59 protein-coding genes (1 of these 59 only partly in view) are annotated in these 54,527 nt (G+C 59.9%); 25 read left to right on the plus strand and 34 right to left on the minus strand.

The window, feature by feature from the left end:
- From ABD815_RS02490 to ABD815_RS02500, 3 genes are all read right to left on the minus strand, one after another.
- A protein-coding gene (locus tag ABD815_RS02490; RefSeq protein ID WP_344843019.1) for a DNA translocase FtsK crosses the window boundary here: on the minus strand, positions 1-1,528 show its 5' portion. Its footprint begins 1,442 nt before the window's first position; only the first 1,528 of its 2,970 coding nucleotides appear in the window; its start codon is at positions 1,526-1,528; the stop codon falls past the left edge of the window.
- A gap of 11 nt (positions 1,529-1,539) precedes the next feature.
- Positions 1,540-2,721: an aminotransferase class I/II-fold pyridoxal phosphate-dependent enzyme gene (locus tag ABD815_RS02495; protein ID WP_344843022.1), complete on the minus strand. Its 1,182-nt coding sequence runs from the start codon at positions 2,719-2,721 to the stop codon at positions 1,540-1,542.
- A gap of 128 nt (positions 2,722-2,849) precedes the next feature.
- The gene (locus tag ABD815_RS02500; protein WP_344843024.1) at positions 2,850-4,190 is read right to left on the minus strand and encodes an amidase; all 1,341 of its coding nucleotides are present in this window, start codon (positions 4,188-4,190) and stop codon (positions 2,850-2,852) included.
- Between the two features lie 51 nt (positions 4,191-4,241).
- On the opposite strand from ABD815_RS02500, the gene ABD815_RS02505 reads away from it, so the two are divergent.
- Entirely contained in the window at positions 4,242-5,501 is a 1,260-nt protein-coding gene (locus tag ABD815_RS02505; protein ID WP_344843026.1) for an FAD-dependent monooxygenase, read from the plus strand.
- Positions 5,502-5,510: 9 nt separating this feature from the next.
- Here the strand turns inward: ABD815_RS02505 and ABD815_RS02510 are convergent, their stop codons facing one another.
- The 5 genes from ABD815_RS02510 to ABD815_RS02530 form a co-directional block, all read right to left on the minus strand.
- Positions 5,511-5,699: a Trm112 family protein gene (locus tag ABD815_RS02510; RefSeq protein WP_344843028.1), complete on the minus strand. Its 189-nt coding sequence runs from the start codon at positions 5,697-5,699 to the stop codon at positions 5,511-5,513.
- Positions 5,699-6,334 (minus strand): LON peptidase substrate-binding domain-containing protein, encoded by a 636-nt coding sequence (locus ABD815_RS02515; protein ID WP_344843030.1) that lies wholly within the window; start codon positions 6,332-6,334, stop codon positions 5,699-5,701. Before ABD815_RS02515 ends, ABD815_RS02510 begins: the two co-directional genes overlap by 1 nt.
- A 26-nt stretch (positions 6,335-6,360) precedes the next feature.
- Positions 6,361-7,263: a thioredoxin gene (gene trxA / locus ABD815_RS02520; protein WP_344843031.1), complete on the minus strand. Its 903-nt coding sequence runs from the start codon at positions 7,261-7,263 to the stop codon at positions 6,361-6,363.
- Positions 7,264-7,318: 55 nt separating this feature from the next.
- On the minus strand, positions 7,319-8,107 hold the full coding sequence (locus ABD815_RS02525) for an exodeoxyribonuclease III (RefSeq protein WP_344843033.1): 789 nt from the start codon (positions 8,105-8,107) through the stop codon (positions 7,319-7,321).
- A 66-nt stretch (positions 8,108-8,173) separates the two neighbouring features.
- The gene (locus tag ABD815_RS02530; RefSeq protein WP_344843035.1) at positions 8,174-8,554 is read right to left on the minus strand and encodes a VOC family protein; all 381 of its coding nucleotides are present in this window, start codon (positions 8,552-8,554) and stop codon (positions 8,174-8,176) included.
- A 77-nt stretch (positions 8,555-8,631) separates the two neighbouring features.
- On the opposite strand from ABD815_RS02530, the gene soxR reads away from it, so the two are divergent.
- Positions 8,632-9,069 carry a redox-sensitive transcriptional activator SoxR gene (gene soxR, locus ABD815_RS02535; RefSeq protein ID WP_344843038.1) on the plus strand — a complete coding sequence of 146 codons (438 nt, stop codon included), beginning with the start codon at positions 8,632-8,634 and terminating at the stop codon, positions 9,067-9,069.
- A 55-nt stretch (positions 9,070-9,124) separates the two neighbouring features.
- Here soxR and ABD815_RS02540 read toward each other — a convergent pair whose 3' ends face one another.
- The 4 genes from ABD815_RS02540 to ABD815_RS02555 all read right to left on the minus strand — a co-directional run bounded on the left by ABD815_RS02540 (position 9,125) and on the right by ABD815_RS02555 (position 12,261).
- Complete coding sequence (locus ABD815_RS02540; RefSeq protein ID WP_344843041.1) at positions 9,125-9,913, minus strand: transporter substrate-binding domain-containing protein; 789 nt, start codon at positions 9,911-9,913, stop codon at positions 9,125-9,127.
- Positions 9,914-9,934: 21 nt separating this feature from the next.
- On the minus strand, positions 9,935-10,642 hold the full coding sequence (locus ABD815_RS02545) for an amino acid ABC transporter permease (protein WP_344843043.1): 708 nt from the start codon (positions 10,640-10,642) through the stop codon (positions 9,935-9,937).
- Positions 10,639-11,316, minus strand: a complete 678-nt coding sequence (locus ABD815_RS02550) for an amino acid ABC transporter permease (protein WP_344843046.1) — start codon at positions 11,314-11,316, stop codon at positions 10,639-10,641. The genes ABD815_RS02545 and ABD815_RS02550 overlap by 4 nt, the downstream gene beginning before the upstream one ends.
- A 258-nt stretch (positions 11,317-11,574) precedes the next feature.
- Positions 11,575-12,261, minus strand: a complete 687-nt coding sequence (locus ABD815_RS02555) for a response regulator transcription factor (RefSeq protein ID WP_344843048.1) — start codon at positions 12,259-12,261, stop codon at positions 11,575-11,577.
- Between the two features lie 168 nt (positions 12,262-12,429).
- Between ABD815_RS02555 and ribA the strand changes: the two genes are divergently transcribed.
- Positions 12,430-13,518 (plus strand): GTP cyclohydrolase II, encoded by a 1,089-nt coding sequence (gene ribA / locus ABD815_RS02560; protein WP_344843051.1) that lies wholly within the window; start codon positions 12,430-12,432, stop codon positions 13,516-13,518.
- The gene (locus tag ABD815_RS02565; RefSeq protein WP_344843054.1) at positions 13,515-14,012 is read left to right on the plus strand and encodes a L,D-transpeptidase family protein; all 498 of its coding nucleotides are present in this window, start codon (positions 13,515-13,517) and stop codon (positions 14,010-14,012) included. The genes ribA and ABD815_RS02565 overlap by 4 nt, the downstream gene beginning before the upstream one ends.
- A gap of 4 nt (positions 14,013-14,016) precedes the next feature.
- On the opposite strand, the gene ABD815_RS02570 is transcribed toward ABD815_RS02565, so the two are convergent.
- Positions 14,017-14,670: a YggS family pyridoxal phosphate-dependent enzyme gene (locus ABD815_RS02570; protein ID WP_344843056.1), complete on the minus strand. Its 654-nt coding sequence runs from the start codon at positions 14,668-14,670 to the stop codon at positions 14,017-14,019.
- Positions 14,671-14,885: 215 nt separating this feature from the next.
- On the opposite strand from ABD815_RS02570, the gene ABD815_RS02575 reads away from it, so the two are divergent.
- The 5 genes from ABD815_RS02575 to holA all read left to right on the plus strand — a co-directional run bounded on the left by ABD815_RS02575 (position 14,886) and on the right by holA (position 20,781).
- Positions 14,886-15,959: a porin gene (locus ABD815_RS02575; protein ID WP_344843058.1), complete on the plus strand. Its 1,074-nt coding sequence runs from the start codon at positions 14,886-14,888 to the stop codon at positions 15,957-15,959.
- A gap of 138 nt (positions 15,960-16,097) precedes the next feature.
- Positions 16,098-16,652, plus strand: coding sequence for a DUF3576 domain-containing protein (locus ABD815_RS02580; RefSeq protein WP_344843061.1), 555 nt, complete (start codon positions 16,098-16,100; stop codon positions 16,650-16,652).
- An 88-nt stretch (positions 16,653-16,740) separates the two neighbouring features.
- Positions 16,741-19,293 (plus strand): leucine--tRNA ligase, encoded by a 2,553-nt coding sequence (gene leuS, locus ABD815_RS02585; protein WP_344843064.1) that lies wholly within the window; start codon positions 16,741-16,743, stop codon positions 19,291-19,293.
- Positions 19,280-19,759, plus strand: a complete 480-nt coding sequence (lptE, locus tag ABD815_RS02590; protein ID WP_344843066.1) for an LPS assembly lipoprotein LptE — start codon at positions 19,280-19,282, stop codon at positions 19,757-19,759. Before leuS ends, lptE begins: the two co-directional genes overlap by 14 nt.
- Complete coding sequence (holA, locus tag ABD815_RS02595) at positions 19,756-20,781, plus strand: DNA polymerase III subunit delta (protein WP_344843068.1); 1,026 nt, start codon at positions 19,756-19,758, stop codon at positions 20,779-20,781. Before lptE ends, holA begins: the two co-directional genes overlap by 4 nt.
- On the opposite strand, the gene ABD815_RS02600 is transcribed toward holA, so the two are convergent.
- From ABD815_RS02600 to ABD815_RS02610, 3 genes are read right to left on the minus strand one after another with little or no spacing between them, the layout of a single operon-like run.
- Positions 20,747-21,937 (minus strand): TIGR03862 family flavoprotein, encoded by a 1,191-nt coding sequence (locus ABD815_RS02600; protein ID WP_344843071.1) that lies wholly within the window; start codon positions 21,935-21,937, stop codon positions 20,747-20,749. The genes holA and ABD815_RS02600 overlap by 35 nt on opposite strands.
- On the minus strand, positions 21,934-22,548 hold the full coding sequence (locus ABD815_RS02605; protein ID WP_344843073.1) for an enoyl-CoA hydratase/isomerase family protein: 615 nt from the start codon (positions 22,546-22,548) through the stop codon (positions 21,934-21,936). Before ABD815_RS02605 ends, ABD815_RS02600 begins: the two co-directional genes overlap by 4 nt.
- Positions 22,545-23,300, minus strand: a complete 756-nt coding sequence (locus tag ABD815_RS02610; RefSeq protein WP_344843076.1) for an SDR family oxidoreductase — start codon at positions 23,298-23,300, stop codon at positions 22,545-22,547. Before ABD815_RS02610 ends, ABD815_RS02605 begins: the two co-directional genes overlap by 4 nt.
- A gap of 137 nt (positions 23,301-23,437) precedes the next feature.
- On the opposite strand from ABD815_RS02610, the gene ABD815_RS02615 reads away from it, so the two are divergent.
- Entirely contained in the window at positions 23,438-24,781 is a 1,344-nt protein-coding gene (locus ABD815_RS02615; RefSeq protein ID WP_344843078.1) for a TldD/PmbA family protein, read from the plus strand.
- A complete protein-coding gene (locus ABD815_RS02620) occupies positions 24,774-25,553 on the plus strand; it encodes a 3'(2'),5'-bisphosphate nucleotidase CysQ (RefSeq protein WP_344843081.1) in 780 nt (259 codons plus the stop codon). Before ABD815_RS02615 ends, ABD815_RS02620 begins: the two co-directional genes overlap by 8 nt.
- Here the strand turns inward: ABD815_RS02620 and ABD815_RS02625 are convergent.
- Both ABD815_RS02625 and ABD815_RS02630 read right to left on the minus strand, forming a co-directional pair.
- On the minus strand, positions 25,550-26,773 hold the full coding sequence (locus ABD815_RS02625; protein ID WP_344843083.1) for a glycosyltransferase family protein: 1,224 nt from the start codon (positions 26,771-26,773) through the stop codon (positions 25,550-25,552). The genes ABD815_RS02620 and ABD815_RS02625 overlap by 4 nt on opposite strands.
- 2 nt (positions 26,774-26,775) lie before the next feature.
- Positions 26,776-27,582: an HAD-IIB family hydrolase gene (locus ABD815_RS02630; protein ID WP_344843085.1), complete on the minus strand. Its 807-nt coding sequence runs from the start codon at positions 27,580-27,582 to the stop codon at positions 26,776-26,778.
- A gap of 156 nt (positions 27,583-27,738) precedes the next feature.
- On the opposite strand from ABD815_RS02630, the gene ABD815_RS02635 reads away from it, so the two are divergent.
- From ABD815_RS02635 to lpxK, 3 genes are read left to right on the plus strand one after another with little or no spacing between them, the layout of a single operon-like run.
- Positions 27,739-27,984, plus strand: coding sequence for a DUF4170 domain-containing protein (locus ABD815_RS02635; protein WP_344843087.1), 246 nt, complete (start codon positions 27,739-27,741; stop codon positions 27,982-27,984).
- Between the two features lie 20 nt (positions 27,985-28,004).
- Positions 28,005-29,279: a 3-deoxy-D-manno-octulosonic acid transferase gene (locus tag ABD815_RS02640; RefSeq protein WP_344843089.1), complete on the plus strand. Its 1,275-nt coding sequence runs from the start codon at positions 28,005-28,007 to the stop codon at positions 29,277-29,279.
- Positions 29,276-30,268, plus strand: a complete 993-nt coding sequence (gene lpxK / locus ABD815_RS02645) for a tetraacyldisaccharide 4'-kinase (protein WP_344843092.1) — start codon at positions 29,276-29,278, stop codon at positions 30,266-30,268. The genes ABD815_RS02640 and lpxK overlap by 4 nt, the downstream gene beginning before the upstream one ends.
- Positions 30,269-30,274: 6 nt before the next feature.
- Here lpxK and ABD815_RS02650 read toward each other — a convergent pair whose 3' ends face one another.
- Together ABD815_RS02650 and ABD815_RS02655 are read right to left on the minus strand one after the other, a co-directional pair.
- A complete protein-coding gene (locus tag ABD815_RS02650) occupies positions 30,275-30,934 on the minus strand; it encodes a DsbA family protein (RefSeq protein WP_344843095.1) in 660 nt (219 codons plus the stop codon).
- Complete coding sequence (locus ABD815_RS02655; RefSeq protein WP_344843097.1) at positions 30,931-31,494, minus strand: DUF721 domain-containing protein; 564 nt, start codon at positions 31,492-31,494, stop codon at positions 30,931-30,933. Before ABD815_RS02655 ends, ABD815_RS02650 begins: the two co-directional genes overlap by 4 nt.
- Before the next feature lie 62 nt (positions 31,495-31,556).
- Here ABD815_RS02655 and mutY point away from each other — a divergent pair, with 62 nt between their 5' ends.
- Complete coding sequence (gene mutY, locus ABD815_RS02660) at positions 31,557-32,624, plus strand: A/G-specific adenine glycosylase (RefSeq protein ID WP_425549832.1); 1,068 nt, start codon at positions 31,557-31,559, stop codon at positions 32,622-32,624.
- A gap of 2 nt (positions 32,625-32,626) precedes the next feature.
- Positions 32,627-33,751, plus strand: coding sequence for an alkane 1-monooxygenase (locus tag ABD815_RS02665; protein ID WP_344843102.1), 1,125 nt, complete (start codon positions 32,627-32,629; stop codon positions 33,749-33,751).
- Between the two features lie 157 nt (positions 33,752-33,908).
- Here the strand turns inward: ABD815_RS02665 and ABD815_RS02670 are convergent, their stop codons facing one another.
- The 3 genes from ABD815_RS02670 to ABD815_RS02680 all read right to left on the minus strand — a co-directional run bounded on the left by ABD815_RS02670 (position 33,909) and on the right by ABD815_RS02680 (position 36,333).
- On the minus strand, positions 33,909-35,006 hold the full coding sequence (locus tag ABD815_RS02670) for a site-specific DNA-methyltransferase (RefSeq protein WP_344843104.1): 1,098 nt from the start codon (positions 35,004-35,006) through the stop codon (positions 33,909-33,911).
- A gap of 88 nt (positions 35,007-35,094) precedes the next feature.
- Complete coding sequence (locus ABD815_RS02675; protein ID WP_344843107.1) at positions 35,095-35,730, minus strand: ribonuclease HII; 636 nt, start codon at positions 35,728-35,730, stop codon at positions 35,095-35,097.
- A 129-nt stretch (positions 35,731-35,859) separates the two neighbouring features.
- Positions 35,860-36,333, minus strand: a complete 474-nt coding sequence (locus tag ABD815_RS02680; protein WP_344843109.1) for a hypothetical protein — start codon at positions 36,331-36,333, stop codon at positions 35,860-35,862.
- Between the two features lie 194 nt (positions 36,334-36,527).
- Between ABD815_RS02680 and ABD815_RS02685 the strand changes: the two genes are divergently transcribed.
- Positions 36,528-36,794, plus strand: coding sequence for a hypothetical protein (locus ABD815_RS02685; protein ID WP_344843112.1), 267 nt, complete (start codon positions 36,528-36,530; stop codon positions 36,792-36,794).
- Positions 36,766-37,464 (plus strand): hypothetical protein, encoded by a 699-nt coding sequence (locus ABD815_RS02690; protein ID WP_344843115.1) that lies wholly within the window; start codon positions 36,766-36,768, stop codon positions 37,462-37,464. The genes ABD815_RS02685 and ABD815_RS02690 overlap by 29 nt, the downstream gene beginning before the upstream one ends.
- A gap of 30 nt (positions 37,465-37,494) precedes the next feature.
- Here the strand turns inward: ABD815_RS02690 and ABD815_RS02695 are convergent, their stop codons facing one another.
- The 4 genes from ABD815_RS02695 to ABD815_RS02710 are packed head-to-tail and all read right to left on the minus strand — an operon-like array spanning position 37,495 to position 40,098.
- Positions 37,495-38,538, minus strand: a complete 1,044-nt coding sequence (locus tag ABD815_RS02695) for a succinylglutamate desuccinylase/aspartoacylase family protein (RefSeq protein WP_344843117.1) — start codon at positions 38,536-38,538, stop codon at positions 37,495-37,497.
- The gene (rimK, locus tag ABD815_RS02700) at positions 38,538-39,443 is read right to left on the minus strand and encodes a 30S ribosomal protein S6--L-glutamate ligase (protein WP_344843120.1); all 906 of its coding nucleotides are present in this window, start codon (positions 39,441-39,443) and stop codon (positions 38,538-38,540) included. Before rimK ends, ABD815_RS02695 begins: the two co-directional genes overlap by 1 nt.
- 35 nt (positions 39,444-39,478) lie before the next feature.
- The gene (locus tag ABD815_RS02705; protein WP_344843123.1) at positions 39,479-39,925 is read right to left on the minus strand and encodes an ATP-dependent zinc protease family protein; all 447 of its coding nucleotides are present in this window, start codon (positions 39,923-39,925) and stop codon (positions 39,479-39,481) included.
- Between the two features lie 2 nt (positions 39,926-39,927).
- Positions 39,928-40,098, minus strand: coding sequence for a hypothetical protein (locus ABD815_RS02710; RefSeq protein ID WP_344843126.1), 171 nt, complete (start codon positions 40,096-40,098; stop codon positions 39,928-39,930).
- Positions 40,099-40,178: 80 nt separating this feature from the next.
- Here ABD815_RS02710 and ABD815_RS02715 point away from each other — a divergent pair, with 80 nt between their 5' ends.
- Positions 40,179-40,472, plus strand: coding sequence for a hypothetical protein (locus tag ABD815_RS02715; protein ID WP_344843129.1), 294 nt, complete (start codon positions 40,179-40,181; stop codon positions 40,470-40,472).
- A gap of 61 nt (positions 40,473-40,533) precedes the next feature.
- On the opposite strand, the gene ABD815_RS02720 is transcribed toward ABD815_RS02715, so the two are convergent.
- From ABD815_RS02720 to ABD815_RS02730, 3 genes are all read right to left on the minus strand, one after another.
- Entirely contained in the window at positions 40,534-41,823 is a 1,290-nt protein-coding gene (locus ABD815_RS02720; protein ID WP_344843130.1) for a TRAP transporter large permease, read from the minus strand.
- 9 nt (positions 41,824-41,832) lie between these two features.
- A complete protein-coding gene (locus ABD815_RS02725) occupies positions 41,833-42,360 on the minus strand; it encodes a TRAP transporter small permease (RefSeq protein WP_344843132.1) in 528 nt (175 codons plus the stop codon).
- A 66-nt stretch (positions 42,361-42,426) separates the two neighbouring features.
- Entirely contained in the window at positions 42,427-43,410 is a 984-nt protein-coding gene (locus tag ABD815_RS02730; protein ID WP_344843133.1) for a TRAP transporter substrate-binding protein, read from the minus strand.
- Positions 43,411-43,807: 397 nt separating this feature from the next.
- On the opposite strand from ABD815_RS02730, the gene ABD815_RS02735 reads away from it, so the two are divergent.
- Together ABD815_RS02735 and ABD815_RS02740 are read left to right on the plus strand one after the other, a co-directional pair.
- On the plus strand, positions 43,808-44,488 hold the full coding sequence (locus ABD815_RS02735; protein WP_344843135.1) for a GntR family transcriptional regulator: 681 nt from the start codon (positions 43,808-43,810) through the stop codon (positions 44,486-44,488).
- A 52-nt stretch (positions 44,489-44,540) separates the two neighbouring features.
- Positions 44,541-45,056: a redoxin domain-containing protein gene (locus tag ABD815_RS02740; protein ID WP_344843138.1), complete on the plus strand. Its 516-nt coding sequence runs from the start codon at positions 44,541-44,543 to the stop codon at positions 45,054-45,056.
- A gap of 42 nt (positions 45,057-45,098) precedes the next feature.
- Here ABD815_RS02740 and manD read toward each other — a convergent pair whose 3' ends face one another.
- From manD to ABD815_RS02760, 4 genes are all read right to left on the minus strand, one after another.
- Positions 45,099-46,325, minus strand: coding sequence for a D-mannonate dehydratase ManD (manD, locus tag ABD815_RS02745; protein WP_344843140.1), 1,227 nt, complete (start codon positions 46,323-46,325; stop codon positions 45,099-45,101).
- Complete coding sequence (locus tag ABD815_RS02750; protein ID WP_344843143.1) at positions 46,322-47,458, minus strand: Gfo/Idh/MocA family protein; 1,137 nt, start codon at positions 47,456-47,458, stop codon at positions 46,322-46,324. The genes manD and ABD815_RS02750 overlap by 4 nt, the downstream gene beginning before the upstream one ends.
- Positions 47,459-47,595: 137 nt before the next feature.
- Positions 47,596-48,969 (minus strand): MATE family efflux transporter, encoded by a 1,374-nt coding sequence (locus ABD815_RS02755; protein ID WP_344843146.1) that lies wholly within the window; start codon positions 48,967-48,969, stop codon positions 47,596-47,598.
- Positions 48,970-49,044: 75 nt separating this feature from the next.
- Positions 49,045-49,734, minus strand: a complete 690-nt coding sequence (locus tag ABD815_RS02760; RefSeq protein WP_344843148.1) for a GntR family transcriptional regulator — start codon at positions 49,732-49,734, stop codon at positions 49,045-49,047.
- 160 nt (positions 49,735-49,894) lie between these two features.
- On the opposite strand from ABD815_RS02760, the gene ABD815_RS02765 reads away from it, so the two are divergent.
- The 4 genes from ABD815_RS02765 to ABD815_RS02780 are packed head-to-tail and all read left to right on the plus strand — an operon-like array spanning position 49,895 to position 54,464.
- Positions 49,895-50,971 carry an ABC transporter ATP-binding protein gene (locus tag ABD815_RS02765; RefSeq protein WP_344843151.1) on the plus strand — a complete coding sequence of 359 codons (1,077 nt, stop codon included), beginning with the start codon at positions 49,895-49,897 and terminating at the stop codon, positions 50,969-50,971.
- A gap of 5 nt (positions 50,972-50,976) precedes the next feature.
- Positions 50,977-51,978, plus strand: coding sequence for an ABC transporter permease (locus ABD815_RS02770; protein ID WP_344843153.1), 1,002 nt, complete (start codon positions 50,977-50,979; stop codon positions 51,976-51,978).
- Positions 51,979-51,990: 12 nt separating this feature from the next.
- Entirely contained in the window at positions 51,991-52,872 is an 882-nt protein-coding gene (locus ABD815_RS02775; RefSeq protein ID WP_344843155.1) for a carbohydrate ABC transporter permease, read from the plus strand.
- Positions 52,873-52,901: 29 nt separating this feature from the next.
- Positions 52,902-54,464, plus strand: coding sequence for an extracellular solute-binding protein (locus ABD815_RS02780; protein ID WP_344843158.1), 1,563 nt, complete (start codon positions 52,902-52,904; stop codon positions 54,462-54,464).
- Positions 54,465-54,527 lie beyond the last annotated feature (63 nt).

Below are 54,527 nucleotides of genomic sequence, written 5' to 3' on the forward strand. Positions count from 1 at the left end.
CATCGGACAGCGTGTGGCGCTGGATCTCGATGGGGTTTTCCAGAAGCGAGAGCGGCGGTGTTTCGTATTCGGCCTCTTTGGGGTCGAATTTCAGCGTGGGCTGCGCCTCTGCCTGTGCCTGCTTGGAGGGCGTGACGGGTTTGCGCGGGGCGTGCTGGACGACCTTTTTGGGCTCGGGCGCGGGGGTTGCCGATTGGGGCGTGTAGCGCGGGGCCTCTGGGGCGACGTATTCGGGCGTGTCCAGCGGGTCGAGATCGACCTGCGTGTCGCCGTAATGCGCGGTTTCATAGTCGGGCTCCATCGGCGTGTACCCCATGGGGTCCGATACCGCCTCGGCGTAGGTGTCCATCGCATCGGGCGCATGTTGGGCGCGTTGTTCGATTTCGGCGAGGATCATCGGGCGCGGGCCCTTTTTGTATTTCGCCACGGCGCGCTCGGCCGCCGTAAGGGGCGGTTCGACGCGGGCTGCGCTGGTCGGGAGGGCGCGCGAACCGGCGCGGACCTTTGAGTTGATCACATTGGCGATTTTGTCGCTGATGCGTTGTTCGGGGTTGCCCGATTGCGGCACGGTGCCGGCGTATTCGGTTTCAACGAGTTCGGGTTCGACGTCATCGTTGGAGCGCTTCAACAGGCCCGGCATTTTTGCAAACAGCGAGGTCTTTGCGGGCGCGGGTTCCGGTGCGGGTTCCGCGTCGTAACGTGTCTCGTAGTGGGCCTGTGCGGGGGTCTGTGCTGCGGGGGCAGCGGCCACGGGGGCGCGCACGACGCGCACCGGCGGCAGGTCTTCGTGATAGGCGGGTGTCGGGGCCTGCGCGGCAGCGGCGGCACGCGCGGCGCGGCGTTCGGATGCTTTTTCGGCCAGAACCTTGCTCACCGTGACAGAGCCGCGCGCGGTGCGACCAAGGAGGTGCAGGACCAGCGCGTAGAGCGAGACCACGCCCACGAGCAGGAATTTCCCGATGGCCAGCAGTTCGATGCGCGTGAAACCGAGGGTAAACAGCGCCAGCGCGCCACCCCCGAAGAAGGTGGCAAATGAGATCGCTTTGAGATCGAAGGCATCGCCCATCGGGGAGAGTTCGATCAGGGCAGCGAGAACCGTGTCACCGAACAGACCGCCAAAGCTTTGCGGGGTCAGGGCGACATGGGTGGAGGCGTAGACGGCAGCGATAGCGATGGTGATCGGCGCGAATACCATGCGCGACAGCACCCGCTCGGAGCCACGGTGAAGCACGAAACGCAGACCCCATGCCGCGAAAACGAGGGCAAACCCCCAAGAGGCGACACCCACGATGATCATCAGGGGCGAGGCGACGGTGGCACCGAACCGACCGAGCAGGTTCTGCACAGGGGCGTCGGTGGCCGAGAGCCACGATGGATCCTCCGGCAAGTAGGACCAGAACATCAGCGCAAAGATGATCCCGACCGCAATGAACCCAAGACCGATGAGTTCGCTTCCCCTTTTTTCAAGGAGCGCCTGCGTGTTGCTATCGAAAAGGGGATCTCTCCCGCGTGCCTGATAAGATGCCATACTCGCCTCGTTTATCCGTACAAACAGTCGCGGAGTGTCTCCAACCCGCGCTGTGTCTCTTCTTTTGGGGCCACAAGTGCGACCCGGATGTAATTTTTGCCCGGGTTTTCCCGGTTGACGGTCCGCGACAGATACGCGCCGGGCAGAACCCGCACGCCTGTTTGCGTCCATAGTTTAAGGGCCGCGTCTTCTCCATCTGCGACGGGGAGCCACAGAAAGAATCCGCCTTGCGGGGCGCGGGCACCATCGACCTGCGCGAAGACTTTGTCCGCGATGTCGAATTTCTCGGCGTAGAGCGCACGTGACGCTGTGACGTGGTCTTCATCGGCCCAAACGCGGGCCGAAACCGCCTGAATCGGACCCGGTAGCGGGGCACCTGCGTAGGCGCGCAGCTGTCGGATGCGTTTCATGTTTTCGGGGCCCGATGCCACAAATCCGGAGCGCATCCCCGGCAGGTTCGAGCGTTTTGAGAGCGAATGGAAAATCACCACGCGTTCGGGGTCCGCGCCCATGTCGCGCGCCACTTCGAGGGCGGAGGCGGGGGGCGTGTCGCGGTAGATTTCCGAATAGCATTCGTCGGAGAAGATTTTGAAATCGTGCTTTTCGGCCAATGCGATCAGGTCGCGCAGGTAGGCGCGCGAGGCGATGGCACCCTGCGGGTTGGACGGGGAGCACAGGTAGGCAATCGTGGTGCGATCGAGAATGTCGTCCGACAGGGAGGCGGAATCGGGCAGGAAACCGGTTTCTTCGCCTGCGGGCACGAAAACCGGCGTGGCGCCTGCGGTCACGGCGGCGACCGCGTAGACCTGATAGAAGGGGTTCGGGGTCAGCACGATGGGCGATTTGCCCCGTTTTTCTTCGGGGCTGAGCGCGATGCAGGCGTTCATCAGCCCCTCGCGGGTGCCGTTCAGCGCCATGATGTCGGTTTGGGCATCGACGGTGACGCCAAAGCGGCGATCTAGCCAGCGGGCGATCGCACCGAGCAGTTCGGGTGTGCCGTCGTTGGAGGGGTATTTGGCGAAAAGGTCGATGTTTTCGGCCAGAACGTCGGGCACGAAAGCGGGCATGGCATGGCGCGGTTCGCCGATGGTCATATGCATGACCTCTCCGCCCGGCGCATGTGCGTCGAGAAGGGCCCGCAACCGCGGGAAGGCGTATTCTGGCAGGTTTGAAAACCGCTCAGGGAACGTCATGGATACTGCTACTGCCTCGTGTTCCGGCTCATTTCGGCCGATTTATTGGGATCACGATAGCGGGCGGCGAGGCCCCGGTCCAGAAAAACCACGCAATCCAATGCCCTGCGGGATTCGACCTGTGGCTTTTAGGCCAGCGCGGCCTCGCAGGCGGCCCCGAGCCGGAGCAATTGCGCCTCTGTTCGGGGCGGCGTTTGCAGCAGGATGCCGGTGGATGGCACGCCCGTGGGCAGGGTCAGCGCGGCGAGGCCCATGAGGTTGGCGACCCGCGTGTTGCGCAAGGTAAGCAGGTTTTCGGTGACGTAATACTCCGCGTCATCGAGCAAACGCTGGGCATTTGGCGGCAGATTTGGCGCGGTGGGCAGCAGGACGGCGTCGTAGCCTGCGGTCTGGGTCAGGTAGGCGTCGCGCAGGCGCGCCAGTTTGCGCCATGCGGCCACGTAATCAGCCCCGCTGAAGTCGCCGCCCGAGCGGAACCGTTCGAGGATACGGGGGAACATTTTGTCCGGCGCGGCCTCGATCACGTCTTTCCATTCGCCGTAGGCCTCGGTCGAGAACAGGATCGCGCTGAGCTCCATCGCCTCTGCCACGGCGGGCACGGCGGCGCGCTCGATCTGGGCGCCTGCGTCGCGCAATTTGGTGATCGCGGCGTCAAAACCGGAGAGGGGCGCGGCGCGGATGTCGTCAAAAACCACCGTGTCGAGGATCAGGAAGCGGCGGCCCTGTAGCGTGGTCGCGGCGAGATCGGGGGCGGGCGTGCCGTCGAGAATGGCGAAGAGTTCGGCGGCATCGGCCACGGTTTTGGTGAGCGGGCCGACGGTGTCGAAACTGGCCGCCAGCGGCACGGTGCCTTTGAGGGACAGACGGCCCGCGGTGGTTTTCAGGCCTACGAGGTCGTTCCAGGCGGCGGGAATGCGCACCGAGCCGCCTGTGTCCGAACCGATGGCACCGGGCGCGAGGCCGAAGGCGACAGACGTGGCCGCCCCAGAGGAGGATCCACCGGAAACCGAAAGCGGGTCGTGCAGCGAGGGCGGCGTGGCGGTCACGGGGTTGAGGCCGAGACCGGAGAAGGCAAGTTCGCTCATATGGGTTTTGCCCAAGGCCACGAGGCCAGCGGCCTGCGCGCGGCGCACCATTTCGGCGTCGCGCGTCGGGATGCGCCCCGCGAGCAGGGCAGAGCCGGCTTCGGTCGCGGTGCCTGCGGTGTCAAAGAGGTCCTTCCACGACACCGGCACCCCGTCGAGCAATCCGCGCCGCACCCCGTGGCGGGCCCGATCAGAAGCACCCGCCGCCTCGGCCAAGGCGCGTTCGGGCATCATGCGGGCGTAGATACGATCGGCGAGCGGATGCGTGGCGGCGCGGTCGAGATAGGCCTGTGTGAGTTCGACGGGATCGAGGTCGCGGTCCGCGATAGCGCGCCCGAGGGTGCAGAGGTCCGTGTCAAGGAGGTCCGTGTCGGGGAGGTCCATCGTCGTCCTTTCGTATCGCCGTGCCAGATCACGATAGGGGCGTAACATCGCATGGACAATCCCGAGCGCAACGCCATATTGGCGGGCATGGAAAAGACCTATGATCTTTTGGTGGTTGGCGGCGGGTTGAATGGCCCTGCCCTCGCGCTCGCCTGTGCACAGGCGGGGATGCGGGTGGCGGTGATTGACGCGCTGCCGGCGGCGATGCGGTCGGACGCGGGCTTTGACGGGCGGGGATATGCGCTGTCGCTGTCATCGCAACGGTTGTTGAAGGCATTGGGATTGTGGGGCGTCGTGGGTGATCACGCGCAGCCGATTCTGGATGTGAAGGTCACGGACGGGAAGATCGGCGAAGCGCCGTCGCCCTTTATGCTCGAATTCGACCATGCGGAGACCGACGACGGGCCGATGGGCTATATGTTGGAGGATCGCTACCTGCGGCGCGCGTTTTTGGACGCGATGGCGGGTGAAGCGCGCATTGAGCAGATCGAAGGCACGGTGATCGCGCAGGAGGTGGGTCCGGCGGGCATCACATTGCGTCTGGCGGATGGGCAAGAGGTTTTTGGCCGTGTGGTTGCGGGCTGTGACGGGCGCAAGTCGGGCACGGCGACGCGGGCGGGCATTGCGCGCACCGGTTGGGGATACGGGCAGACCGCGCTGGTCTGTGCGATTGCCCATGAAAAGCCGCACCACGGCTGCGCGCATCAGTATTTCCTGCCCTCGGGACCGCTGGCCATTCTGCCGCTGCCCGATAATCGCAGTTCGATTGTCTGGACCGAAAAGGATGCGGATGCGGCGCGGATTGCGGCGCTCGATCCCGAGGATTACCTCACCGTTTTGCGGCCCCGTTTCGGGGATTTCCTCGGCGAGATTTCATTGGCGGGGGGGCGGTTTTCCTATCCGTTGAACATCACGCTGGCCAATAGTTTTATCGCGCCGCGCGTGGCCTTGGTCGGGGATGCGGCGCATGGGCTGCACCCGATTGCCGGACAGGGATTGAACGCGGGGCTGAAAGATGTGGCCGCTCTCGCCGAGGTTCTGGCCGATGCGCGGGCGCGGGGCGAAGACATCGGGCGCGAGGATGTTCTGGCGCGCTATCAGCAGTGGCGCAGGTTCGACGTTGCCACGCTCGCCATGGCGACGGATGCATTCAACCGTCTGTTTTCGAACGATAATCCGTTTTTGCGGGTGGCGCGCGATATTGGCATGGGGGCGGTCAACGCCATTCCGGGCCTGCGCCGCGGGGCGATCCGCGAGGCGGCGGGGATCACGGGTGATTTGCCGAAGTTGTTGAAGGGTCGCCCGCTCTAGACGCGGGAATTAGTCGTCGAGGTGACGCGCCTCGGAGACCAGCATGATCGGGATGCCGCCGCGCACCGGATAGGCGAGGCCTGCGCTTTTCGAAATCAGCTCCTGCGCCTCTGAATCATAGCTCAGCGTGGCATGGGTATGCGGGCACACGAGCGCCTCAAGCATCCGGCGGTCGAACTGTGGTTTTTCGCCGTCCATCACATCATCTCCTCGTTTGTGCCGCCGCGCAGGGCGAATTCCATCAATGTCACCAAGGTCTCGCGCCGTGTCGGCAGGGTCGGCGCCTCCAGCAGCGCCTGTTTATCGCCGGGCTCGAACGGGCAGAGCATGGCGAGCGAGTTGATCAGCAATTCGTCCTCTGCATCGCCGAGGCTTTCCCAATCGGTGCGCAATTCTTCCTCGGAGAAATACCGTTTCAGAAGCGCCATGAAGGCGGGGCGGTCGAGTTTGGGGTCGCGTTCGGCAGCCCCGAGGTCGGATCGGAAATCGGTCCAGTCGATGTTGAAGAAGCGGTAGGGGCGAAAGCCGGTTTCCTCTTCGCGCAGGCGGAACCGCGAGATGCCGGTCAGGGTGACCATGTAGCGCCCGTCTTCGGTTTCCGAGAATGCGGTCAGGCGTCCGGCACAGCCGATGGTGTTCAGGTTGCCCTCCCCTGCCCCCGCGCAGGGTTGCACCATGCCGATGAGGCGCGATGAGGTTTTCAGGCAATCCTCGACCATCTGCAGGTAGCGCGGTTCAAAGATGTGCAGCGGCAGACGGGTGCGCGGCAATAGCAGCGCGCCCGGCAACGGAAAGACCGGAATCGATGAGGGGAGATCGGCCTGCAACATCATTGACAGTAACTAGCCCGCATAGCCCGTCAGACAAATATCATCGACGAAAGTTTGCGCCGACCGTTCAGAACGATCGGATCGTTGGCTTTCAGGCTGTCGAAGATTTTGAACAATTGCGCCTTTGCGGCACCGTCGTTCCAGTCGCGATCCTGTTTGAAGGCGGCGAGGAGGGTTTCCACCGCTTCTTCGGTTTGGCCATTGGCGTGCATCGCGGTGGCGAGGTCGATGCGGGCCTGCATGTCGGTTGGATCGGCGTCCACGCGGGCCTGCAAATCGCCCAAGGGTCCGGCGTTTTCGGCCTCCCGCGCGAGCGCGATCTGGGCAAACACGCCTTCGATGGCTGCGTGGCTGGCGATATCGGCGGGGGCACCGTTCAGCACCGCCTCTGCGCCGTCGAGATCACCGCGCGCGATGTGGCATTTGGCCAGACCGGCAAAGCAGGGAGCGCTGTTGGGGTCTTCGCTCAGAATGGCGGCGTAGGTTTGTTCGGCGTCTTCGATTTCACCGGCCTCGAACATCTCGTCTGCGGCCTCGATCGCCTCTGCGAGACCACCGTCCCCTGCGAGAGCGGCGGTTTTGGCGACGAATTCGTTGACCTGACTGTTGGGCACGGCGCCCTGAAACCCGTCGACCGGCTGACCTTTGTAGAAGGCAAAGACGGTGGGGATGGATTGCACGCGCATCTGGCCTGCGATGGCCTGATTTTCGTCGACGTTGACCTTGGCCATTTTGACTTTGCCGCCGGCTGCGTTCACCGCCGCCTCAAGAGCCGGGCCGAGCGTTTTGCACGGGCCGCACCATGGCGCCCAGAAATCGACGATGACGGGGACTTCCTGTGAGGCGTCGACCACGTCAGCCATGAAAGTGGCTTCGGTGACGTCTTTTACGTATCCGCCAGCGGGGGCGGTGTTCAATTGACCAAATTCCATACTCTGGTCTCCTTCATACCTGTTTGAGGTCTATATGCGCCTAAGCGGGGTGGAATTAAAGGTCGAAGGTGGCGAATACCGGCGCGTGGTCGGAGGGTTGTTCCCATCCGCGCGCGATCTTGTGGACGCGGCTGGAATGGGCGGCGTTGGAAATGTCGGGGGTGGCCCAGATGTGATCGAGGCGGCGGCCTTTGTCGGCGGCGGCCCAATCTTTGGCGCGGTAGGACCACCAGCTGTAGAGCAGCCCCTCGGGGATGTCCTGACGGGTGATGTCGACCCATTTGCCGGAGTCCTGCGTCTGGGCGAGGTGTTCGATTTCGACCGGCGTGTGCGAGACGATTTTGAGAAGCTTTTTGTGGTCCCAGACGTCGTCTTCGCGCGGGGCGATGTTGAGGTCGCCGACGAGGATGGATTTTTCCGGTTTGTCGGCGTGGAAGGCGTCGCGCATTTCGGTCAGGTAGTCGAGTTTCTGGCCGAACTTTTCGTTCACCTCGCGGTCGGGCACATCGCCACCGGCGGGGACGTAGAAGTTATGGATGGTGACGCCGTTTTCGAGTTTTCCGGCGATATGGCGGGCGTGGCCGAGCGCGGCGTAATCGGCAGCGCCGGCTTCGACCATCGGGATTTTGGAGAAGATCGCGACGCCGTTGTATCCTTTTTGGCCGCGCGCGACCATGTGGGTGTAGCCGAGCGCCTGAAACACCTCGACGGGGATTTTGTCGACCGGTGATTTGCATTCCTGCAGACACAGGACGTCGGGCAGTTCCTCGGTCATCAGTTTCGAGACGAGTCCCGCGCGCAGGCGCACGGAGTTGATGTTCCAGGTGGCAAGGGTAAAGGGCATGTGGGTCCTTTCGACGGTTGCGCGCAGGATACCCTTGCGCCCCCTCCCCTGCCACCCGAAAGCGGCTCAATATTGGACAACTTCGTATTCGATGCCGTCGTGGTCTTCGAAGTAGAAGCGGCGGCCGGGTTCGTAGTCGGCGTGCGAGCGCGGGGTGAAGCCTGCGGAGGCGACGCGTTCTTCGGTGGCGTCGAGGTCATCGACGACCACGGCGAGGTGGTTGAGCGCGGCGCGGGTGTTGTAGCTGTCGGGCGGTGTGGCGAGCGCGTTGGGGGATTGATACAGCGCGAGGTAGCTGTCGGGCGCGCCGATGTGCACGGTCGATCCGTTGTGGATCGAGGGGCCTTCCCAGCGGACTTTCCAGCCGAAGACATTTTCCATCCAGGAGACGGTGCGGGTCAGGTCGGAAACGGTGATATTGGCGTGTTCGAGACGTGTTCGGGGCATGGTGCCACTCCTTTGTTGATCGGTTGTGGCGCCTCGTGTAATTGTTAAACCTAACTTTAGGTCAAGGTATTTTTGCGATGCTGTCAGAACTTTCTATCGGGCAGATTGCCCAGCGCACGGGGTTGGCCGTTTCCGCGATCCGATATTACGAAGCCCAGGGGTTGGTGCGCGCCGAGCGTAATGCGGGCGGACAGCGCCGGTTTGCGCGTGCGACGCTGCGGCGGATTTCCTTTGTGATCGCGGCCCAAAAGTTCGGGTTTTCGATTGCGCGGATCCGCGAGCTGCTCGACGGGTTGCCCGATAACCGCACGCCGACGCCGGAAGATTGGGCGCAGATCGCGACGGATTTCAGGATCGAGCTGGATGCGCGGATCGCAGCACTCGAGAGCCTGCGCGATAACCTCGATGGCTGTATCGGGTGTGGGTGTCTGTCGATGAAGAAATGCAAACTCTACAACCCCGGCGATGAGGCATCGCGTGAGGGGTCGGGACCACGGGTGCTGCGCGGGCTGTAACGGGGCGACGAAAAAGGCGCCCGAAGGCGCCTTTTGGTGGTGCGTTAGACAGGGATTAGAAGGTTGGAAGTTCGGGCAGGCCCTGACCCAGCCATTGCATCGAAATCGCGTCGAGTTCGCCGCCGAGCTTTTTGTGCAGGATGAAGACGTTCACCCATTGCAGCAGGTCGTAGTTGCCCTTTTTGACGCCGATGAAGGCGGGGCTGTCTTTGATGATGAACTTGCGATCGATGCCCATGTCGGGGTTCGCGTCCGAAATCGCCGCCGCCAGCGTGTTACCACTCACGAGCACATCGACCTGACCGGAGGTGAAGGCCGCCTGCGTCGCAGCGTTGTCACCAAAGCGGATGATTTCGGTGCCGTCAGGAGCGGTTTTGGTCAGTTCGAGATCTTCGAGGGTTCCGCCTGTCAGACCGACCTTCATCCCTGCGAGATCGGCCACGGAGGTGATGGTTTTGTCCGCCGTCGCAAAAGCGCCCGAGTAGAAGGGGGCGTAGGCCGAGGAGAACCAGATCGATTTGGCACGTTCGGGGTTGGCGCCCATGGTCGCGATCACGAGGTCCACGCGGTCGGTTTCGAGGAAAGGAATGCGCTGTTTGGAGGTCACGGGCACGAGTTCCAGTTCGACGCCGAGATTTTCGGCGATGAGTTTGGCGACGTCGACATCATAGCCTTCGTGTTCGCCCTCTGCGCCCAGCGCGCCGAAGGGGGGAAAGCTTTCGGGGACGGCGATTTTCACGACGCCTGCGGAGAGGATGTCGGAAAGGTCGGCATGGGCCGGTGCCGCGAGAGGCAGGGCGAGAACCGCGGCTGTGATGAAGGATTTGAGTTTGGTTGTGAACATGGATGTCTCCTCTGTTTGGATTCACACGGCCGCTGGAGCGACCTTGTTGGTATTGGCGCCGAAGGATCGTTCGAGGTGGCGCGAGTAAAGCGTGAGCGGGTAGCACAGCGCGAAGTAGATCAGCGCCATGAGCGGGAAGATGATGAAGGGCTCAGACCCTTCGACCGGCGCATTGGCCCAGCGTTTGCCAATCGCCATGAGGTCGTGAAAGCCGATGATATAGGCCAGCGATGTGCCTTTGATGATCTGCACCATGAAGCCGACGGTGGGGGCGAGCGCGATGCGGAACGCTTGGGGGAGGATCACGAGGCGCAGGGTTTTGAGGAACCCCAGACCGATGGCGCGCGCGCCCTCCCATTGGCCCACGGGCACGCTTTCCACCGCGCCGCGCCAGACGTCGGAGAGATAGGCGGAGGCGTAGATCACCAGCGATATGATCGCAGCCGTCCACGGGTTCACGTCGATATCGAACAGGCGCGGCACGCCCAGACCCGCCAGAAAGAGCATCATCAGGAGCGGGGTTGATTGGAACAGCCAGATATAGCTGACCGAAATGCGTTTGCCCCATGTGTTCGGCGCGATGCGCACGAGGGTGATGAGAGCGGCCAGAAGGCCCCCGCCGAGGAAGGCGATCAGCGACAGGTAGATGGTATATTGGGTCGCCTCCAGCAGTTGGAACAGGATGATCCCGTCGGGTTTGCCGAGGAGGGCGATGAACAGGTCCTTCATCGGGCACCTTTCCAGCGGAAGGCGCGTTTTTCGACGAGGCGCATCAGGCCTTTGAAAGCCAGCGAGACGAGGATGTAGAGCACGGTGAGGGTGATGAAGACCTCGAACGAGCGAAAGGTGCGGCTGTCGATATAGAGGCCTGCGAAGGTCAGGTCGCGCACGCCGATTTCGGAGATCACGCCAGTGGTGAGGAACAGGAAGATGAACTGCGAATTGAGCGAGGCGAACATCTGCGCAATGGATTGGGGCAGCACGATTTTGAAGAACCGCACGAAGCGTGGCAGGCCCAGCGCGCGGGCGGCGTCATGTTGGCCTGCGTCGACGGTTTGAAAACCCGCGCGCAGGATTTCGGCGAAATAGGCCGAGAAGTTGAGCGTGAGCGCGAGAACCGCATGGGCCCAGAACGGCCAGACATAGCCGAGCAGTTGCGGCAGGCCGAAGGCCACGAAGAACAGCTGCACGATCAGCGGCGTGTTGCGGATGAAATCCACATAGGCGGCGGCGATCCAGTGGAGGACGGGGATGCGTTCATAGCGCGTCACGGCCAGACAGGCGGCCATGGCAAAGCCGAGAATGGCCCCAGCCAGCGTCACAAGCGCGCTGAGCGTCACACCTTCGGCCAGCAACCACAGGTATTCCGGGTTGCGGTAGATTTCGAAAAACCGGAGTTCCATGTCGCCTCCCTGATTGCGCAGATCAGGGAACATCGGTTCGCCGCCACTTCACACCTTTCGCGACAGGTGTCATGGGCGCGAAGGAGGCGGGCGATTAAGCGATGGGCGAAATCGTGGCGGGTGCGCAATAAAAAGGCGCGGCCTAAATGACCGCGCCTTCCGGGGACAGGAGGGACTGCGCATATTACCCCAATGCGCGAGGGCTTCAGGTGTCAAACGCGCGATCAGGCAGAGTGGTTCCCGCCCTGATCGCAGGTTTCAGGCGACGAGACGGTATCCGCCCGACTCGGTCACCAGAAGGCGCGCGTTCGAGGGATCGGGTTCGATTTTCTGACGCAGGCGGTAGATGTGGGTTTCCAACGTGTGGGTGGTGACGCCCGCGTTATAGCCCCAGACCTCGTGCAGCAGGATATCGCGCGGCACCACGCCTTCGGTGGCGCGATAGAGGAATTTGAGGATGTTGGTTTCCTTTTCCGTGAGACGGATCTTTTTGTCATCTTCGGTCAGGAGCATCTTTTGCGCCGGTTTGAAGGTATAGGGTCCGAGCTGGAAAACCGCCGATTCCGATTGTTCGTGGGTGCGAAGCTGGGCGCGGATGCGGGCCAGAAGGACCGGAAATTTGAACGGCTTGGACACGTAGTCATTGGCACCCGCGTCGAGGCCGAGGATGGTGTCGGCGTCGGTATCATGGCCCGTGAGCATCAGGATCGGGCTTTTGACGCCGGATTTGCGCATGCGTTTGCACAGCTCGCGACCATCGGTGTCAGGCAGGCCGACATCGAGGATGATGAGGTCATAATGGCCTTCTTTGGTGCGCTCCATCGCGCTGGCGCCGCTATCTGCGTCGAAAACGTCGAAGTCTTCGGTCATGACCAACTGTTCGCTGAGCGCATCACGCAGATCGTCGTCGTCATCTACCAAAAGGATTTTTTTGAGCGTTGCCATGGGCGTGCCCTCCTACAATTTCTTCTTGTGAGAGATGTGATCCCTGTTCACGCATGCGACAAGATTTGCGACATTCCTCTCACGCAACCGTGTGCGTTGGGCTAGGAATGTTTCAATCTCTGTCACGAAACGCTACATCAAACTCCTGATTTGTACCGGACGTCCCCTATGAGCCTCGCGCCGAGCCTGCCAGAACGTATCGCCCGCACCCGCGCAGATTTGCGTATGGGGGTGCCTGTGGTGTTGCTGCATGGGGATGGCGATGTGGTTGCTTTGGCCGCCGAAGGGGTGAGCCGCGCGCGTCTGGCCGATTTGCGCGAATTGGGGGCGGTGCATTTGGCGATTACGGCACGGCGTGCAACCACGCTGAGCGCGCGGGCCTATGACGGTGATCTTGCGCGTCTGAACGTGCCGGCCTCGGCGGGTGTGGAATGGGTCGAGGCAGTGGCGGACCCTGCCGATGACCTGACCCATCCGATGAAGGGACCGTTTTCGAGCCTGCGCGAGGGATCGGCGACGCCTGCGCGCGCAGCTTTGGCGTTGGCGAAATCCGCACGCCTGCTCCCTGCGGCGCTGATCGTGGCGGTGGAAAACGGGGCGCAACTGGCCGCCGAGCACGGATTGACCGCGTTGCAGGTGGACGGCGCGCTGCCGCTGATGGCCGATCTCGCGCCTTTGGCGGACGTTATCCATGCACGCGTGCCGCTGAGCGTGTCGCAAGCGGGGCGTGTGCATGTGTTTCGCCCCGATGACGGCGGTGAGGAACATTTCGCCGTCGAGATCGGACGGCCTGATCGTGAAAAGCCGGTTCTGGCGCGGCTGCATTCGGCCTGCTTCACCGGTGATCTGTTCGGGTCGCTGAAATGCGATTGCGGGCCACAGCTCCATGCCGCGCTCGCCCAGATGGGGGAAGAGGGGCACGGTGTGTTGCTCTACCTCAACCAGGAGGGTCGCGGGATCGGGCATGCCAACAAGATGCGCGCCTATTCGCTACAGGATCAGGGGTTCGACACGGTCGAGGCCAATCACCGGCTCGGGTTCGAGGATGACGAGCGTGATTTCCGCATCGGGGCGGCGATTCTCAAAGACATGGGATTCGCCTCGGTGCGTCTGATGACCAATAACCCCGCGAAAATCGCGCGGATGGAGGATCAGGGGATTACGGTGACCGAACGCGTGCCCTTGGTTGTCGGGAAAACCGCGCAGAATGCCGGATACCTCGCGACCAAGGCGAAAAAATCGGGGCATATGCTGTGACGCCCGCCGATCTGGTGGTGACGCGAACCCATGTGCGGTTCATGGGGCGCCGGTTTCCCTGCTCTATTGGCAAAGGCGGGCGCACGGATCGCAAAGTCGAGGGCGATGGCGCGACGCCTATTGGAATTCATGGTTTTGTCGGCTGTCTCTATAGAGCGGAGCGGATGGCGCGCCCGAATGAATGGGCGCTGCCGATCGGGCCGATGGATTTATGGTCCGACGATATGGAGAGGCCCGAGTATAATCATATGGTGCGCGCTCCTTATACCGGGTCGCATGAAAAACTGCGCCGCGCCGATCCTCTCTATGATCTGATTCTGGTGACCGATTGGAATTGGCCGCAGTCGCGTGCGGGGCGTGGGTCGGCGATTTTCGTGCATGCGTGGCGGCGGGCGCATTATCCAACGGCGGGTTGCGTGGCGTTTCGCCCCGATCACCTGCGCTGGATCGCGGGGCGGATCATGCCAAAGTCGCGGCTGATCGTTCTGCCCTAGGCATTCAAGCGTAATCGCGGTCACCGAAGATGGCGGAACCGACGCGCACATGGGTGGCGCCGGCGGCTATTGCGGCCTCGAAATCACCCGACATGCCCATCGACAGACCTTTCAGGTCATTGCGCCGGGCGATCTCTGCCAGCAGCGCGAAGTGTTTGGAGGGGTCTTCATCGACCGGCGGAATGCACATCAACCCCTCCACCGGCAGACCGAGATCACGGCAGAGCGCGACGAATCCATCGGCCTCGGCGGGGTGGACGCCCGCTTTCTGATCCTCTTCGCCGGTGTTCACCTGAATGAACAGACGCGGGCAGGAGCCGGTTTCAGCCATCAGACGGGCGAGGGATTGGGCGAGTTTGGGGCGATCGAGGGTGTGAATAACGTCAAAGAGGTCAATGGCCTGGCGCACCTTATTGGTTTGCAAGGGGCCGATGAGGTGCAACTCGACGCCATCAAAGCGCTCTTTGAAGGCGGGCCATTTTCCGGCGGCCTCCTGAACGCGGTTTTCACCGAAAACGCGGTGACCTTCCTGTAGAACGGCCTCAACGCGGGCATTTGGTTGGACTTTGGACACCGCGATCAGGGTGACATCGGCGGGCGACCGGCCGACTCGCTGTGCTTCTTTTTCCACACGATCTTTGATCTGTTGCAGGCCCATCGCACCCTCCGGGGACTTAAAATTTGAAGTGTTACGGCCAATTAGGCGTTGTTTCATTGAGCGCGCAACAGGGGTGTGACCAAGTTGCATCATTTTTTGGGCAGCTTTTTCCCAACCCCCCCGATCGCTTGACCAATTTGGCGCTTGGGCGCATTCCTCTGGCCATGTGTCGGGTAAGCCGGCATTCCTGATATTCAAATTCCACGAGGGAAAAAATGAAAAAGATCCTTCTTTCTTCCGCAGCAATCGTCGCATTCGCCGGCGCTGCTTCTGCAGAAATCACACTCTCCGGCTCCGCAACTGTTGGTTACAACGACGACCACGAAGGTGGTGTGTACGCTGACGCCGACATCGACTTCACTGCTTCCCAGGAACTGAACAACGGCTGGACCGCTGCTCTCTCCTACGGCATCGAACTCGAGCAGCTCGAATACAGCGATGACGATGGCATGGGCATTGACCAGGGCGGTTCCTTTGACGGCAACGTTCTCTTCTCCATCTCCAACGACATGTATGGCCTGCACTACGGCGACACCGAATTCGCAGCAGCTTCGCTGTGGTCCGGCGTTTCTGACATGGCTTCCGATGGCTTCTCCGAAAAAGATGGCGAAGAAATCCTGAAGTTCACAGGCAAAATGGGCGGCATCGAAGCAGCAATCTCTGCTCCGGTCCTGAACGACTCGCAAGAGCTCGGCCAGATGTCCTTTGGTGCAACCGGTTCCTTCGGTAACTTCGGCTTCGGCGTTGCTTACCAAGAAGAAGGCGAAGCAATGTCCGCGACCAACGGTCTCGAAGGCGACTACAACGAAGAAGAAATTCTCGGCCTGTTCGTCTCCACCGACCTTGCTGGTGCTTCCATCAAAGTTGCATACGCTTCCAACGAAACTGCTGGTACCGACTCCACAGGTATCGAAGTTTCCTACCCAATCGGTGACGTTTCCGTCGGCGCCTTCTACGTGTCCGAGTCCGATCAGGACGACGGTTTCGGTGTATCCGTTGACTACGCTTCCGGCCCTGCTTCTGTAAGCGCTTTCTACAACGAAGTTGATGGTGCAGCTGAAGTTGGCCTCGAAGGCTCCTACGCTGTTAACGACGACCTGACCGTATTTGCTGGTTACATCGACGATGACAACCTCGAAGGCGGTGCCTACATCGGTGCTGAGTACGACCTCGGCGGCGGCGCTTCGTTCCTCGCTTCCTACGGCGACGCAGACGAAGAAGGCGACGACGAGTTCGGCGCGAAAGACTACAAAGACGGCATGACCGTTCAGCTCGGCCTTTCCTTCTAATCCATCCGGATTGGAAAGAGCTAAGAGAGGGTCGCCCTGCGGGGCGGCCCTTTTCTTTTGTGCGCAGGTCTCGCTAAAGCCTTGTTCCCGCGCAGATTGGCCGATAGTTTTGCCGCCAAGTAGCGCAAGGGGCGGCGGATGTTCGGTAAGAGAACCACAGGTTTGGCAGTATTCGCGACGATGTTCGCCCTCGCCGGTTGCAGCGGCGGCGGTAGTTTCGGATCGCTGGGCGGAAGTCTGGGATCACTAGGCGGCGGTGGCAGCACGGTTGTGGCCGAAGACGGCACCGTGGTTGACGCCCGCTCGGTTGGCCAATCGGTCGAAATCCCCAACGGCGAAACCATTGTCATCGAACAGCCTGTGCGGCGCACCCTTCAGGGTGGTGGTCGCAACGGGATCGAATCCACCGTTCAGGTCAATAAATACATCTGGAGTGCCGCGCTCGACGTGTTGTCGTTCCTGCCGGTGCAGAGCGCCGATCCGTTTACGGGTGTGATCATCACCGGTTACGGCACGCCGCCCGGTGGTGGGCGCGCCTATCGCGCGACGATCCTCGTATCCGACCCTGCGTTGGATGCACGGGCGCTCAACCTGTCGCTCTATAGTGGCAGCGGGCCGGTGAGTGCGGAAACCGTTCGTGCGGTCGAGAATGCGATCCTGACCCGTGCCCGCCAGATGCGCAGCGGCGGCTAGTGCTGCTTTACGCTGAGAAGTTCAAACGATAAGACGACGCCGGGCCCCAAGGCCCGGTGTTTTCACGAGAGCCCCGAAGGACGAGACCATGACCCGCTACGCGCCGAGCGAGATTGAACCGAAATGGCAAAAAGCCTGGGACGCGGACGATGTGTTCCTCGCCACGCGCGATCCCAACAAGCCGAAGTACTATGTGCTCGAGATGTTCCCCTATCCGTCGGGGCGCCTGCATGTGGGTCACGTGCGCAACTACACGATGGGCGATGTGATCGCGCGCTACAAAGCGTCCTGCGGTTTTTCCGTCCTGCATCCGATGGGATGGGACGCCTTTGGCATGCCGGCGGAAAACGCGGCGATGGCGGGTGGCGGGCATCCGGCGAAATGGACCTACGACAACATTGCGACGATGCGCGCGGGGATGAAAACATGGGGCCTGTCGATTGACTGGTCGCGTGAATTTGCGACCTGTGATCCGGAGTATTACGGCCAGCAGCAGTCGTTGTTCATCGATATGCTCGAAAAGGGACTGGTCTATCGCAAGAACGCGATGGTCAATTGGGATCCCGTGGACATGACCGTTCTGGCCAACGAACAGGTGATCGATGGCTGTGGCTGGCGCTCCGGTGCGCCGGTCGAGCGGCGTGAACTGACGCAGTGGTTTTTCAAGATCTCCGACTATTCCGACGACCTGCTCGCCGCGATCGAAGGGTTGGACAATTGGCCCGATAAGGTCAAAACGATGCAGAAGAACTGGATCGGCAAATCGCGCGGATTGCAGTTCTCCTTCTCCGTGGTTGATGGGCCCGAAGGTCACGATCGTGTCGAGGTTTACACGACCCGTCCCGATACGTTGATGGGCGCGTCCTTTGTCGGCATTTCCGCGGATCATCCGCTGGCGCGCAAACTGGCCGCCGAGAACCCCGACATCGCCGCCTTCTGTGAGGAATGTCGCAAAGGTGGCACGACGGAGGAGGCGATCGAGAAGGCCGAAAAGCTGGGTCTCGACACCGGTCTGCGCGTGCGTCACCCGTTTGATAATGAATGGGAATTGCCGGTCTATATCGCCAACTTCATCCTGATGGATTATGGCACGGGCGCTGTTTTCGGATGCCCCGCACATGACCAGCGCGACTTTGATTTCGCGAGTAAATACGGCCTGCCGATCACCTTTACATTCGAACCGGAAGAAGGTGAATTGAACACCGGCGAAGCCTTTGCGCCCGCCAAAACCGAGCGCGTGCGGTGGACGAAAGCCTATGCGTGGGACGAGGTTTCGACCGGTGAAGAGGCCGTCGAGGCGGCGATTGAATTCTGTGAATCCAAAGGCGTCGGGCATGGTGTGACCAAGTTCCGCCTGCGCGATTGGGGTCTGTCGCGCCAGCGTTATTGGGGCTGTCCGATCCCGATTGTGCATTGCGAAACCTGCGGCGTGGTTCCCGAAAGCAAAGAGAACCTGCCGGTCAAATTGCCGCAGGATGTGACGCTGGATGTGCCGGGTAACCCGCTGGATCGGCATCCGACATGGCGCGAGTGTTCGTGCCCGAAATGCGGCGCCAAGGCCACGCGCGAAACCGACACGATGGACACCTTTGTGGACAGTTCGTGGTATTACGCCCGCTTTACCTCGCCCCATGCGGCGACGCCCACGGATCGCGCGGAAGCAGATTACTGGATGAACGTCGATCAGTATGTTGGCGGGATCGAGCACGCGATTTTGCACCTGCTCTATTCGCGCTTTTTTGCCCGTGCGATGAACGAAACCGGTCATCTGGCCGATAGCGCGCGCGAGCCGTTCAACGCGCTGTTCACCCAAGGCATGGTGACCCACGCGATCTTCCAGACCAAGGGCGCGGACGGGCGCACCGAGTTCCATTATCCCGAAGCCGTCGATCTGCGTGATGGTAAAGGGTTCCTCAAAGCCGATGGGCGCGAGGTGCAGATCGTGCCCTCCGCCAAAATGTCGAAATCGAAGAATAACGTCGTCGATCCCGTCGATATCGTGGCCCAATACGGTGCGGATTCCGCGCGCTGGTTCGTGCTGTCCGACAGCCCACCCGAACGGGATGTGGAATGGACGGCCGCGGGTGCGGAGGCGACCCATAAACACCTATCGCGCGTCTGGCGGTTGGCCGCAGAGATTGATGAAGCACCCGAAACCGGTGCGGGTGACGACGATCTGTTGCGCATCACGCATAAGGCCATGTTCGAGGTGTCGCAGGGCATCGAAAGCTTTGGCTTTAACGCGTCGATTGCAAAGCTCTACGGGTTCACCAATGCGATCGCAAAATCCAAGGCGGGCCGTGACACGCGTCGGTTCGCTTTGAAGACGCTGGCGCAGTTGATGTCGCCGATCACCCCGCACCTCGCCGAAGAGATGTGGGCGATGCTGGGTGGTGAGGGTCTCATCGCGCGCGCGTCCTGGCCGAAACCGGATGAGAAATATCTGGTCGAGGACACGGTCACGCTGCCGATCCAGATCAACGGGAAACGCCGCGACGAGATCACGGTGCCCAAGGATATGGCGAAGGAAGAGGTTGAAAAGCTGGTGCTGGAGAACGAAGCTGTGCAGAGGGCGCTCGATGGTGGGCAGCCCAAAAAGCTGATCGTTGTTCCGGGCCGCATCGTCAATGTCGTCGTTTAACCGCCGCTTCTTTATCACCTCGACGCTCGCTCTGGCGGGATGCGGTTTCACGCCTGCCTATGCGCCCGACGGAGCCGCGCGGGCGTTGCGCAACAACATGTCGATGCATGAACCCGACGACCGGATCAGCTATGCGCTCTATACCGCGCTGATTGACCGGTTCGGGGCCGCGCGCGACCCGCGGTTTCACCTCGATTACGCGACCGAGGCAAGCGAAGAGGATGTCGGCATCACCCGCGAGGGCGAGATTACCCGCTACCACATTGCAGGAACCGCGCATTACCGGTTGACCGAAATCGCGAGCGGACGCGTGCTCGCAGAGGGCGATGTGCAGGGGTTTTCGGCCTATTCCGCCACCCGTTCGACCGTCGCATCGCTCACCTCGACGCGCGATGCCTATGAGCGGTTGATGCGGTCTCTCGCGCGCAATATCGAGACGCATCTGATCGCCAAATTGAGCCAATGAAACTTTCCGCGCGCGACGCCATCTCCTTTTTCGCAAAGCCGGATACGAAACTGGCGGGCATCCTGATCCATGGCGCGGATGCGATGCGGATCGCGCTCAAACGGCAGGAAATGATCGCCGCTCTGGTCGGGCCGGAGGGCGAATCCGAAATGCGGCTATCGCGCCTGTCGGCGGGGGAATTGCGCCGCGACAAGGCGATGCTGGCGGACGCGCTCAAGGAAAAGGGGTTCTTCCCCGGTCATCGCGTGACCTTTGTGGAGGACGCGACCGAGCTGGCCGCCCCGCCGATCCTTGATGCGCTGAGCGATTGGCAGGCGGGCGACGCCCAACTGGTTGTCACGGCGGGCAGTTTGAAGGCCACATCGAAGCTGCGCAAAGCCTTTGAGGCGGGGCGCAATACGGTCGCGATTGCGATCTACAATGATCCCCCGACCCGCGCCGAAATCGACACTGAACTGGCCAAATCGGGTCTTACCCAGATTGCGCCAGAGGCGGGTCGTGATATCGAAGCGCTCGCACGGGTGCTCGATCCGGGTGATTTCCGACAAACGCTCGAAAAGCTGGCGCTCTATAAACGCGGTGATCCGACGGCAGTGACGAGCGCGGATGTGCAGGCCTGTGCGCCGGTTACCACCGAGGCCGGGGTCGACGACCTGCTCAATGCCGCCGCCGAGGGCAAAGAGGCCGCCATTGGTCCCCTGATCCAGAAGATCGACGGGCAAGGGGTGTCGGCTGTCGCACTTTCCATTTCCATGATGCGCCATTTTCGCACCCTGCACGCCGCCGCCTCCGATCCGGGTGGGGTGAGTTCGGGCATTGCGCGCGCGCGTCCGCCGATTTTTGGCCCCCGTCGTGATCGCATGTCGCGCCAGGCGCAGACCTGGGGCGTGCAGAAGTTGGAAACGGCGCTCGGGCTGATCACGGATACCGACCTCACGCTTCGCTCCGCATCGCGTGCACCGACAATGGCGGTGGTTGAACGCGCGCTTATCCGGCTCGCGATGCTGTCAAAGCGCGGCTAGCGGCCAATCCGGCGGCGCGCCCCGTGGCGAGGCAGGCGGTGATCAGATAGCCCCCAGTCGGCGCCTCCCAGTCGAGCATTTCACCCGCGACATAGACACCCGGCATGGCTTTGAGTTCAAAGTCTTCGGTGATCGCGCTGAACGCCACACCGCCCGCTGTGGAGATGGCTTCGTCCATCGGGCGCAGGGTGAGCGGCGAAATTTCCAACGACTTTAGAACCGAGCCGATGTCGGGGGCTTTGCGCCCGTATTCCATCACCAGCGCGATCTTGGCGGGTGGCAGGCGAAAGGCGCGTCGCAGGAAGGAACTGAGCGTTTCCTTTCGCTTTCGCGACCCCATGACGGTGTGCACCCGCTCCTCCGTCCAATCGGGCAGAAGGTCGATGTGCAGGGGCAACCCTTCGCGCACGCCACGCGAAACCGAATAGATACCTCCACCCTCCAGCCCGCGCGATGAGACCACGCATTCACCGCGTGACTGGAACCGGCCAGCACTCAGCGCGATGCCTTTGACGGGCGTGCCGAAATGGCGGGTCATGTGGTCGCTCCACGCGATATCGAGCGCGGCGTTGGCGGGTGCAAAGGGGGTTAGATCACAGGCGCTAGACAGGAGGGCGGTCCAGCGGCCATCAGACCCCAATCGCGCCCAACTCGCCCCGCCGAGGGCAAGAATGGTGGCTTTTGCGGCGACCGTTCGCGGACCCTGAGGCGTGTCAAATTCGGCATGGTCAGTCAACCCGACGAGCCGCCATTTGGCGCGGATTTCGACGCCGGTTGCGTCCAGCCGGGTGAGCCATGCGCGCAGGAGCGGCGAGGCCTTCATCGCCTTTGGAAAGACGCGGCCTGAACTGCCGGTGAACATCTCCTGCCCGAGGCCCTCGGCCCATTCAATGGTCTGTGAGGGGCCAAATTCCCCGAGAGCATGTTCCAGAGCGGGCGGACAGGGGTCGAACGCGCGCAGGAATTCATCCAGCGGTTCGTTTTTCGTCAGGTTGAGACCGGATTTGCCGGCCATGAGGAATTTCCGCGCGACCGAGGGTTTTGCATCGCAGACCACGACACCGTGGCCCCGACTGGCCAGCATTTCGGCCGCCATCAGCCCCGCGGGGCCTGCGCCGATGATCAGGGCGTCAATCGCTTCATGCGCGGGTGTCATTGTGTGATCAGACCCTTGATCGACCCGATATGGGCGTGACTGGCACCAAGGGCGTGTTCGGCAAGGGCGGCGACGGCCTCCATTTGGTCACCGGCGGGGACCAGACGATCCACCAACCCCCACTCCAGCGCCTCATCGGCTTCGATTTTCTGGCCTGCCATCAGGATCATTTTCGCGCGCGCTGGTCCGATCAGCGAGGCGAGGCGCACCGGATCGGAGGGTTGCGGCAGAAAGCCGAGCTTCATCACCGGATAGAAGAATTTGGCGCCAGGATCGGCAATCCGGATATCGCAGGCGAGCGCCATGCCGAAGGCACCCCCCGCCAGCGTCCCGTTCAGGGCGCATATGGTCAGGCAGGGTAGCGATGCCAGCGCGCCCGACAGATCTTCCCACAAGGGCGAGGTCGCCAGCCCCGCCTTTGCCGCGTCGAGATCTGCGCCAGCCGAAAAGACTTTGCCCTCTCCGGTCAACACGAATGCCTTGGCCACGCCATGGGCCGCACGAGCCGCATCAATCAAAGACTTGAGCATGTCTGCGGTGAGAGAATTGGCCTTTTCGGGCCGGTTTAGGGTCACAATCCAGAGATCGCCCTGCTTGGAGATGTCGATCATGTCACAAGTCCGGCTTTGCGCCGTATGCCTTCATCGCGCAGGGAGATTTCCTGTCCGAGGTAGGCGTCGGCGTCGCCTGTGCACATCCACAAAAGGGCGCGGGCCGGCCATTCGGGCGGAACATGGTCGGACCATTCGAGTTCGCTGACCGGATTGATGCCCGACGCCTTGATCTCTCTCTGCATCTGAGTGGCCACGGTGCCGGGTGAGAGGCCCATCGCGCGGATGCCGTTTTCGCGTTCTTCGTGATCGAGCATCGCGGTCAACATCGCAGCGCCCGCTTTGGACGTGCAATAGGCGCTCCACCCCTCGATCGGCGAATGTGCGGCACCTGACGAGATGGTGAGAACGGTGCCACCGCCGCGCGCCTTCATACCGGCTAGCACATGGCGCATCATGTAGAAGACGCCTTTGATATTGACGTCGATGAGTTTCGACCAGGCGTCGATATCTGCGGTTTCCATGCGGGAAATCGGGTCGATTGCGGCGGCGTTGTTGATCACGATGTCGATGGCGCCGAACCGGTCTTCGACGGCCTTCACGGCGCCCTCAATGGCCGCTGGGTCAGAGATATCGCAGGCCAATGGCAGCGCGCGGTCGCCGATTTCATCGGCAAGGGCGATCAAGGCCGACCTGCTACGCGCGAGAAGGGCCACGTTTGCGCCTGCGGCGGCGAATACCCGCGCTGTGGCTTCGCCGATACCGCGGCTGGCCCCTGTGATGAGAACTGTTTTTCCTGAAAGATCGGTCATGGTGCACCTTTTTGTTTGCGGCGAGCCTAGCGAACCGCCATTCGGTGTTCCAGCCTTGACCCCACCGGAATTCGGGGGGAACGTGCCCTTTGTGGATCACGCAGGCGGGCCCCGCGCGGACCGAAAAGGATGGATAGTTGATTGATCTTGAAAAACTGACCTCGAAACTGGTCGAAGCGGCGCAAAAAGCCGGAGCAGACGGCGCGGATGCCTTGGCGGTGGATGGGACGTCGCTGTCCATTGATGTGCGCGAGGGCGCATTGCAGCAGGCCGAGCGGTCCGAGGGTGTCGAGATCGGGCTGCGGGTGCTCGTCGGGCAAAAACAGTCCACGGTGAGCGCATCCGACGTGCGCGATGACACTCTCACTACGCTGGCAGAGCGCGCGGTCGCGATGGCGCGGCTGGCACCTGATGATCCCTATATCGGTTTGGCCGATCCCGATATTCTGTCTGCGCGACGCGATGCGAACGGGTTGGAGTTGTGCGACCCTGCTGACGAACCGTCGCCTGATGCTCTGCGCGACGATGCGCTCGCCGCCGAGGCCGCGGCGCGATCCGTGCAGGGCATTACCCAGATTGACGTCGCCTCCGCCGCCTACGGGAGCCGCCGGATTCACCTAAGCGCGAGTAACGGTTTTTCCGGTGGATACGCCCGCACGGACCGGATGATTTCCTGCGTGGCGATTGCCGGTGAAGGCACCAAGATGGAGCGCGATTATTGCGGCGAGAGCCGGATTTTCGGCGCGGATCTGCCCTCGGCGCGCGACATCGGTTTGCTCGCCGCAGAGCGCACGATTGCCCGCATGGGCGCGCGCAAACCTGCGACGGGCAGCTATCCGGTTTTGTTTGACGAACGCGTGTCGGGGAGCCTCATCGGGCATCTTTTGGGGGCGATAAACGGCACATCCATTGCGCGTGGGTCGAGTTGGCTACTCGACGCGGAAGGTGAAACGGTTTTGCCCGATGACCTGTCCCTGATCGAACTGCCCCATCGACCACGCGCCTCTGCGTCGCGCTATTTCGATGCCGAAGGGTTGCCCACCAAAGAGCGCGCGATTGTGTCGAAGGGTCGGTTGGAGGGCTATACGCTCGACCTCGCGACGGCGCGCAAATTGGGGCGTGAGAGCACGGCGAACGCGGCGCGCGGATTGTCGTCCGGCCCCTCGCCATCTGTCTCGAATGTGACCCTAACGCAGGGGGATTCGACCCGAGAGGACCTGATACGCGACATGGGGACTGGATTTTTGGTCACCTCTCTTATCGGGTCGTCGATCAATCCCACCACGGGCGATTATTCACGCGGGGCGTCGGGGTTTTGGGTCGAGAACGGCGAGATTTCCTATGCGGTTAATGAATGCACGATTGCGGGAAATCTGCGTGAGATGCTGCGTTCCATCGTCCCTGCAAACGATGCGCGTGACCACATGAGCCGCGTTGTGCCGTCGCTCTTGGTTGGAAAGATGATGCTCGCCGGTGCTTAGCGATCTGGACCTGTTGAAAGAAGCCGCACGTATTGCGGGCGAGGTTGCGACGCCGTTTTGGCGGTGCGATCCGAAGACATGGGAAAAGGACGATGGCGCGGGGCCGGTCACAGAGGCGGATTTCGCGGTGGACGAAGCGTTGCTGTCCCATTTGACCGCCGCGCGGCCCGACTACGGATGGCTTTCGGAGGAAACGGCGGACTCACCAACGCGGTTGGAGCGCAAAAAGGTCTTCATCATCGACCCTATTGATGGCACGCGAAGCTTTATCGCCGGCGATAAGAATTGGTCGCACTCGCTCGCCATTGCCGAGGATGGGGAAATCACGGCCGCTGTCGTCTACCTACCTCTCAGAGAGCGGATGTTCACCGCGCAGAAGGGGAAAGGGGCATGGCTCAACGATGTGGTCATGCATAGTTCCGAGCGCTCGCAGGTTGATGGGGCGACGGTGCTGACCGCGCGCCCGACCCTATTGGCCCAGCATTGGACAGGTGGCACGCCGAAGTTCGTGCGCAAGTTTCGCCCGTCTTTGGCCTATCGCATGGCTCTGGTCGCGCAAGGGCGCTATGACGCGATGATTTCGCTGCGCGCGACATGGGAATGGGACGTGGCGGCGGGGTGTCTGATCCTCTCCGAGGCGGGCGGCACGGCGATGGACCGTCACGGAAATGCGCCGCGGTTCAACCGCCCCGATCCGCGTATTGACGGGCTCGTGGCGGCGGGAACCCCGCTCGCGCGGGAGATCCAGATGCGCCTTGCGGTGCCGAATTAGACCGGAAATTCCTCCAGATCTTCTGCCACGGCGCGCATGAGCGACGCGATGATATCGGGGTCGGCTGCGTGCACGCGCGACCAGTTCGGGATGAACGGCGTTTCCATCGGATTGTCGAGGAACACCTGCCCCGCCTGCATGATATTGGAGGCGAACATTTCAACCGCGGCCTCTTCGGAATGGCGGTCGACATGCAGCCCGTTCATGCGCGCATCGTTGTAGTAGGTTTCGATCAGATCGAGTGCGCCGCGGTAGTACGTGGCCTTAATCGAGCGGAAGATTTCCTCCGAAAACACGGTCCCGTCGGCGGCGAGTTTGCGGTAGAGCGCCTTGCAGATGTCCACGGACATGCGTGACAGGCCTTTGCTGGCGTCTTCCTGACTGAGGTCCTGATGTTTGTGGTCGTAGCGATCAGACACTTCGACCTGACAGACGGAACGCGGGCTCAGGTTGCGCCACGCCTCGGACAAAAGCCCGATTTCCAGACCCCAATCCGAGGGAATTCGCATATCAGGCAGGATCGAGGTACGCATCGCGAATTCACCGGCGAGCGGGTAGCGGAAGTCGGCGAGGAAATCGAGATAGTCACGCTGTCCGAGGACCTTCGACATGGCGTGGATGATCGGGGAGACCAGCAGGCGGGACACGCGGCCATTCAATTTGCCTTCCGCGACGCGGGGATAGAAACCTTTCGACATCTGGTAGGGAAAGGTCGGGTTGGCGACGGGATAAATCAGGCGGGCGAGCATTTCGGCGGTGTAGGTCACGACATCGCAATCGTGCACCGCGACAACCGCGCTATCGGCGCGCGCGATGGTGTAGCCCATGCAGAACCAGACGTTGCGCCCCTTTCCGGGCTCCGACGGGGAGAGTTCCAACGCTTTGAGGCGTTCATCAACGGCGCGAAGGCGGGGGCCATCGTTCCACAGGACGACATGATCCGCCTTGAGGCGTGAAAAGAATTTGCGCGCGTAGCGGAATTGTTCCTCGTCGGCGCGATCAAGCCCGATGACGATGCGGTTGATAAAATCGACCTTGTTGAGTTCGTCGAGAATATTGGGGAGCGCATCCCCCTCCAACTCGGAGAAGAGCGATGGCAGGATCAAGGTGACCTTGCGGGTTGCGGTAAATGCATTGAGTTCGCGGTTGAGATCATCCGCGGTGTTAATGCGCAGATTGTGCAATGTCGCGACGTGCCCGCCCTGATGAAAATCAGACATTCCTAGCCCTTCCTGTCGTATAACTCACCAATGGTCGCGAGGACCGTTTGGTTCCACCCTTTCGGGCCGTCCTGATCGGTTCGTGTGATGCGGCCCGTTTTCTCCGCGTCCAGGGGTTCAATACCGGGTCCGTGTGGGTTTTTGACGATCACGCCGATGTCGGCGGCTTCGATCATCTCGACATCGTTCGGCGCGTCTCCGAGGGCCATTGTGGCCGCATTCGGGTCGAAACCGCCCATGATGTTTGCCATTTGGGACGCCTTCGTCGCGCCAAACGACAGGGTGAGATAGCGCCCGCCCCGACGCGCCGATACGCCCATTTCGAAGAGTGCTGCGAGAAAGTCGTCGAGCAATTCGGGCGGGCCGTTCCAATGCCCGGGTTCGGAGAACTGGCGTGCGCGTGCGAGTTTCGCCTGCGCCTCAGGTAATCCAGTGTCCTCAGCGACCTGCGAGACGGTCCAGTCCGTGAACCCCGAAAACCCCGCGCGCAAGGGAGCGGGCAAACTGTCGAGCGCCGCGATGATCCGTGTGTGGGCGGCATTATCGGTCGCGCCACTGCTATGAGGCGCGAGTATGCCCGCACCGTTTTCCACGATGGCAGGACAATGCGCGAACCCCATTTGATCACGCAGCTCGGCGATCTCTGCGCCGGTTTTTGAACTGGCAAGGATCAGGGGAATGCCCCGCGCCTGCATTTCGCCCAGCGCGGGCATGGCCGCATCCCATCGATACCCGTCGTGATCGAGCAACGTGCCATCGAGGTCCGAAAAAACCACCAGTCTGGTCGCAATGGGCAAGGTTTCACTCATGCCCCAATGATGGAGCGGGAAACACAAAAGGAAAACAGCCCACGGTCGCTTTTTCCAATCCGTGTTCAACCTGCCCAACTTCTGGGCAACGGGGGGCATCCGCTTGACGCTGTGTCGGGAATCTCTAGGGTTCGGCGAAACCATTCGGAGGGTATTATGGCGCAACGTCTCCATCTCGTGTTCGGCGGCGAACTGGTCGATCCATCGACGACCGTTTTCCGCAACGTTGATGACATCCACATTGTCGGCATTTTTCCCGACTACGCGACCGCGCATTCCGCGTGGAAAGCGGAAGCACAGCGCACGGTGGATAACGCCCACATGCGGTACTTCATCGCGCATCTTCATCGCCTGCGCGACGAAGAGCAGGCAGCGGGGTCGACCGAGGAACTCGGTGACTGACAGGTGACTATGTGTCCCCCATGAGCCGATCCCAACAGGCCCTTTTGTTTTTGGCGCGGTTGCCCGAATCGCGGGTCGAGGCGCGGTTGGACAGGCTTGTTGAAACGGGCGCAATTACATCGAAGGAACGCGACCAAAGGCTCGGCTACGCACAATCGCCACGTGGCGGGGGCGAATTGGTTTGGTTTCACGCCGCAGGCGAGGAGGAATGCCGCGCCTGTGTCGCGCTATGTGCGCGCCTTTTCGAGGACCGGCCTGAAACACAGGCGCTGATCACGACACGGGTGGATCAGTTGCCCCCATCCCAAGACCAAATCACCTATGTGCGCCTGCCCGTGGAAAGCCTCCAAGCCGTGGGTCGGTTTTTGCGGCATTGGGATCCTGATTGTCTGGTTTGGACCGGTGGCGGATATCGTCCCACGCTCCTCTACGAGGTGCACAAACGCGGTGTTCCGTGCCTGTCTGTCGATAGCGTGGTTGGTGATGCCTCAATCGATGTACCGGTGCATTTGCCCGGTCTTTTGCCGGCAACGATGCGGTTGTTTGACGAAGCCTTTTGTTCGGAAACACGAGCCGTTGCCCTATGGCGGCGCGCCGGCGTGAGTACGGATCGGATTGTTTTGACCGGACCGCTCGAAGACGGCACCCGCCATATTCGAATTGATGAAACCAAGCGTGCGGAGATAGCCGAACATTTCGGGACACGTCCGGTTTGGTATGCGGCGGCACTGCGTTCTGACGAGATTGCATCGGTGGTTTCGGCGCATGCCACCGGTCTGCGCCGGTCGCATCGTCTGATTCTGGTCGTTGATCTTGAAAACCCGCAAGACGTGGGAGAGTTGATCGCCGCCTGCGTTTCCAATGGCATGAACGTGCAAACCGGCAACCTCCACCTCGGGCTTTCGGATGCGGTTCAGGTGTTGTTCATGCCAAACCAATCCGCGCACCCGCTTTGGTTTCGCATCGCTCCGGTGAGCTACATGGGCGGGTCGTTGTCTCGTGAGGGCGCAATCGACCCCTACCCCGCGGCGGCCATGGGGTCAGCGATCCTGCACGGGCCAAATGGCGGCGAACATTCGGGGGGATATGCACGACTGCAAAAGGTACGCGCCACGCGTTTGGTGCGAAATGCACGGGAACTGGCGGTGGGGCTAAGTGATCTCCTGTCGCCCGATCTCGCCGCGGAGCTCGCGCATGCGGCGTGGGAATCCACCTCTGCCGGCGCCGAAACTGCGGACCGGATTTTGGACTCGATTTTGCAGACACTCGACGGTCGCTCGGAGGTGAGATCATGAGGCCCCCCCGTTTCTGGGACAGAAACCCACAGTCTCCGGGCCTGCGCGCCACGTTGCTACGCCCGCTCGGCGCGCTCTACGGCGCCGCGACGGCGCGGCGTCTGCGCCAGACGGGCTATCGCGCGGAAGTGCCGGTGATTTGTGTCGGGAACATCAACGCGGGGGGGACGGGTAAAACCCCGACGACGATCGCTCTGGCGATGCGGTTGGCGCAGCGCGGTCATGCCGTTCATGTGGTGTCGCGCGGGTACGGCGGGTCTTTGCAGGGGCCTGTTCGGGTCGATGAACGTGTGCACCGCGCAGATCAGGTCGGGGATGAGCCGCTGTTGCTCTCTGCGTTTTGCCCTGTGTGGGTTGCCAAGGACCGGGCCGAAGGTGTGAAGGCGGCGCAGGCCGATGGGGCACAGGTCATTCTGCTCGACGACGGATTTCAGAACCCGACGGTGGAGAAAGATATCTCCATCGTTGTGGTGGACGCGCAAAAAGGGTTCGCCAACGGGCGCGTCCTGCCGGCGGGACCTTTGCGCGAACCGGTGGATGTCGGGCTGGCGCGCGCGGACTGTGTTTTGTCGATCGGCAGTGGGGTCGCGCAGGAGAAATTTCGCTCTGTTTGGGGTGGATTGGTGTCTATTCCCCACGCCACGGGGCAGTTAGAGCCGTTGCAAACGGGGATGGATTTCACCGGGGTTCCTGTTTTGGCCTTCGCGGGAATTGGTCATCCGGAAAAGTTCTTTGCGACGCTAAAAGGCATGGGCGCAAAGCTCCTGCGTGCAGAGGCGCTGAGCGATCATCAGCCGCTCACCCCCGCTTTGATGAAACGTTTGGAAATTGAAGCGCAGGCCATCGGCGCACAATTGGTGACGACGGAAAAGGACGCGGTGCGACTGCCGCAAGATTTTCGCACCAAAGTGATCACCTTACCCGTCAGGTTGGTGATCGATGACTGGAAACCGATCGACGATTTGCTGGCGTCGATCGGTCTCGATTAACGTCGATCAGGCGAGTTTCGCGTCGATGATCTTTTTGAGGTCCGTGTAGGACATGTTCGATTCTTTTTTGCCGTCGATGATCAGGGTCGGCGTCGAATTGACCTCATACTCGGCGACTTCTTTTTCAAAGTTGGCCACCAAAGCCTGCGCCATCGCGCCATCATTGAGACAGGTATCGAGGTTCTCGTCGCTCAAACCGGCCCGTTTGCCGATTTTGCGCAGGTTCCCGACGATCTCCATCGCGTCTTTGCCGCTTCCGATCCAGTCGCGCTGCTCGTCGTAGAGCATTTTCTGGATGCCGAAGTAGCGCAAATCGCCGCCACACCGTGCGACCATCGAGGCCCAGAGGCCGAATTTGTCGAAATATACTTCGCGGTAGGTAAAGTGGACCATGCCGGTGTCGATGTAGTCCGCTTTCAGCTGCTCGAAGACCTGAGTGTGAAAGTTCGCGCAATGCGGGCAGGTATAGGATGCGTATTCGATGATTTTCACCGGCGCGTCGGGATCACCCAGAGTCAGGACCGGAACGTCGATGGCCGCGTCCTGCGCGTTGGCGGCGGAAATGCCGAGGTCCGGCAAGCCGCTGCGGGGCGAGGAAAAGTAGCTCGCCGCGAAACCGAATGTCGCGAGGGCAGCGGTCGAAAGAAGAAATGTGCGTCTGTTCATGTGTTGTCCTTAGGGTCGAACCCGTGTCGGGTGTAAAAACTTTCAGCGAGCTTTGTGAGCGCGCTTTGCAATGCCTCGTTCTCTACTTTGGGAACGGTGGCCATTGCCCGATTGAGCATCTGCACATCGGGCTCTTTTGGGGCCTGTTCGCCCGCTTTCGGGTCGAAAGCAGCCCGTGCTTCGGCAAAACCGCGCGGGGCGGTTTGCGTGATATGGATACGGCTGATCGCGTTGTAACCGTAGACCGCGTTCACTTTATCGCGGATTTTCACGATCTCGGATTGCACCATTGGCGCAAAGGAACCGGTCGTCAAAAGCGTGAGCGTCGCGCCAAATCCGCCCTTTGCAAAGGACACGCGGACCGGACGCGCCATGCGGGCGAGTTCGCTGCCGACGATGTCTTCCCAACGGGTCAGCAGGCGCGATTCGGAGAACCCGCGTTGTTCGGCAGCTTTGCGCACCCGCGCCTCAAGAACACCGGACGCGCGTTCGAATCCACGTTTGCGCCGTGCGGAACGGTCAGCGGATTTCGACGTGCTGCTCTGGTCTTCTTGTTTCATGCACCTATTCTAGTCGCACGGTGCGTTTGCGCCACCACAAAGGCTATGACGGCCGTTAAAGAATGCGTGACGCAATGAAACAGAACGACATGGCATCGGCCCTTCTCGATTGGTACGACCGCCACGCGCGCACTCTGCCATGGCGCGTTTCACCGGCGGATCGGTTGGCGGGCGTTCGCCCCGACCCGTACCGTGTCTGGCTCTCCGAAATCATGTTGCAGCAGACGACCGTCACGACCGTAAAGCCATATTTCGAGCGGTTTCTGTCGATCTGGCCGACGGTCAATGATCTGGCGGGCGCGCAGGATGATGCCGTTTTCGCCGAGTGGGCGGGGCTGGGGTATTACGCGCGGGCACGCAATCTCGTGAAGTGCGCGCGCGTCGTGGCGCGCGATCATGGCGGGGTGTTTCCCGTGACCTCGAAGGCGCTTTTGGACCTGCCCGGCATCGGGCCCTACACCGCCGCAGCTGTGGGTGCGATTGCCTTTGACGAGCCTGCGACGGTGCTAGATGGGAATGTGGAAAGGGTCATGTCGCGCCTGTTTCGGGTCGAAATGCCCCTGCCCGCATCCAAAGAATCCTTGCGAAAACACGCCAGTGACCTGACCCCGCAGGCGCGCGCGGGCGACTATGCGCAGGCGGTGATGGATCTGGGCGCGACGATCTGCACGCCACGTTCGCCCGCCTGTGGAATTTGCCCGTGGTCGGCCCCTTGCCTCGCGCGCGCGGCGGGGGATGCGGACAGCTATCCGCGCAAGACACCCAAGAAACCAAAACCCGTGCGCCGTGGCCATGTGAGCGTTGCGCAGACGGAGATGGGAGAATGGGTCCTCGAAAAGCGCCCCGAAAAGGGCCTACTCGGGGGGATGCTGGGGTGGCCCGGCTCCGGATGGGCCGAGGGAGAACCAGACGCGCCTGAACAGGCCGGAGTGCGGGTTGGTCAGGTGACACATACGTTCACGCATTTTCATCTGGTTCTGGACGTTCATGTCAAAAAGAACGCGAAACCGCCCGCAGATGCGCGGTTGGTGGCAAAACACGACTTCCGACGCAGCGACATTCCGACTGTGATGCGAAAGGCATTTGACCTCGCGCGTGCTTCGTTCGATACCGAAGAAAAGGTGCAATAAACATGATCACACAGTCCGAAAACTTTCAAAAAGCACTCCCATTCGCGCTGTCGCTCGGGATTATCCCGTTGCTCTGGATCGGTGCGAGTTTTGGGGGCTGGACCGTGATCCTCGTCCCGCTTTATGCGTGGTACCTCTTCGCCATTCTCGATGCGGTTCTGGGTCTGAATCTGGAGAATGAGGATACCGATACTGCGGAGGAAGACCTGTTCTGGCATCGCGCGATCACCATGGCGTGGTTTCCGATCCAGTTTGTCAACATTTTCGGCCTGATCTGGTTTGTGACCCACACCGATCATCTCGCCACTTGGGAAACCATCGTGCTGTTCTTCGGGCTCGGCGTCTCTTCGGGCACGATCGGGATCGTCTATGCGCATGAGCTTTTGCACCAACGCAATACGCTCGAGCGGTGGCTCGGGGACCTGCTTCTTTCCAGTGTTCTTTATTCGCATTTCCGCACCGAACATTTGTTGGTGCACCACGTCCATGTCGGCACGCCGCGGGACGCGGTTACGGCGCGATATAACGAAGGGTTCCACAAATATTTCTTCCGCGTTTTGCGCGAAGAGGCCGTGTCCGCATGGGACGCGGAAGCCGCCATGTTGGCGCGGCGCAAACTGTCGCCATGGCATCCGCGCAACCCGCATTTCCGCTACTGGACGCTCCAGATCATGATGCTCATTCTTGCGGTTCTGGTCGGTGGCCTGCCGGGTTTGGGTCTGTTTGTGTGGCAGGCGGTGGTCGCGATCTGGCAGTTGGAACTGACGAATTACGTGGAGCACTACGGGCTGACGCGTCGCCACATCGGCAATGGCAAATACGAACACGTCAAGCCGCACCATAGCTGGAATGCGACGCATAAGGCATCGAATTGGCTGCTCATCAACCTGCAGCGCCATTCGGACCATCATATCAAACCCGACCGTCGTTATCCCCTTTTGCAGAACCACGAAGAAGACGCGGCGCCACAGCTACCATTTGGCTATGCCATGATGGGTTTTGCGGCTCTTGTTCCCCCACTTTGGCGGCGGATGATGAATCCTCGGGTCAAAGCGTGGCGCGCCCAATTTTATCCCGATATCGAGGATTGGGATGACTACAAACACGCCCGTCACCCCGTCGCCTGAATAATCCGACCTAACCACACCAAAAAAAGCCCCGCCACGAAGGCGGGGCCAAGGTGATGCCGTGACGTCAGGCCACAGGCACCAGGCGGTAAGTCCGCCGACGGGAAATGGGGGAATCCCGTCGGACTATTTTTGTGAAACCGGGCGAACGGAGAGGCTATTGCATCTCCGCGCGGATTTGCTGGCGCAGCACGTCGATGGGCACTGATTTGCCGTCGCGTTTGAAGGTCCAGTAGGTCCAGCCGTTACACGAAGGCGCGCCTTCGAGATGGGCGCCGACCTGATGGATCGATCCCTTCACGTCATTGGACACGAGCGTGCCATCGGCGCGAACGCGGGCGGCGTGACCTTTGGGCGAGGTAAGTGTTTCACCGGGGCGTAGCATCCCGCGTTCGACCAACTGGCCGAAGGGCACGCGGGGTTCGGCGCGTTTGGAGGTGGAAACCGTGAGCGCCTCTTTGTCGAATTTGCGCACGTTGGCGATACGCTTTTCAGCGACTTCGCGGTATTTCGCTTCACGTTCGATACCGATGAATTCACGGCCGAGCATTTTGGCGACGGCGCCGGTCGTGCCGGTGCCAAAGAACGGGTCGAGCACCACATCGCCTGCGTTCGTTGTTCCAATGAGCACACGGTGCAGGAGGCTTTCGGGTTTCTGGGTCGGGTGAGCTTTGTCGCCCGCATCGTCTTTGATGCGTTCACCGCCATTACAGATCGGCAGAACCCAGTCGGAGCGCATTTGAATGCCTTCGTTGAGGGCTTTGAGTGCCTCATAGTTGAAGGTGTATTTTGCGGCTTCGTTCTTCGACGCCCAGATCAGCGTTTCATGCGCATTGGTGAACCGTTTGCCACGGAAGTTCGGCATCGGGTTGGATTTGCGCCAGACCACGTCGTTAAGAATCCAGTAGCCTTGGTTTTGCAACTCGGCTCCCAGACGGAAGACGTTGTGATAGGAACCGATCACCCAGATCGCGCCATTCGGTTTGAGAAGGCGACGGGCGGCTTTGAGCCATTCATGGGTGAAGTCGTCGTAGACCTTGAAGCTGGAGAATTGGTCCCAGTGATCATCGACCGCATCGACTTTGGAATTGTCGGGCCGGTGCAGATCGCCGCGTAGCTGTAGGTTGTAGGGAGGATCGGCGAAGATCAGGTCGACGGAGCCTTCGGGAAGGCTGTTCATGACCTCGATGCAGTCACCGGACAATATCTTGTTAAGCGGAAGTGTTGCCACTTCCTGACGGGTTTTCGTGTTCATTTTCTGCCTCTCACCGCGCCATTTTTGGCGTCGTTTATTGACTACAAAGATGAGTCAAAGGTGATTCGGCGTCAAATTCTTTTTTGAATCAGTCACTTACAGATTTATCTTGATACAAGATGTTGTGGATCGGCTTGAACGAACGTCTATGGTGAGGGGTAACCCCCAAATCTCGGAGGCCGCTGAGATGGGCGGCGGTGCCGTAACCTGCGTTCTTCTCCCATCCGTAGCCGGGGTGCTGTTGCGCCAAATCCACCATGAGCCGGTCGCGCCATGTTTTCGCCACAATTGACGCCGCCGAAATCGACACCGAACGGGCGTCCCCTTTGACAATTGCCTGCGCATTTTCACCAAAGGCGCGGGGTAGTTTATTTCCGTCGACCAGCACAAAATCGGGCGCTGCCGCGAGACCGGCAACCGCGCGCTCCATCGCCAACAGAGAGGCCTGCAGGATGTTGATTTCGTCGATCTCCTCGACGGTGCAAAAGGCGATCGAGACATCGGCGCAGGCGTTGATTTCGTCATAGAGAGCTTCGCGACGCTTGGCGCTCAGGGCTTTGCTGTCGTTGAGACCGGCGGGGATGCGGGCAGGATCGAAGATGACGGCGGCGGCAACAACCGGACCGGCGAGCGGCCCGCGACCGACCTCGTCTACGCCTGCGATACGGGAATAGCCACGGGCCTGCGCGGCGGTTTCGAATGAGTAATCGGGTGTGGATTTCATGAGGGTGTGAAACCGCACTGGGTCAGGGAGCGCAAGAAAAAAGGACGGGTGGCACGCATGAGCCACCCGCCAAGTTGCGCGACACATGGGGACATGAAGGTCGCGAATTCTAATGAACGATGCGATTGATCAGTAACGGCGACCCCGATCCGCGACGCGGTAGCCAAAGTCGGCGAGACAACGCGTGCGATAGACCGACATCGGTCCACGGCGTGTGTTCAGGGTGGCGGCACATTGGCGTGGCAGGCGGTCGGTATTGACGCCCGAGCGCGTGAGGCAGCGTTTGACAGCCACGTCATTTGCCGACCCGTAGCCGCGCACGTCGATCACGCATTCCTCGGGAATGGTGCGGCGATTTTTGGAGTTCTTGCTGTTGCCGCGGTTGTGCTCCCACGACGGCTTGCGATTGGTTGTGGTCGCTACTTTGACCTTGCCGGCAGATTTGGACGAATTGTTTTCGAGCGCCTTGCCGATCACGAACAGGGTGAGCAATCCCCCCACAGCGCGGGCAACATCGGCGTCCGAGGCACGGGCGGGTGCAGCGGCAGCGCCCATGGTGACGCTAAGCGCGACGAGGCCGGCGGTGACTTTGGTGAAACGCATTTCATTTCCTTTCCCGGGGGTGTGACCCCCCTGTCTGACGTGACTGGTGGAATCACCCTCGGCCAGGTCGGGAAAAGCGCTCAATAACAGGCGGTGGCTATTGGATAGCGCGGGCTTTGTTATTGCATAACCACGGCGTCTCGCGGCTTTATCGCGCCATGAAACACATTCAGCGACTCACAGGAATTTTTGCAGTGCTCGCAGCGACACTCGTTTTCACAACGGGGGCCGAGGCGGCATGTTATGCAACCTACAAAGCCAAGCGTGACGACCCCCTTCGCCTGCACTACGGTGTTGCGGAAGTGACGTCACCGGACTGCACGCCGGAGGCAGCCAGCGTCGAATTGGCGCCACGTCTGGCGTTAGACGGCTGGATTCTTCTCGCCATCGTAGAGATGATCGACGCGGATAAATTGGGTGAGGTGCGCAAAAGTGCGGGCGACTATTTCCTCCGATACTGACAGCCGGAAAGTGGCGCGCAGTGTCGTCATCGGGCTGGCAGCCATCGTGGCGATCCTGCTGGTCGCGGCGGTGTTCCTATTCGTGAACCTGCCGGACGCGAATGCATTCAACGCGCGGGTTGAACGGATATTCATCGAGAACGATCTGACCACGCAGGCGGAGATCAAGCTGCTCGAAATCCTCGCGCAATCGGGCACATCCTTTGGTGATACGCTCACGTCCTACCGTATGGTGATTTTTGTGTTGATGGTTTTTGCCAGCGCGCTGTTGATTGCGGCGCTGGTGTTTTTGGTCACCATCATCGGGCTAAACCGGCGGATGTCGGAGATCGAAAAACGCGGCATCGACATTTCATCGCTGATGATTTCGCGCGCCGAGAACAAAGTCTATCTCAACGACATGGCATTCAGCCTCACGCCCGCCAATGTCGAAACGCTGTCGGTTCTGGCCGAGGCACGGCTCGACGACGAGTATCTGAGTGGCACAGCGATCGAGGCGGTTTTGACGGGGCGCAACGAGACCGATTGCGAAGAGGCGGCGGGGGCGACGCGGATCAAGAGGTTGCGCGACAGCCTCGGCAACCAATTGGTCAGCGAGGTACTGGTGCGCAATGTTGCCAAGAAGGGCTACGTTCTCGCCTGCCCGCCGGAAGCGATCAGGGTGCAGTAAACCCGCTCGTGAGAGCGGATTTGTGACGCGCTAGATGATCTCGTCTTCGTCGAAAAGCGGGTCGTCGGTGAGCTGGTCGTTGAGATCCTCGACCGCGCCTTCGGCAACCGCCATCGATTTCACACGCGCCAGATGGAACACAGCGTCGCCTTCGTTCACAATCGGCAGGACCGCACGACCAACGACGATGCCGTTGAACGGGGCCTCGATCTCTTCTTCCTGTTCGCCGAACGGGTCGGCAACAACAGCCATGATGTCGCCTTTTGCGACCACATCACCATCCGCGCGGAAGGTGCGCAGCAGGCCACCCGCAGGTGCGCGCAACCATTTGCTCGACGTGCAATACTGCGATGCCGCTTTCGGTTTCGCGATCCCTTTGGCGGACACCATTTTCAGATGGCGCAACACGCGCAGGATACCCGCGACGCCCGCGCGCACGGACATTTCGTCAAACCGCAGACCTTCGCCGGCCTCATAGAGCAGGATGTCTTTGCCGATCTCTTTCGCTGCGCCGCGCAGCGATCCTTCGCGCAGGGGCGATTGCAGGATGACAGGCGCGCCGAACACCTCGGCCAGCTCGGCGGTGTAGGGGTTGTCGGGTGAGATACGGACCTGTGGCAGGTTCGTGCGGTGGATCGCAGCGGAGTGCAGATCGATACCGAGATCGCAGCGCGCCACGATTTCATTCAGGAAAAGATGGGCAAGCCGCGAGGCCAAAGACCCGCCGGCTGTTCCCGGGAACATCCGGTTGAGGTCGCGGCGGTCAGGCAGATAACGTGAGTGGTTGATGAACCCGAAGGCATTCACAATCGGGATCACCACCAAAGTGCCGTGCAGCGTTTTGAGATTGGGGGTCCGCAAGAGGCGGCGCACGATCTCGACGCCAATCACTTCGTCCCCGTGGATGCCTGCACTGACAAACACGGTCGGTCCATCGACTTTCCCGTGGATGACATGCACCGACATGGACACAGGGGTGTGATCGGACAACACGCTGACCGGCAGATCGACGGTCTGACGTGTGCCCGGTTGGATCTTTACCCCTGCAATCTCAAATGCTGCGCGTCGCGCCATTATCCTTTGCCTTTTGTCTTTGTGTTGCCTTTAACGGCGCTCTTCTCGATGTATTCGATGATTTTGCCTGCAACATCCAGACCTGTCGCCTTTTCAACGCCTTCGAGACCGGGCGAAGAGTTCACCTCCATGACAACGGGACCGTGGTTGGCGCGCAGCATATCAACACCACAGACGTTCAGGCCCATGGACTTGGCTGCACGCACTGCGGTCGAGCGTTCTTCTGGCGACAGTTTGATCAACTGCGCAGAGCCACCACGGTGCAGGTTCGAGCGGAAATCGCCCTCTGCGCCGGTGCGTTTCATGGCCGCGATAACCTTGCCGCCGACAACGATTGCGCGAATGTCTGTGCCGCCGGCCTCTTTGATGAATTCCTGCAACAGGATGTTCACACCCGCGCCGCGGAAGGCTTCGACGACGGATTTGGCGGAGCGGTTCGTGTCGGCCAGAACCACACCGATGCCCTGTGTCCCTTCGAGCAGTTTGATAACCACAGGTGCGCCACCGGCCAGCTCGAGAACTTCGTCGGTCTGTTTGGGGTCGTGGGCAAAGGTGGTGACCGGCAGGCCAACGCCATCCCGCGCCAAGAGCTGCATGGAGCGCAGTTTGTCGCGGCTACGGCCAATCGCGACGCTTTCGTTCAGCGGGTAGACGCCCATCATCTCGAACTGACGCAGCACGGCCAGACCGTAGAAGGTAACAGAGGCACCGATACGCGGGATCACGGCGTCGTAGCCTTGGAGCTTTTCACCGTTGTAGTAGATTTCGGGACGCCGTGACGCGATGTTCATGTAACAGCGCAGCGTGTTGATCACATGAAGTTCGTGACCGCGCTCTTCAGCGGCTTCTTTGAGACGTTTGTGGGAATAGAGATTGGCGTTACGTGCCATCATAGCGATTTTCATGCGAAAATCCTTTCAGCCTCACGGGCATTTCCTACCTAGTTGGACGTCAGGTTGGCGCGGCGTGCATGCACCGCGATATTGTGGTTTTTGAGGGCTGTGCGCCCGATGATGATCGGAAAGCGCATGTTGCTGCGATCCGTCAGTGAAACCGAAATCGGCCAGGCCCGTTTGTTCAGGTTGAGCTCGGTGCGAATGATGATCCGCTCTTCGGGAATGCCGCTGGTATTCTTGATATCGCGGCGGTCATGAATGGGCGCTTCGACCCAGAGTTCGGGCGAAAATTCGTCTGCTTGCACCTGAAAACGCACCCAGTCTTCGCCATCGTTGTCGAAGGTTTCGATCCGCGTGGCATGCAGTGCAGATGTTCGTGCACCCGTATCGATCTTTGCCTTGAGGTGGCGAAGGCCGAGCGCGGGTAGATCGACGTGTTCCATCCACCCGATGACCAGAAGGTCGGGTTTGGGCTTTTTGATCTTTTTCATTTTCAAACCATCCATGACGTCACCAAAACCGCAGGGAGCACAGGCGTCAGGATGCCGCTCACGCTGTGGCGTGAGGGGGCGGTTACGAATGGGCGTGTTTTCCCTGCGGTGCGCGACCGCGGGGCGCCTGCCAATGTGACATCCATGTGGATGGCTGTGTTGTGATCGTTCATTCAATAATCTCCTGACCGCCATTTACATGGACAATAATTTATTGTCTATAGGTAAAAATTTATAACTATTGGAGCAGCAGATGACCGAAATCCAAGACGCCGCCCGCCAGCTCGCCAATCTCTACAACCAGAGTTTTGGGGGCAAACCCAAAGGCAGATATCGCATGGCCTCCAAGCAGGTCAGGGAACTGCTCGGGCGCAAACGGCTATATGAAGATGACGTGAGAATGCTAACCCGCGCCTGCCTTGAGGAGGGGATCGTCCTGATCGACATGGACAGCTTCTTTGTCGCTCTGAGCGCGAATGCCTTCGTGAACTACCGTCGCGTTAGCGCAGACGCCCTGACAAACGCCAAAAAACCCGACCGGGCGTGACCAATGAGGTCGCACCGCAGTCGGGTTTCCGGGGGCTTGCCGCGCAGGCCCTCTAGTTCAATTACTTCGCCAAGAGGTTGGGAAGTGTCATGGAGATCGCTGGAATGAAGGTAATCATCATCAGCGCAACAAAGATTGCGAGATAGAACGGCCATATGGTCTTAACGGCCTTTTCCATCGGCAACTTACCCACGGCGCATCCAACGAACAGACAGGATCCAACGGGTGGTGTGCAAAGGCCCAGCCCAAGGTTCACCAAAAGGATCATGCCGAACTGAACCGGATCCATGCCCAAGGCCACCACGACCGGCAGGAAAATCGGCGTGCAGATCAGGATGAGTGCCGCCATATCCATGATCATTCCGAGCAGCAGCAAAACTGCATTGATCATGAGCAGGATCAGGATCGGATTGTCCGTTATGCCGGTCAGGAGTGTTACCATCTTTGAGGGCACGCGGTGATACGTCAGCATGTAGGCAAACGCCGCAGCACAGGCGATGAGGATCATCACCATTGCAGTCGTCTTGACCGATTGGTTCACCGCAATTTTGAAGTTTTCCCATGTGATCGAACGGTAGACCAATAGCGTCACAAGGAAGGCGTAGATGACGCCGAATGCACCGGACTCCGTGACGGTAAAGACACCGGACAGGACCCCACCTACAATGATGACCGCCGTCAAAAGACCCGGTATTGCGCCGAAGAATGCGAACATCAACGCGTTCCAGCCCGGGAATTGTTCGGCGCGGTAGCCGCGTTTGACCGCCACCAGATAAGCCGCCGCGGCAAGGCAAATGCACATCAGAATACCGGGCACAACACCTGCGAGGAACAAGCTGGAGATAGACATCCCGCTGCCTGCGCCCACCGCAATGGCGTAGATGATCATGTTGTGGCTGGGTGGAATGATGATGCCGGCGATGGACGATGTGACCGTCACATTCACCGCGTAATCCGCATCGTATCCTTTGTCCTTCATAACCGGGATCAGGATAGAGCCAAGGGCCGAAATATCAGCAATGGCCGAACCGGAAATCCCGCCGAAAAGCATCGACGAAAAGACGTTCACGAGGCCAAGGCCACCGCGAACTGCGCCAACGGCGGCTTGGGCGAATTTGACCAATCGCGCGGCAATGCCGCCGTGGAACATCAACTCGCCAGCAAAGATAAAGAAGGGAATGGCCAACAGTGAAAAGACATTGATGCCGGAAATGATGCGTTGAAAGCCGACCATCAAGGGCAAGCCTTCGAACCAGAAAGCTCCGATTGCAGAGATGCCAAGCGCAAAGGCGACCGGAGTCCCTAAGGCCACACAAAGGGCGAAGACGCCTAATAGTATCGCGAGTCCCATGTTTGGACCTTATTCAATATTGTCGACGCGATGATCGCGCCCAAGGAAAAGCCGGACCAGATGGCCGAGTGAGAATACCATTACCATCCCGCCGCAAATCGTCAGCGGGAGCGTGCGTAGCCCTTCGGGCCACTGAATCATCGGGATTAGCGTGTTCCATTTGAACATCGTGAGTTGCCAGCCGTACCACATCATAAATCCGCCAAACAAAGCCATGACGGCATCGGTTAGCACGACCATGATCGTCCGGATTTTTTTGGAGGCCATGTTGCGAAAGAAAACGACCGCGAGGTGCGTGTTCTCATAAACGCCAATGCCCGCGCCCAGAAAAGCGATGAGCATCACGAGCAGCAATGAAAGAGGGTCAACCCATGTTGGGGTATCGTTGAGGACATATCGTCCAAAGACCTGATAGCCCAACAGGACCGTCATTGCGACCAGCGCCGCACCCGTGATGATCCTGCACACTGCCACCAGACCCCGGAACGCTTTGTCCACAATCCCCAGATCCGTTTGGTCTTCGCGTGGATTGCTCATCATTCTCCCCTTTCGAAAAAGTGTCCGACCTCGGCCGGACACTCTCCGCTTAACAAGTCGCCTACATCACTCGGTTGATTGCGCCAGTTCAACCAACTCAGTCATGTCAGGATTTGCAGCCAAGTAGTCGGCATAAACCGGCGCCATAGCTTCCTGGAATGGACCCTTGTCAGCGATCTCGTTGATCTTGACGCCGGCGGCTTCAACTGCCGTACGGCTTGCAGCCGTTTGTTCAGCCCAGAGTTCACGCTGATAAACAGACGCTTCTTCAGCGGCGGAACGAACCGCATCTTGCATCTCTTGTGAAAGGGCACCGAACTTCGCGGTGTTCACGCAGATGCACTCGGGGATGATCAGGTGTTCGGACAGGGAATAGAAACCGCTAACCTCGTAGTGGCCGACGGATTCGAACGACGGAAGGTTGTTCTCCGCGCCATCCACAACGCCGGTTCCGAGTGCCTGATACACTTCGGCGAAGGCCATCGGGGTACCGTTGCCGCCCATGGCGTTGACCATGCCTGTGAACAGGTCGTTGTTCATGACGCGGATCTTCATGCCTTCAACATCGGCCGGTGAGTTGATCGGACCGCTGTTGTTGTAGAAGGACCGAGCGCCTGCATCGAACCAGCCGATTGGCAGGATGCCCGCCTCGCCCATCGCGGCAGAAACTTTGTCACCCGCCGGACCATCAAGAACGCGGAACATGTGGTCCACGCTGCGGAAGATGAACGGCAAGGATACAAGGTTGGCTTCTTTCACCAGCGGGCCAATCGGGCCGAGGTTGAAGTTACCGATATCGATGGCACCCAGTTGCACCTGCTCAAGCGCGTCAGGTTGGCTGCCCAGAACGCCGCCGTGGAAAACCTCGACGGTGACTTCGCCGCCGGTGCGTTCTGCGACCAGCTCTGCAAACCGGTCCATTGCGGCAGTGTTCGGGTGACCGTCCACGTGAATATTCCATGCGCGCCATTCTTCGGCGGCACCGGCAGTAGCCACGAGCGCCAACGCGGTGGCGGCCCCGAGGACTTCCTTTGAAATTTTATGAAACATTTTTCTCTCCCTTTGGAACTCTTAGCAGTGCGTTTGAGGTCGATGGAGACGCCCAGACCCAGATCATTCGGTACCGTGTGCATGCCAAGGATTGCCTGCAGCGAACGGCCAGATCGAGATTGCCTGAGATTCCCCCCCCCATTTGATCCAAGCGTGCGACCGCCCCTCCGCGATCGACCGCCCTTTTTGGTATCCGCGGATCAACTGACGTTGGATCGTTGGACATGGTGAGATTGGAGCCTAGTATCCCAGTCTTGTCAAGCGTGATGGATTTTGACATGATCCCATCAGTCGCTTAGGGACGACCGCAGGGCGCCACGACGAATGCAAATGTCTTTTTTTATGGAGAAACTTGCACAATATGGGGGGGCAAAAATGATGCCTCCGGGGAGGAAGAATGCAGATAGAAGCGGAGATGATGACGCCCCGATCGACGGCGGATATCGTGTATGAGCGGCTGTACGAAGAGATCGTGAACCTCGAAATTCTACCTGGATCAAAGATTTCAGAAGCGGAAGTCGGTCGGCGATTCGGCGTATCGCGTCAGCCCGTTCGCGACGCGTTCAAACGTCTCGGCAATCTGGACCTTTTGGAAATCCGCCCCCAGCGTGCAACGGTCGTGCGCCGGTTTTCAATCGACGAGATCGCAAACACGCGGTTCGTTCGGCTCTCTGTCGAGTTGGAGGTGATCGAGGCGGCGTGCAAGAATTGGACCGACGCCAACGACGAAGCGTTGCAGGCCAATCTGTCAGAGCAGCGGGCATTGTTGGAGGCGGGTGAAACGGAGGCCTTCCACCAACTCGATTACAGCTTTCACAAATCAATTTGCGAAATGGGTGGCCATCCCATGGCGTTCGAGACGATCGACCTGTGTAAACGCAAAGTGGACCGGCTATGCGTTCTGAGTCTGATCCACGACCAAGCTGCTCACGATGTCTTGGACGACCACACCGCCATTGCAAAGGCGCTGGCCAATCGATCAGTAGCAGAGGCGCGCGCTGTCACGCGTAAACACCTCAGCCGCCTCGATGATACTATTTCGCAAATCCACAAAGCACATGCCGAGTATTTCCAATAAATGCGTTTTTGAAATCCTTTAGGACGCAAACCCCATAGCGGAGACTGAATTAATGACGAACAAACCACGCGTTGGCGAACCCGTAGACCTCATGGAGCTGCCTCTCGCTGGCTCCGGCGAAACGCGCATCATCGGGGGCGCAAAGGATCGTTGGACCATGCTTTTCGTCTACCGCGGTCGCCACTGCCCCCGCTGCAAGAGGTTCTTGAACAAGCTCAATACAGCTTTGCCTGCCTGGACCGCTCAAATGGATGTCGTGGTCGTTTCTGCCGATACGGAAGAAAAGGCGCTTGCGGATGCGTCGGAATTCGGATGGACGTTTGATTTGTGTTACGGGCTGAGCGAACAGCAAATGCGCCAGCTCGGCCTCTATGTATCAGCGCCCCTGTCCGAAGCCGAAACCACTGAAAACTTCGCCGAACCCGGAGCATTCGGAATTCAGCCGGACGGCACGCTCATGCTGGTCGATATTTCCAACGGTCCGGCCGCGCGCCCCGATCTGGACGAACTTCTGGACGGAATGATTTTTAACATCACGAACAACCGCCCCGTTCGCGGGACTGCGTAGGGCCCGCAACGCAGGCCCGCGCGGTTTGGGTGATCCGGAAACCTAGTAATTCCAGAGAGTTCCATCTTCGAGACGCACAACCGGATGGCTGCCGGGCGTGTATTCATACCGCGCGGCCTCACCTTCGTCGAAATCGACCCCCAGCCCGGGCGCGTCGCTGACGTAGAACAACCCGTCCCGCATCTCATGCTGTGACGGGAACAGGGCGTCGCATTCCGCAGTGCCCAGAACGAGGTACTCCTGAATCCCGAAATTCGGCGCCCAAGCGTTCAGGTGATGTTGCGCGGCCATCGAGATGGGCGAATGGCTGGGCGCGCCATGAAATCCGGTGCGCACATGATGCAGGCCGGCCAGATCGACGATGCGTTTCACATGGGTAATCCCGCCCGCATAGGTCACAGCGACACGGATGAAATCGATCAACTCCTGCTCGATCAGCTTGTTGCACTCCCAGATCGAATTAAAGACCTCGCCGATCGCGATCGGGGTGGTGGAATGCTGGCGGATCAGTCGTAGCGCATCCTGATCCTCGGCCGGTGTCGGATCTTCGAGCCAATAGAGCCCTACCGGTTCCACGGCCTTGGCGAATGCGGCGGCCTCGCGCGGCAAAAGCCGGTGGTGGACATCATGGAGAATTTTCAACTCCGGCCCAAAACGGTCACGGATTTCCGCCAAGGCATCGGGCATGAAACGCATGTAGCGATCCGTATCCCAGATTTCCGTTTTGGGTCTAATCCCGCTGAAATCGGTGATGTAATCGCCGCCTGCGCTCTTCTCCTCGGGCACCGCGTAGCTCGCCGTTGGCATGCCCGGGATACCGCATTGCACGCGCACGGCTTTGTAGCCCTGATCGACGTAGCCTGCGACCGAGTCCATCAGGTCCGCCAGATCGGCCCCTGCGGCGTGGGCATAGACCATGGCACCATCACGGCTCTTCCCGCCGAAAAGCTGATAGAGCGGCATGTTCGCCAGCTTGCCCTTGATATCCCAAAGCGCCATGTCGATTGCGCCGAAGGCGGCCATGGCGACCGGCCCGCGTCGGAAGTAGGCACCACGATAAAAGAACTGCCAGATGTCTTCGGAGTTGCGGGGATCCATGCCAATGAGATTGGGGATCAGATAGTCCCGCAGGTAGGCCGCGGGCAGCGTTTCGCGATTGTTCAACGTCGCATCGCCCAGACCGTAGACCCCTTGGTCGGTCATGATTTTGAGCGTGACGTAATTCTTACCCGGCCCGCCGACAAAGACCTTTGCATCGGTGATCTTCATGTTTCGCCCCCATCCATTTCGGCCCAGTTTTCGGACCTGCGGATTACATCGATAATGTTTTGGTATTGGCTGCCCTTAGCGAAGGTCGGGTATGGCGCGACGGTCTCTCCCCTGATGTCGCGCACGAACAGATCGCTCAATATGTGCCAACACTGTTCAGTCTCGCCGAGGCCCTGTGGCATCGCATCCGTGATGTCTGATGGCGTCGGGATTTGCGACCAGTCGGTTCCGTCATGCACGAATAGCGCGCCTGAGCCGTAGTGGCCTTTCAGAAAGATCGCACCTTTCGTGCCGTAGATCGCAATGTGATCGTCGTGGAACCGCGGCACCAAACCACCATGTTTGAACAGAACCGATACCGGTTTGGCAGCCATTGCGCTGCGAAGCCTTGCCATGACCGTATAGGACCACTCCACATTGCTTTCGCCCCACTCAAGCGTGGGATCATCCAGGTTCTCTGGTATAAACGCGCGACGCTTGGTGAAGTCGTGAACCCCCTCAACTTTGGGCGCGCGTCCTAAATCGTCGCGCACATCGCCCGCGATCTGTAGGATGTCGCCCTCTACCAGGGTCTGCGCAATGGCCAAGGAGTGGGTAAAATTATTGTTCAACCGCCCGCCGCCGTCCTCGGCGCGATGGGACCAGCCAAAGGGTATATCGCGTTCGAGGTTGAAGTGGGAAATGCTTTCGATTTCAGTCGGATCACCAATCGCGCCCTCGGCAATCAGCCGTTTGGCGTGTTGAACGCTTGGTGTGTATTGAAAGCTGGCGGCATAGGCCGTTTTAACGCCTTTAGCCTTGGACAATTCGTAGAGCTCGGTTGCGGTTGCACCGGTGGTCGTCATTGGTTTGTCGCAGAACACGTGGCAACCCGCGACAAGGGCCTGTTTGATCTGGACGTAATGGGCACCGCCGGGCGTTGCGATTGACACAATATCCGGGCTCAAAACGGCGAGGGCGACCGCCCAATCCGTTCCGGCGTATGGTATAGACAAGTCCGCGGCTACTTCCCGCACAACGTGTTCTGTGCGCCCGATGATACCGACCACTTCGGTGCCTGCCGCGCGAAAGGCCTCTGTGTGGCCCTTACCTGCAAATCCGGTGCCTGCAATTAGGACTCTAAGCTGTTTCATTGGCCAAACCCTCCGCCGCCAAAGGGACCCGTTTCGACAGCATGGCCGGTTCGGGTTTCACACGCGCCCGAAAATTGGCGCAAGATGGTTTTGAACATTCATTTCTCCTGCGATGAGCGAACATCGGTGTAGGCCGCCTATCCCGAGACGTCGGATCGTTTCCAGTCGCCACGCCAGAGGCGGCGGTGGAAGGCGGGGAATTTCAGGACTTCTTCCCAAAGGAAGAGCGACAGGATCCAGAACGCGGGCGCGTCGAAATAGAGCACCAAAAGCGCCGTCGCCGGCACACGGAACGCCCATTGCGTCCAGACGAAAATATGCATCACGTAGACGGTGTCCCCAGCCGCGCGAAGGGTGTTGCCGCAGATCGCGTTTGTTGCGCGGGGGAACTGGATCACCAGCAGGATCGGCAAAAATCCGAACAGGATCGCGCGGGTCTCTCCCTCCAGGTTTGGATAGATCCAATCCAGCGACAAGCACATGGCCAGAAAGATCATCGAGACAATGCCGGCGGTCACAAAGGCCCCCATCCAGGCCCGCGACAGGAACCGGTCGAGCACGTCTTCGGGTGTTCGCTTACCCAAAAGCTGTGCCACGAGTATCCCCGTTGCCTGTGTCCACTGCATCGCCACCTGACCGGCCAGCAGGTTCCACGGAGCTATGAGGGTCATGGCAGCAAAGCCGTTCAAGGACATGTTTGCATAGATCAGAGAACAGACATGGGTGGCCAAGGTCGCGCTGACGAAGGTCGCCGCGATGGGCAAGGCAAAGCGGATATGCCGTTTGACGGTCGGCAAGAATGTCGTGTTGTGCCAACCTGCGACGCGACGCAAATGGTCGTTCGTGCGCAAAAGAAGAAGGCTCCAGAACGTGGCCTGAACTGTGATCGCGATCGCACTGCCCATGGCAGCACCCGCCACGCCAAAGGCAGGGAGCCCGAGATGTCCGTGGATCAATACGATGCTGCTACCGACATTGATTGGCACCGACAACAGGTAGCCGTAGAGGGGCAATTTGCTGCGGCTGCACCCGTTAAAGAAACTCGCGATGGACTGGCCGACCGCTTCGCCCATGATCACGATGGTGAAGATCGACAGGTAGAGTTGCGCCTGATGTGCAATCTCTGGCGTGGGCGCCAATGCGCCGATCAGTGACCCGCCCCATATGAGGATCATTGCGACCCCAAGCACGCCGATTCCCAAACTGACGGCCAGTCCGGACGCTAGTACCGATTTGAGAAAGACCAGATCGCCACCACCAAAGGCCTGCGCGGTGCGAATTTGCATGGCATGGGAAAAGGCGAAAATCACCCCTAGGACAATCCCACCCAGGGCGGCGGCCAACCCCATCGCGGCCAGCGCGCCTTCCCCCAGAGAAGACAATAGGAATCCATCAATCACGACGGTCCCGTGCAGGAAGATCGCTTTGAGCGTCATAGGCCAGGCAAGCGCGTAAACCTGTCTGGCGCCCGGAACCGGGTTCGGGCCGCCTTTAACTGAGATCGTGGTCATTAACCCGTTCCGTGATTGCGCGCTGCTGTGTCACCGGACCGCGACACGACCTGTCTGTCGTCAGGGGGTCGGTGCCTAGGCAGAGCGCTCAAAATAGTTTGCATTCGTAGCGGTGATCCGAGCAATCGTGTTGTCCAGACGAGAGAGGTGTTTCATCCCGACCTCGACCGCTTTGTCCGCATCGTTGGCTTTGACGGCCGCCGCTATGTCGCGATGGTCGCAGACCAGCTCGGGCATCCGTTGTTCTTTTTCCATCGCCAACATGCAGAGACGGTCCACCTTGGCCTTTTCTTCGAGAATGACGTCAAACGCGTAATCGGCCATCGCGATTTCACACAGAACCTTGTGGAAATTGTAGTCCAACTTGCCGAATTGCTCGACGTCTCTGGCCTCTGTGGCGGCCTCTTGCAGGATCAGTTCCGCGTCCAGTCGGGCGGCACCCATTTTGTCGCATCTGGCGGCGGCACGGCGCAGGACCTCTGTTTCGACCGCGGCCCGCACAAAGCGGGATTTCGCGATCTCGCGCATGGAAAACCGTCTCACCTCTGTTGCCCGCTGAGGGCGGATCAACAAAAGGTCGAGATTGGCCAATCGGCTAAAGGCGTCGCGAACCGGTTGGCGGGAGACACCAAATTCGGCAGCGATTTCAGCCTCGGAAATTTTGTCGCCCGGTTTGAGCTGCAAGGAGACAATCTGCTCATGCAGGTAATCAAACACATCGTCCACGCTGGTGCGGCGTTCGCTTCGCGCAATCTCTGGTGCCATTCGTTCACCTCCTCCCGAGCTTTGACTCCTGCAATACTTACTAAAAAATTTTCTAGTATACCAGACTAGTATTTCAGATTATCGACTAGTATACCAGATGGCAGCGAGCGATTCGCTATCAGGTGAGCCGCCCGTTTGGGCAGCACCAAGGGAGGGGAATATGTCCGGTGTAAATCTTAGCGGTATCGTGAAATCTTACGGCGCGATGCAGGTGGTCCACGGGATCGATCTGACGGTCGCGGAGAAAGAATTCGTTGTGCTGGTTGGCCCGTCGGGCTGCGGCAAATCCACCACGTTACGCATGATTGCAGGTCTCGAAGAGATCACAGCAGGGGACCTCACGATCCATGAACGCCGCGTAAATCGCGTCGCACCCAAGGACCGTGATGTCGCGATGGTGTTCCAGAACTACGCGCTCTACCCGCACCTGAATGTGGCCGACAACATGGCCTTCGGTTTGCGCATCCGTAAAATGCCCAAAGACGAAATCAAACAGACTATCGACGATGTCGCCGAAATTCTGGGCCTGACGAACTACCTTGATCGTCGCCCCGCCGACCTCTCGGGTGGTCAGCGCCAGCGTGTTGCGATGGGTCGCGCCATTGTCCGTCACCCCAAAGTATTCCTGTTCGATGAGCCCCTCTCGAACCTTGATGCCAAGCTGCGCACACAAATGCGGGCAGAGATCAAACGTCTCCATAACCGTTTGGGTGTGACGTCGGTCTACGTGACCCACGATCAGGTTGAGGCGATGACCCTCGCCGATCGGATTGTCGTCATGAATGACGGCGCTATCGAACAGGTCGGCACGCCCATGGAGTTGTTCAACAACCCCGCGAACACATTCGTGGCCGGCTTCCTCGGCTCTCCGCCGATGAACCAGATGAAGGGCCAACTAACCGAAAATGGCGCCCTCGTCGGCGGCACCGAAATCAAGGTTGATGGTCCAACCGGTAGCCACGCAGGGCGCAACGTTATCGTCGGCATCCGCCCCGAGCATGTCACATTGACGCCAGGCGAAGGAACATCGGCACTACCTATCGCTCTCGATCTTGTGGAACCGCTTGGCTCCGAAGCCTTGCTACATGCCCACGCCGGTAAAGAACCTCTGGTTTTCAAGGCCGATACACTCGGCGACATCAACCATCTCAACAACGTTGCCGAAGTCCACGTTCCGGCCTCTCTCGTCAAACTGTTTGACGCTGAGACCGGTCGCGCATTGAACCTCGGAGCTTGAAGCAGATGGCAGAGGAGCACACCACAGCCGCCGGTCAATCAGTCGAAGAGACCTTTATCGAAGCCAAAGAAGCACAGCGGATACGGCCGGACGATGGTCGATGGATCCGCCTCTTTGATCACTTCAGACGCGAATGGCAGATCTACGCGATGCTGCTGCCGACGATCATCTGGTTTCTCGTTTTCCTTTATAAACCGATGTATGGCCTGCAGATTGCCTTCAAAGACTACTCGATCTTCCGGGGCGTCGCCGGTAGCCCGTGGATCGGCTTCGAGCACTTCCAAACACTGTTTACGAATGATCAGTTCCTGCGCGCCGTAGGCAACACGATCAAGATCTCGGCGCTGAACCTTCTGTTCGGCTTCCCGGCTCCAATCATTCTCGCGCTGATGTTCAACGAGGTTCTGCATGCGACCTACAAACGCACCGCCCAGACCATCGTGTACCTGCCACACTTCATCTCGTCGGTGATCATCGCGGGTATCGTTATCACCGCATTCTCTCCCACCGCCGGTATCGTCAACACGATCATCGGATGGTTCGGCCTCGATCCGGTATACTTCCTGACCCAGCCGCAATGGTTCCGTCCGATCTTCGTGGGCACCGGCATTTGGCAGGAAGCGGGATTTGGTTCCATCGTGTTCCTCGCGGCCATCGCAGGTGTGAACCCGTCGCTCTATGAAAGCGCCGTGGTGGACGGTGCGAACCGCTGGCAGATGATGTGGAAGATCACCATTCCGTCGATCATGCCGACGATCCTGATCATGCTGATTATCCGTATCGGTAACGTCATGGAAGTCTCGTTCGAGCTGGTCATATTGCTCTACCAGCCTTCGACCTACGAAACCGCCGACGTCGTCAACACGTGGATCTATCGCCAGGGCCTTCAGTCCGGTCAATACGACCTCGCTGCTGCGGGCGGCCTGTTCAACGCAGTCGTTGCCTTCGTTCTGGTCATGACCGCCAACACTCTGTCGCGCCGCTTCTCGCGCACGTCACTCTGGTAGGAGGATCACACTATGATGAAATGGAACCTCTATTCACGCGGTGACAAGATCTTTGCAATCGCAGTGTCGGTCCTCATTGGCCTGTTCACGGTCGCAACGCTCTACCCGTTTATCTACATCGCGGCAGTGTCCTTCAGTTCGGGCTTTGCGGCTCAGGCGGGCAAGGTGGTGTTGACGCCGATTGACGCGACGCTCGAAGCCTACGGATATATCCTCAAGAACCCACAGTTCTGGATCTCCTACCGCAACACGTTCATCTACACGATCGGCGGCACGGTGATGAGCCTAATGTTCATCGTTCCATGTGCCTATGCGCTGTCACGCCAGCAACTTAAAGGGCGTCGGCTCTTTAACCTCTTCATCGCATTTACCATGTGGTTCAACGCCGGCCTGATCCCGTTCTTCCTGAACATGCGCGACCTGGGCCTGCTGGACAGCATGTTCGGCATCATCCTCGGCTTTGCCATCAATGCCTTCAACATCATCCTGCTGCGCAACTTCTTTGAATCGATCCCGCAGAGTTTTGAAGAAGCGGCACGCATGGATGGGGCGAATGATTTTCAGGTGCTCTGGAAGGTATTCATCCCGCTGTCCAAGCCGGCCATCGCCACCATCACCTTGTTCCTGATCGTGGCTCGTTGGAACGGCTTTTTCTGGGCAATGGTCCTGCTGCAGTCCGAATCCAAAATTCCGTTGCAGGTGTTCCTGCGCCACACGATCGCCAACCTGAGCGACGACGACGAATTCGCCATCGTCCAGACAGCCGCTGGTTTCAGCGCCGAGACGGTCACCGCGGCAATTATCGTCTGTTCGATCATCCCCGTGCTGATCGTCTACCCGTTCATCCAGAAATACTTCGAGAAGGGCATCCTTCTCGGTGGTGTCAAAGAATAACTACGAAACCGCAAAAGGGAGGAAAACTTATGCGTAAACTGAGCCTAGCGGCAGCCTTGCTTGCAGGGAGTGCTATTTCAACACCGGCCTTTGCCGAGGGAGAACATCTGATCGTCGACGAACCACTGGAGTTGACGATCCAGATGAACCACGCGCGTTACCCGATCTACGAAGAAGATTGGCCCGTGGAGCAGGCTGCGCGTGCGATGACCAACATCCACCTGAAGAACGACACTGTCGGCGCGAACATGCGCACGGACGAAAACACAGGCCGCACCGAAGCGCTGAACCTGATGCTCGCTTCCGGAAGCATTCCTGACATTGTTGGCTCCAGCCGTATCAAGGACTTCGTCAACCAGTTCGGCCCTGAAGGTGCCTTTGTGCCGCTCAACGATCTGATCGCCGAGCACGCGCCCAACATCGCAGCCTATTATGCCGAACGCCCCGACATCGCAGCCGCTGTTAAAGCCGCAGATGGCCAGATGTACTACATCCCCTATCTGCCTGACGGTAAATACGGCCGCGCCTACTGGATCCGGACCGATTGGCTGGATGCGCTGGGCCTTGAAGTACCGCAGACCGTTGAAGAATACGAAGCTGCCCTGCGCGCCTTTAAAACGCAGGATCCCAACGGCAACGGCATTGCGGACGAAGTGCCATTCTTCGCGCGCCAGTGGCCCGAACTTATCCGTCTGGTCACGCTCTGGGATGGCCGCGCGCACGGGTCTGACACCTATCACGACTTCCTCGTTGAGGACGGCCAGATCAGCCACGGCTACATCGGCGAAGGCTATCGCGAAGGTATCAGCAACCTTGCCCGCTGGTATGCGGATGGTCTGATCGACGCGGAAATCTTCACCCGCGGCTCCTCTGCCCGCGACTTCCTGCTCTCCGAAAACCTCGGTGGGTCGACCCATGACTGGTTCGCATCCACAGGTGGCTACAACAGCCTCTCCAGCGAGATCGAGGGCTTTGCTTTCGAAGCCATGGCACCGCCCGCTTCTGTCGGTGGCAAACGGGTCGAAGAGCATCGTCGTATTCTGGTCAAGCCTGATGGTTGGGCCATCGGCTACACCAACGAGCACACCGTTGAAACCATCAAGTATTTCGACTTCTGGTTCACTGAGGAAGGTCGTCGTTTGGCCAACTTTGGTGTCGAAGGCATGCACTACGAAATGGTCGACGGCCAACCGATCTTCACTCAGGAATTCCTGGATGCAGGTCCGATCAACCGGTCGCTCTATCAGGCAGGTGCACAGCTTCAGGCACGCGGTTACTTCCAGGATTACAACTATGAAATCCAGTGGACGAACGAGTTCGCGCTTGCCGGTATCGACCTCTACGAGCAGGGCGATTATCTGATCCCTGACTTCCTCGGCGTGGCGTTTACGGCTGACGAACAGCAGGTCTACGACCGCACGTGGGGCTCGATCCGTGACTATATGCTTGAGCGTCAACAAAGCTGGATCCTCGGCAATGGTGACGTGAATGCAGACTGGGATGCCTACCTTGCACAGCTCGACGACATGGGCCTGCAAGAGCTTATGGGCGTGATGCAGTCCGCTTATGATCGCCAGTACGGCAGCAACTAAATCCTCCCTCTCGGGGCGGCGTCTCCTGTCGCCCCGAGTCATTCTTCCCACCCAATTTGATGC

Source organism: Celeribacter arenosi (assembly GCF_039539485.1).
Classification (GTDB): Bacteria; Pseudomonadota; Alphaproteobacteria; order Rhodobacterales; family Rhodobacteraceae; genus Celeribacter; species Celeribacter arenosi.

Bases quoted from the DNA above. Each gene is read 5' to 3' on its own strand.
- ABD815_RS02495 (WP_344843022.1), bottom strand. From the start codon at position 2,721: ATGACGTTCCCTGAGCGGTTTTCAAACCTGCCAGAATACGCCTTCCCG.
- ABD815_RS02500 (WP_344843024.1), bottom strand. From the start codon at position 4,190: ATGGACCTCCCCGACACGGACCTCCTTGACACGGACCTCTGCACCCTC.
- ABD815_RS02505 (WP_344843026.1), top strand. From the start codon at position 4,242: ATGGACAATCCCGAGCGCAACGCCATATTGGCGGGCATGGAAAAGACC.
- ABD815_RS02510 (WP_344843028.1), bottom strand. From the start codon at position 5,699: ATGGACGGCGAAAAACCACAGTTCGACCGCCGGATGCTTGAGGCGCTC.
- ABD815_RS02515 (WP_344843030.1), bottom strand. From the start codon at position 6,334: ATGATGTTGCAGGCCGATCTCCCCTCATCGATTCCGGTCTTTCCGTTG.
- trxA (WP_344843031.1), bottom strand. From the start codon at position 7,263: ATGGAATTTGGTCAATTGAACACCGCCCCCGCTGGCGGATACGTAAAA.
- ABD815_RS02525 (WP_344843033.1), bottom strand. From the start codon at position 8,107: ATGCCCTTTACCCTTGCCACCTGGAACATCAACTCCGTGCGCCTGCGC.
- ABD815_RS02530 (WP_344843035.1), bottom strand. From the start codon at position 8,554: ATGCCCCGAACACGTCTCGAACACGCCAATATCACCGTTTCCGACCTG.
- soxR (WP_344843038.1), top strand. From the start codon at position 8,632: ATGCTGTCAGAACTTTCTATCGGGCAGATTGCCCAGCGCACGGGGTTG.
- ABD815_RS02540 (WP_344843041.1), bottom strand. From the start codon at position 9,913: ATGTTCACAACCAAACTCAAATCCTTCATCACAGCCGCGGTTCTCGCC.
- ABD815_RS02545 (WP_344843043.1), bottom strand. From the start codon at position 10,642: ATGAAGGACCTGTTCATCGCCCTCCTCGGCAAACCCGACGGGATCATC.
- ABD815_RS02550 (WP_344843046.1), bottom strand. From the start codon at position 11,316: ATGGAACTCCGGTTTTTCGAAATCTACCGCAACCCGGAATACCTGTGG.
- ABD815_RS02555 (WP_344843048.1), bottom strand. From the start codon at position 12,261: ATGGCAACGCTCAAAAAAATCCTTTTGGTAGATGACGACGACGATCTG.
- ribA (WP_344843051.1), top strand. From the start codon at position 12,430: ATGAGCCTCGCGCCGAGCCTGCCAGAACGTATCGCCCGCACCCGCGCA.
- ABD815_RS02570 (WP_344843056.1), bottom strand. From the start codon at position 14,670: ATGGGCCTGCAACAGATCAAAGATCGTGTGGAAAAAGAAGCACAGCGA.
- ABD815_RS02575 (WP_344843058.1), top strand. From the start codon at position 14,886: ATGAAAAAGATCCTTCTTTCTTCCGCAGCAATCGTCGCATTCGCCGGC.
- ABD815_RS02580 (WP_344843061.1), top strand. From the start codon at position 16,098: ATGTTCGGTAAGAGAACCACAGGTTTGGCAGTATTCGCGACGATGTTC.
- leuS (WP_344843064.1), top strand. From the start codon at position 16,741: ATGACCCGCTACGCGCCGAGCGAGATTGAACCGAAATGGCAAAAAGCC.
- lptE (WP_344843066.1), top strand. From the start codon at position 19,280: ATGTCGTCGTTTAACCGCCGCTTCTTTATCACCTCGACGCTCGCTCTG.
- holA (WP_344843068.1), top strand. From the start codon at position 19,756: ATGAAACTTTCCGCGCGCGACGCCATCTCCTTTTTCGCAAAGCCGGAT.
- ABD815_RS02600 (WP_344843071.1), bottom strand. From the start codon at position 21,937: ATGACACCCGCGCATGAAGCGATTGACGCCCTGATCATCGGCGCAGGC.
- ABD815_RS02605 (WP_344843073.1), bottom strand. From the start codon at position 22,548: ATGATCGACATCTCCAAGCAGGGCGATCTCTGGATTGTGACCCTAAAC.
- ABD815_RS02610 (WP_344843076.1), bottom strand. From the start codon at position 23,300: ATGACCGATCTTTCAGGAAAAACAGTTCTCATCACAGGGGCCAGCCGC.
- ABD815_RS02625 (WP_344843083.1), bottom strand. From the start codon at position 26,773: ATGTCTGATTTTCATCAGGGCGGGCACGTCGCGACATTGCACAATCTG.
- ABD815_RS02630 (WP_344843085.1), bottom strand. From the start codon at position 27,582: ATGAGTGAAACCTTGCCCATTGCGACCAGACTGGTGGTTTTTTCGGAC.
- ABD815_RS02635 (WP_344843087.1), top strand. From the start codon at position 27,739: ATGGCGCAACGTCTCCATCTCGTGTTCGGCGGCGAACTGGTCGATCCA.
- ABD815_RS02640 (WP_344843089.1), top strand. From the start codon at position 28,005: ATGAGCCGATCCCAACAGGCCCTTTTGTTTTTGGCGCGGTTGCCCGAA.
- lpxK (WP_344843092.1), top strand. From the start codon at position 29,276: ATGAGGCCCCCCCGTTTCTGGGACAGAAACCCACAGTCTCCGGGCCTG.
- ABD815_RS02650 (WP_344843095.1), bottom strand. From the start codon at position 30,934: ATGAACAGACGCACATTTCTTCTTTCGACCGCTGCCCTCGCGACATTC.
- ABD815_RS02655 (WP_344843097.1), bottom strand. From the start codon at position 31,494: ATGAAACAAGAAGACCAGAGCAGCACGTCGAAATCCGCTGACCGTTCC.
- mutY (WP_425549832.1), top strand. From the start codon at position 31,557: ATGCGTGACGCAATGAAACAGAACGACATGGCATCGGCCCTTCTCGAT.
- ABD815_RS02665 (WP_344843102.1), top strand. From the start codon at position 32,627: ATGATCACACAGTCCGAAAACTTTCAAAAAGCACTCCCATTCGCGCTG.
- ABD815_RS02670 (WP_344843104.1), bottom strand. From the start codon at position 35,006: ATGAACACGAAAACCCGTCAGGAAGTGGCAACACTTCCGCTTAACAAG.
- ABD815_RS02675 (WP_344843107.1), bottom strand. From the start codon at position 35,730: ATGAAATCCACACCCGATTACTCATTCGAAACCGCCGCGCAGGCCCGT.
- ABD815_RS02680 (WP_344843109.1), bottom strand. From the start codon at position 36,333: ATGCGTTTCACCAAAGTCACCGCCGGCCTCGTCGCGCTTAGCGTCACC.
- ABD815_RS02695 (WP_344843117.1), bottom strand. From the start codon at position 38,538: ATGGCGCGACGCGCAGCATTTGAGATTGCAGGGGTAAAGATCCAACCG.
- rimK (WP_344843120.1), bottom strand. From the start codon at position 39,443: ATGAAAATCGCTATGATGGCACGTAACGCCAATCTCTATTCCCACAAA.
- ABD815_RS02705 (WP_344843123.1), bottom strand. From the start codon at position 39,925: ATGAAAAAGATCAAAAAGCCCAAACCCGACCTTCTGGTCATCGGGTGG.
- ABD815_RS02710 (WP_344843126.1), bottom strand. From the start codon at position 40,098: ATGAACGATCACAACACAGCCATCCACATGGATGTCACATTGGCAGGC.
- ABD815_RS02715 (WP_344843129.1), top strand. From the start codon at position 40,179: ATGACCGAAATCCAAGACGCCGCCCGCCAGCTCGCCAATCTCTACAAC.
- ABD815_RS02720 (WP_344843130.1), bottom strand. From the start codon at position 41,823: ATGGGACTCGCGATACTATTAGGCGTCTTCGCCCTTTGTGTGGCCTTA.
- ABD815_RS02725 (WP_344843132.1), bottom strand. From the start codon at position 42,360: ATGAGCAATCCACGCGAAGACCAAACGGATCTGGGGATTGTGGACAAA.
- ABD815_RS02730 (WP_344843133.1), bottom strand. From the start codon at position 43,410: ATGTTTCATAAAATTTCAAAGGAAGTCCTCGGGGCCGCCACCGCGTTG.
- ABD815_RS02735 (WP_344843135.1), top strand. From the start codon at position 43,808: ATGCAGATAGAAGCGGAGATGATGACGCCCCGATCGACGGCGGATATC.
- ABD815_RS02740 (WP_344843138.1), top strand. From the start codon at position 44,541: ATGACGAACAAACCACGCGTTGGCGAACCCGTAGACCTCATGGAGCTG.
- manD (WP_344843140.1), bottom strand. From the start codon at position 46,325: ATGAAGATCACCGATGCAAAGGTCTTTGTCGGCGGGCCGGGTAAGAAT.
- ABD815_RS02750 (WP_344843143.1), bottom strand. From the start codon at position 47,458: ATGAAACAGCTTAGAGTCCTAATTGCAGGCACCGGATTTGCAGGTAAG.
- ABD815_RS02755 (WP_344843146.1), bottom strand. From the start codon at position 48,969: ATGACCACGATCTCAGTTAAAGGCGGCCCGAACCCGGTTCCGGGCGCC.
- ABD815_RS02760 (WP_344843148.1), bottom strand. From the start codon at position 49,734: ATGGCACCAGAGATTGCGCGAAGCGAACGCCGCACCAGCGTGGACGAT.
- ABD815_RS02765 (WP_344843151.1), top strand. From the start codon at position 49,895: ATGTCCGGTGTAAATCTTAGCGGTATCGTGAAATCTTACGGCGCGATG.
- ABD815_RS02770 (WP_344843153.1), top strand. From the start codon at position 50,977: ATGGCAGAGGAGCACACCACAGCCGCCGGTCAATCAGTCGAAGAGACC.
- ABD815_RS02775 (WP_344843155.1), top strand. From the start codon at position 51,991: ATGATGAAATGGAACCTCTATTCACGCGGTGACAAGATCTTTGCAATC.
- ABD815_RS02780 (WP_344843158.1), top strand. From the start codon at position 52,902: ATGCGTAAACTGAGCCTAGCGGCAGCCTTGCTTGCAGGGAGTGCTATT.